This is a genomic window from Paenibacillus glucanolyticus NBRC 15330 (assembly GCF_004000885.1).
GTDB lineage: Bacteria > Bacillota > Bacilli > Paenibacillales > Paenibacillaceae > Paenibacillus_AQ > Paenibacillus_AQ glucanolyticus.
The window spans coordinates 1-57,671 of record NZ_BIMC01000017.1 but is presented as its reverse complement, the minus strand read 5'-3'; the positions used below and the strand labels follow the sequence as shown (position 1 = coordinate 57,671).

Genomic DNA, 57,671 nt, shown 5'->3' with positions numbered 1-57,671 from the left:
CATAGCCAACAAGGTGACCACGCCTGCCACTATAACAGACCGGGTCATGGCCTCTGAGTTCGCCGTAATCTCCTTCATCGGAATAATAATGGCGGCTGACCATGGCGTTTCTGTCAATCCGGTCTTAATTGGCGTGTACAGCTTGTACAGATCAGGATCCTCCTCCACGTATACCTTGCCTTCCCGGATCGCATCCAGTATGAGCGGCACCGTCTCGCCAGGATAGGCTTTCCCCATCGTTTGTCCCATCAGACCGTCTTCAGGTGACGTCACGATAACGCCGGTGTTTGAATAAATATGTGCATACCCCGTATCAAACAGTTTGAACTGCTCCATAACACTCTGCAGATGTGCCAAGGAGATATCGACTCCGACCACACCAACCGTCTTTCCGTTATCGATAATGGGAACAACAAGCGATGTCATCATGACGTCTTCGTTGCCTACCTTAAAGACATACGGATCCATGATGATTTCTTTTCCGCTATTTTTGGCAAGAAGATAGAAGTCCCCCTCCCCTTCCTGCTCGTAATCTTCGATAGGTGTGTGCTCGAGCCCCGAATCCGTTCTTGCCCAGTATGACATCAACCGTCCGGAGTAATCACTGCCGAGCTTGTTTATATAATCAGCGTCCTGTCCATCAAAGGCATCCGGCTCCCATAAAGTCCAGAGCCCTTTCCAGGATGGATTGGCTTCCAGGTTTCTTCTTAATATTTCGTTAACGGCTGCCCGATTCGTGATATCCGTCTCTTTCATGCCAACTAAGCTTACGGCCAAGGTACGTGCCGAATTCATAACGTCATCCAGTTCCGCTTGAACGAGGGTGCCGATCTTCTCACTTGTTGTCATTGCCAGCGTCCTCGCTGAATCCAGAGCCTCTTCCTTCGTTGTGATACTGATGTAGGTCATCATGCTTGCCAAAAAAATGGTGATTGACCCCAAAATAACAACTAACATGCGAGTCCGGAGTTTCATCGCAAACAGAGATTTAAGAAATTTCCATGATTTCATGTTGAGTCACCCTCGCTTCTTCCTGCTGTTAAATTCATTCCACTCTTCTTCAAGCTGCACTAGAATCTCCTCAATCTCTTCCGGTGACAAGAGGTCGTCAACATCATAATCAAATAGGTCCTTTGTCATGCCGCAAGCTTTCACCTCTCCTACTTATAGACTACGTTCATCCAGTACAATAAGCATATACACTTGCATACCGTTCGTAACCGAAATTCTATTGCGTGATCGCGCAAGAATTTTGCGGGCCAACTTGCGGTTCTTGTCGAAAAACAAAGAATTGACGTCTCTTCATTCGGAGGACGCTTGCGAAATATGGCTTGCCTAAGAAAATCACTATCCCATTTGGACAAAATCGGAATCTGACAGAATTCCCATTTGCTTGGCCTTGAGAGCAGCCTCAATGCGCGACTTCACATTCAACTTCTGAAACAGATTGGTTAAACAATACTCCAGCGAGCGCTGGCTCATGATCACCGTTCCCGCAATCTCTTTGTTGCTCTTCCCCCTGGCAATCTCCTTCAGAATGCTATATTCTTTATCCGTTATAGACTGAGCTTCTGTCCCCCCCGATGTCCGTTCAGAACCATTGGCAGTAACCCGCCGAAGCTGCTTCACGAGTGTCAGCGGCAGCACCACCTCTCCACGCAGTGCACACCGAACGGCCGTGACCAGCTGCTCTTTCCCCGAAGTCTTCGAGACGAAACCAGCCATACCGGCCTCCATGATCAAGTTATAATGATTGCTGACTTCAAAGCCTGTATAGATCAGCATCACCGCATCCGGAACGATCTGGAGAATCTGCTTGGCTAGATCGATTCCGTTCATGCCCGGCATATGCATATCAATCAGCATCACATCAAAATGCACCATTCTCACCAGCTCCAGCGCCCGCTCCGGCGTATTAGCCAGCTTCACAAACATATCCTTCTCCTGCTCAAGCAGCACCTTGGTCCCCTCCATCACCGAGGGATGGTCATCCACTAATAAAATTTCAATCATCGTTTTCCATGACTCCTTCAATCTGGTATTCTTGCTTAACATGGATGAACCGCCGGGATGTTTAACCGCTGTGCTTCGGTTTCTCGCCGTTTGCTGCGGTCTCTTGCGATTTCATTTGGCGGACCCTCATTTTGCCGTTATCTGGATGTAAACAGCCAACCCCCCGCTGTCCGACGATTCGAATTGGATTTTACCGTTCATGCTCCTCACCCGTTCCTTCATGCCGCCGATCCCCATATTGTTGAATTGATTAGGCTTCTGGGTCCGGTCGATTCCAATTCCGTTATCTTCATAACTAAGGCTGACCTCATCCGACTGGGTGGACAAAGTGAGTTTCACCTCGGTTGCATTGGAATGTTTGGTGGCATTCGCAAGCAGCTCCTGTACGATTCTGTACAATCCGATTAAATGGTCATCGCTAATATCATCATCGAAGTTCGAACAGTCGAACTGTATGGAATAATTCGTACGAAGCTGCGTGAACTCAAATAAAGCTTCCAATGAGCGCTCAAGTCCCTCTTCCTTAAGCAGCGGAGGCCGAAGCTCGTTACACGTGATTCGAATCTGATAAATCACGTCCAGAAGTCCCTCCTCGATCTCCTCCAGCTGCCGCCGCAGCCCTTCTGGCAGTTCATGATCCGATACAATCTGATTTAATTTCCTGTACCATATAACCTGCTCCTGGAGCGCCGCATCATGAAGATCCTGGGACAGTCGCTTGCGCTCATTCTCGGACAAATGCAGCATGAGCCTCAGCAGCCAAAGGGGCATAATCTGCTGCGAGGAACCCAGCTTGTCCAGCTCCCTTGTCAAATCCTCGATGACGCGGAAGTTATCATACAGGACGCTGGCATACCGGGAAATGGTCTCCAGCCATATTTTCTTGGCCTGAATCATTAACAGCGGGACTTCTCCCCCGATGCAGACCATGCTGGTATCTCCGTTCATTTCACCAATCTTGACAAAATATCCGTCACACATCTCAAACAGTGTGCAGAGAGGAATATGCTCAGGACCACAATTATGGATTGCTGTAAGAACCCCTGGAGGCAGCACTTTACAGCCGCCTTGTATCTTGATGTGCAGGCTGTGGTGGTTGATCTGAATGAGGCTCACCCGATCAGTCTCCAGCACTTCCTGGATTTCCTGTACGATACGGGCATTCAATTCGCTGATTTTAACCATGCCGAAGAGGTCGGAGGAGAATCGGTCCAGGCTCATCTGCAGCCGGAAATACCGGTCCTCGCTCTCTCGGACAAGCCGCTCTGCCGCGATCCGCTCCCGCTCGGCCTTCTTCTTTTCTGTAATATCCCGAATAATGGTGAGTGCTGTATTATGGCCTATATAAGGAATTCGAGTTGTGACTGCCTCAATATCAATAATCGTCCCATCCAGCCGGACCAGCTTATTCTCAGTGAGCTGTGAGGTCATCCCGCTTTCGTACACATGTTCAACCTCGGAAATAACGAACTCAATCTGGTCAGTAGGAATAACATCCAGAAAAGAGGTCCCATCCAATTGCGCGACATCAGTTATCCCTAATAAGTCGAAGCCTGCAGGATTCGCATAAATATAAGCAAAATCCGAGTGCAGGAACATCGCAACCGGTGCAATATCCAGGATATGGCGGTTGATACGATCACTCTCCATCAAGGCTCGCTCCGCTGACTTGCGGGCCGTAATATCCTCGAAGAAAATCTCGATCGTGGTCGATTCCGCATCATACAGTGCCGTTGTCACCACATCGACCCTTGCCCCGTCAACCCGTCTTAAAGACAATTCCTCCGGGAAAACATGGCCTTTGCGGATCAGCTCCGCATGCCGTTTACGTGCCCATTCCTCATAAGAATTCAGCACCCAGTCCCAGGGATCGGTACCCAGGATATCCTCAGGACCTGCCGCCCCCAGGATTCGGAGTCCCGCCGGATTTACGTACATGAGCTTGCGTTCCTTGCACACCGCGATGGCTATAGGCGACATCTCCACGAGCCTGCGATACCGATTCATGCTTTCTTTGAGTGCTATCTCCATCTTCTTGCATTCGGTAATATCATACAGCGCCTCTTCCATGCGAAAGCGTGAAGTAATATCAATCGCAATGCCATCGACCCGTGCTGTCTGCCTGCTTTCGTTCATCGTTGGAATCATTTTCACCTGGACCCAGCGAATATCCCCTTCCGCGTGAATAATCCGGTATTCCGTATGAACAGCCTCGCCATGCCGAAGCTTGTGTACTAAAGATTGAAACAGCGGCATATCCTCCGGATGGATCATCGTTTCCCAGGTTAGCCCATCCGAGAAATCACTCCGTGAATAGCCTGTGATCTTTTGAAAGGCCAATGAAGTATTCATGATACTCCTTGTGCCGATATCGTATGACCAAATACCTACATCCAGCGTAAGCAGCATTTCGTCAAGCATATGAAATCTGCCTTCGGCAAGGTCCAATGACTGACGGCTTAACCTGCGCGGATAACGGTATCTATATAAGAACATCGTGAAGGTGGTCGTTAAGATGACCAGGATTAGCGTTGCAGTTCCAAGGAAGTAGTTACACATGCTGCTCTATTGTCCCCTTATAAAGTAAACTCACCGGTCGTTAGACGAGCGGTGCACCCCGAGTTGCCGCTGCCGCTGAACCCAAGGTTCAATTGCAGCCTTATCCTTTATCGGCAAATCCTTTGCGAAACCAAAGATCCAACAGACAGAAATTAAATATAAAAAAACCCGGTGTCGCATTCGCGAAAATAAGCGAAGCGCCCAGGCTGTTAAGGGGTATCCTGGGCACAAATAAATGCCCCAAGCGGCTATCCGCTCAGGGCATTTCAGCAGGATATCCATCCTGTTGCTCCTCATGCCAGATCCCATTCGGAATGGATCTTGGGCACATCAGAAATAAGCTGCTGGGTATAAGGATGCTGCGGATTTAAGATGACCTCTTCCGCCGGTCCCCGCTCCACCACTTTCCCCTGTTCCATGATGTACAGCGTATCGCTCACATAATAAGCCAGCCCTACGTCATGGGTAATGAAAATAATCGTCATATTGTTCTCATCCCGCAGTTTCAGGAGCATATCGAGAATCGTAGAGCGCGAGCATGCATCCACCATGGAGGTCGGCTCATCCGCAATCAGCAGCTTCGGATGAAGCATGAAGATGCGGGCGATCATCAGACGCTGCATCTGTCCGCCGGACAATTCGAACGGATACTTGTTATGCAGTTCCTCGAACTTCAGATTCACGAAGGAGCAGGCTTCCTTCATCTTGCGAAGCTGCTCCTCTTTTGTCAGATTGACACCCTGCAGCTTGATGCAATCGAGCAGCAGCTTTTCAACTTTGTAGAACAGATTAAACGAGGAGAACGGATCCTGAAAAATCGCCTGGATATTTTTCCAATATCGCTTGCGGTCTCCATGCCGCTTCAACTGCCTCGGCTTGCCCATATACTCAATTGAGCCGCTGCTCTCCTTCAGCAAGCCCATGATCATTTTGGCCAGCGTCGTTTTGCCGCTTCCGCTCTCGCCGACGATGGATATGATTTCACCTTCGTGAAAGGCAAAACTGACATCCTCCACGGCGGTTGTCTTCTGTTTCCCATAACCGAACACCTTCGTCAGATGCTCTCCCCGAATCAGTACATCATTCTGCTTCATTTGCATACCACTCCTTAAGCACTTCAGGCTCCACGATGCATCGATAGATGCGATCCCCCGCGGTTTGGCTCTCGATTTTCCCTTTCCGGCACGTTTCCTGGACATAGGAACAGCGGTCTGCAAACCGGCAGCCTTCCGGCACGTTCTTCAGATTGGGCGGCGTTCCCGGGATCGCGGCAAGCTTATGGCCCTTCATGCCTTCCTCCGGCACGATGATGGAGCCCATCAGTTTCTTGGTATAGGGATGGATCGGATCGAAGATCATCTGCTCTGCGGTTCCGCGCTCCACAATCTCTCCTGCGTACATAACAATGATGTCATCCGTGACATGATAGAGCAGCGGCAGCTCGTGTGTAATAAAGACAAGCGACTGAATAAAGCCTCGGTCCAGCAGGCTTTTCAGCAGCTTGATGACCGCTTTCTGCGAGGTTACATCCAGAGCCGAGGTCGGCTCATCCGCAATCAGCACTTTCGGATTCAGAATGGTGGAGATAGCAATGACCGTCCGCTGTTTCATACCGCCTGACAGTTCGTTCGGGTAGGAGTGGAGCACCTTGGGGGACAAGTTCAAGGTTTCGAACCGTTCTGCCGCCATGTCCCACACCTGTTTCTTGTTCAGCTCGGGTCGGTGCTCCTTCATAATATCCTCGATAAAATGTATGATTTTGAGTGTAGGATTCAATGCATTCATAGCTGCCTGCGGAATGTACGATATCTCTCTTCCCGATACCTGGGCACGAAGCTGCTCTTTGCCTAGCTTCATGATATCCGTGCCGTTAATAACGATCGAGCCGCTGCCGAAATGCAGTGGTGGAAAATAAAATCCCATCAGGCTAAGCGCAAGCGTCGATTTGCCGCAGCCGGATTCCCCGGCGATGCCGAGCGTTTTCCCCTTCTCAAGCGAAAAACTCACGCCGTCTACAGCATATACATGTTCCTTCAGCCGGGTTCGGTAATATGTCTTCAGTCCATGAACTTCCAGTATATTTGTGCTCAAAACACCCATCAGCTCCTAATCTTCGGATTGAAAATTTCATCCATGCCGGTGTTCATCATGTACAAGGAGAAGGTAATGATTGCAATGGAGATCGCTGCCGGGATGAATGCCCACCAAGCGCCGGCAACCGGTGCTTCAAACACGAGCGCCCAGTTCATGATGATGCCGAGGGAGATCGTGTTGTACGGCCCCAGCCCGAGCATCGAGATGGAGGCTTCGGAGAGAATGCCCGATGCCGTCTGCAGCACGAAGGCCATAACCACATAGGAAGCGATGTACGGCAAAATTTCCGAGAGAATAATTCGCGGCGTGCTGTATCCGGAGATTTTGGCAATATTGACATGATCCCGGTTTCGCAATGAGGAGGTTTGTGCCCGCACGGCTCTGGCCGTCCATGGCCAGCTGGTAATTCCAATGATGACCGCCGTGACAAACGAGCTGCGCGAATCGATGCTGACCGAAATCAGAATCAGAATGACAAAGGAAGGAATGACGATAAAGATGTTTGTGATCGCAGTTAGCAGGTTGTCAATCATCCCCCCGATATAACCTGAAGCAAGACCGATGACAAGTCCGATCACGGTAGCGAATACACCGGCAATCAGTCCAACCTGCAAGGAGGTTCGGATGCCATAGATCAGTTCGAGAAATAAATCCCTGCCGAAATTATCCGAGCCCAGCAGCAGCTTTGAATCCGGAGGCTGATAGGCAAGCGCGATCATCTCCAGCGGGTCATTGCGGTTAAACAGCGGGTAGATCAGAATCAGACCGATCATGGCCAGCAGCATGCAGGCTCCGAACATAAACTTTGGTGATTTGATCAATATGCGAAATGAACTGTTCATATTATTGATCCTCCATCTGAGCGGCCTTAATTCTTGGATCAATCCAGCCGTAGATTAAGTCAATCGTAAAGTTAGCAAGCAGCACTGCCAGGGCAATCAGTAAGGTGCAGCCCGAGATTAACGGATAATCCAGCTGCCGGATCGCGGTGAACATCCAGGTTCCGATTCCCGGATAACTGAATACGATCTCGCAGATCAGCGAGCCGCCAACCATCGTACCGATGGATAATGCCAATCCCGTAATTTGGGGCAGCATGGCATTCCGGAATACATACTTTGCAATCTTGGAATCCCGGATGCCAAGCAGCTTGCTGTACAGCACATAATCGGAATTCAGCTCATAGATGGACATTTCCCGCATGCCGATGGCTTGACCGCCAATGGTAACCAGCACAATCGACAGGAACGGCAGGGTATGATGCCTCAGTACCGAAGCAAAGAACTCAAAGCTGAGTGTTGGCACCATCTGATAATCATAGCCCCCGTGAAGAGGAAACCAGTTCAAGGACAAGGCAAACACATACAGCATAATGATTGCCAGCGTAAAGAACGGAATGGAATTCACAAACAAGGCAACCGGAAATATGACTTTATCGAATACCCCTTTGCGGTATGCCGCCACGGCACCCAGCACGTTGCCGATCAGCCAGCCGACCAGGATCGCCGGAAGCTGGAGTCCGATCGTCCATGGAACCGCCGAGGCCAGAATTTCCGTTACCGGCTTCGGATAAAGTCCGAATGAAGTGCCGAGGTTACCCGTCACCAGGTTCTTCAAATAGATCAGGAACTGCTCGCCAAGAGGCTTGTCGATTCCGAACTCGACGAGAAACGTCTCGTACACCCGTTTGATGGTATCGCTGTCGGTCATACCCTGCGTCATCTCGGAGACAATCATGCTGACCGGGTTGCCCTCAATCATCCGGGGCAGCAGAAAATTCAAAGTGACCGCAATCACCAGCGTTAGAAAATACCAGAAAAACTTCTTGACGATATATTTTCCGTAAACACTCAAGCAGCTCACCCCCAGGAATCACACACCTGAATTTGGAAAATAGACCTATATCAGGGGTCGTAAATCCGCTAATATAGGTCTTTGATCATTAATTTATACAATCAATTATGGATTTGGTACAGTGACCTGATGCCGGCTCCATCCATTGAGATTTGAGGCGGGATGTTGCTGCCGTCCCCTTCGGTAGGGAAGCCCTTCCAGACCGACTCGTTGACCGTATCAAACACCCACGGACGATACATGAGGGGGATTGAAGGAATATCCTTCAGCCAGATTTGAGTCAGCTCGGTGTAGAGCGCTTTCAATTCAGTTTCGTCGGAAATCGTTGGAATCTTCTCAATGATGGCATCTGCTTGATCATTCTTATAGCGGCCCCAGTTGTAGAACGCCATCTCGCCCATAGGGGCAACGCCCTTGGAATACATGATGGTCATGGCACGGTTCCATGGCTGGCTCGGGCTGACTCCGCCGGCAGGCGTGTTCATGATAATATCGAATTTGCCTGTCTGTAAATCATTGGTCCACACCGGTGCCTCTGGGAATTTGGTTCGAATTTCGATGCCGATGGCCTTGGCGTTCTGTGCAACGATCTCAAGCGACGCATTCCAATCGGACCAGCCGTACGGGCATTCGATTTCATAAGGACCCAGACGCGTTCCGTTCAGCACCCGGATACCGTCCTTGCCCTTCGCAGCGCCGATGGAATCGAGCAGTGCATTAGCTGCATCCACATCCGTTGTCCACTGCAGCGGTTTAATGGCTGCTTGATCCACGTACTTCGCTTCCGCATCGGTATTGAGTGTCAATGAAGGTTCCATCGGTGCCGAGTAGCCGCTGATAGCAAGCTCCGAGATTTTACTGTAATCAATCGCCATCGCAATAGCTCTTCTGACATCCGCATTGTTGAGTCCTTCCTTCGACATATTGAAGAAAATGGATGGCATGGAGCCAGGCACGTAATATGGAGCGTCCTTGATATAGGTTTTAACAGGGGCTCCGCCTTCCCACATTTTCCATACCTGCGGAATGAACTGCTGTGATACATCGACCTGACCGCTCTTGAACGCCAGATCGCCCGCTGCATTATCTTTATAAATGACATGTGAGATATATTTGGGGGCCGGCAGCTTGCCAAAAAGCGCTTGACCCCAGTAGTTATCGTCCCGTACTATCGTGATCTTCTGATCGTTGTAAAAGTACATTTTATAAGGTCCTGTTCCGACCGGGTCCTCATTTACTTCCTTGCGGATAGCAGCCAGATCATTATTGGCTTTCTTCTCAATCTCTTCCCAGATGTGTTTAGGCAGCATGGGCATAACCTCAATACTGTCGAGTACCGTCAGTTTGTTCGGATTGTCTTTATTCAGCTTGATGTTGACCGTTTGAGGTCCGTCCGCTGTTACGTCCTCAATGTAGGACCAGAAGCTGCTCCAGTTGATGTCGTACTTTTTGCCAAGCTGGTAGGTGTAGACGACATCATCTGAACTGAAGGGTTTGCCGTCGCTCCATTTGGCATCCTTATTCAGATCGAGCTTCAGCGTCAGGTCGTCGGTCCATTCGTACTTGGTGCCAAGCAGCGGCTCCAGCTCGCCTGTCAGCTGATTGACCATGAACAATGTCTCATAGATTAATTCCCTGGAATTCCCATAGTTGATTGGAAATGCCGGGTTTCCGCTGAGCAGGTTGAAATTCGTTGGCGCCCCCCATTGCAAACCGTTCACGTACAGCGTTTCGTTTCTTGGCGTTGCTTTTGCATCACCCTGCGGTGCTGGCTCTTCACTGCCTCCGGGGGCCTTTACTCCTTCCTTAGGCGGCGGATCTGATGCTGTCGGTGGCGTTACGCTCTGGCATCCGGCAGCAAAAAAAGACGCGACCAGCAAAAGAATGAACATGGGTCTCAAAACTGTTTTCAGCTTCACTTGTGAACCCTCCATTCATGAAAATGTGTTCGTCTCTTTAATGCTGAGTGTGTCGATTAAGGCATGGTTGTATGCAAGCGCTTTCTTGATGGATTTATATGTTCCTCATTTCAATCTGAGTACTATTAAATTTGTTGTTTTCGTTTCAATCCTCAAGGATTTTTCCAATTTGCGTCGAACATGAATGGAAATGGATAATCTAGCGGACGATTCGATTTCCAACAAAGGGGTGGGCCTGCTGCCTGTGATTAAAGACGTTTTATTGCAGCTATTGTTTGCGTTGATGCCTTTTGTCGCGTACAACATCTATTACAGAAAACTGACAGTCAACTATTCCCGCAATTTCATCCTCCTCATCTGTTCGTTGTGCATGCTGCTGTCGATGACCTTTGCTTCGTCTGTTCAAAGCGGGCTGATCTTTGACGTCCGATATGTCATTATGTTCTTTGGCATATTATTCGGAGGTTTCATGACCGGGGCTATCCTGCTAATCGAATTTCTGATCTATCGGCTGCATATTGGCGGTTCCGGCATGATCGACGCCATCATTATATTGATCATTACCTTCCCGCTATCCGTTCTGCTGGCCACCCTCTACCATAAAAGCAAACATAAGTTTTGGATTGTTTTTATTGCCGGCATCAGCTTTTCACTCATCCCGCTCCTGGTGCTCTATATAACAAAACCTGATTATATCCTGAGTCATTTTATATTTAACGTCCTGGTTATGCCTGTCCATAATTCTCTGGGCATATGGCTGCTCGTTACCCTATTTAACAAATCGGTATCCGACAAGGAACTATACCTGCAATATATCCAGAATGAGAAAGCCGAGGCCGTGAACCATGTGGCCGCATCCCTTGCCCATGAGGTTCGCAATCCGCTGACTACCGTGCTCGGGTTCCTGCAATTAATCAAGAGTGGTACGTTTCCTCAGGAAAAAACGGACCGCTTTCTCGAGATCAGCATGGAAGAAATAAGGCGCACCGAGCAAATCTTGTCTGAATATCTGTCGATCAGCAAACCTCTCGTTCCATTTCAGCAAAAACTTGAGCTCACCGCTCAGATCAGATCCGTTGTCGAACTGATGACCTCGTATGCCAATATGAGTAATATCACACTCAGCGCCGACTACCCTGAGCTCCCCGTCTACATTTCAGGCAGTCCCGCCGAGCTCAAGCAGCTGTTGGTCAACTTTATCAAGAATGCAATTGAGGCCAGCAGAGATGTCGATAAAGGCTGCGTCAACATCCGAATCTATGAAGAAGCAGAGCAGGTCGCCATCGAAATTCAGGACAACGGGATCGGCATGAATCCTGAGCAATTGAGCCGTCTCGGTTCTATTTATTATTCCACCAAAATGAGCGGCACCGGCCTTGGGCTCACCTTCTCATACCAGGCCATCCGCGCTATGGATGGCAGTGTTTCAGTACGAAGCTCGCCAAGATCCGGAACCGTGTTCCTCATCAACCTCCCGCTTGCTGCCACAGATCCATGAGTTCGCGAAGCCGCTATAAGGGCAAAGAGAGAGGCTCCTGAACCGGAGCCTCTCTCTTTTTACTACTCTAGCAAGCGAATTTCTTTTGCCTCAAAACTTCTATTGTTTTTGCTAATATTCAACGGCTTTTTTAGTGTAATCCGAATAAGGTCGTTCGTCTTTAGACTATCCAGCTGGATGGTCTCTCCCTGGCTGTCCTTCAATGAAGTATCTTCTGTGACACGGACTTCACAGGGATAACCCTCATCCGTGTGATTCTTCCTGTTTCGGTTTACTTCGTCAGAGCAGTCAACGGTAATCTTGTCGTCTCCCACTGAATAAATCGCAGACTCAAAAACCGATACATCCCGGGCACATCCAACAGAAAGGAGCAGCACGATCAGAGTGAATAATAGCCTCAGCTTCACGTTCCAACCTCCCTTATAATGAACCTTTATTAGAGGAAGCCTAGGAAGCACTGCACTCGATTTCCGCTAGATTATGCAAGAAGGTAACCGCAGCTTATTCTGCGCAGAGGGCATACGTGGACAGCGGCTTAATGCCATGTGTCAGCTTCGCTTCCTGGAGCAGATAGATTTCGGATTGAATCAGGGTAACCAGCTTGGACGGAGCCTTCTCTATGTCGCTCAGTTCGGACTGGTAGGATTGCAGGGTCATATCCACTTCCCAGAGCCCATCCTGGAGCTGAGGTGAATAGAAGGTTTTCTCCCGGCGCACGCTCCAGCCGGACTGCTCGGCAATCCCCTTTATCTGCCCTGGCGTAAACAGTGTTCGAACATTGGAGCTGCTGTTCTTCTTAAACACTTCATATTGGGCTTGGACCAGAACCGCCAGCAAATGCGGATATTGCTCTGGATGCGTGATTCTGGGATCCCATTCCGCAAAGCAGAGCCTGCGTCCCCACGCTCTGGCTTTTTGCAATACGGCCTCCAACTGCTCTGCCGATTCGAAATACCATGAACAATGAGACAGCACAACGATATCGAAGGAATTCTCTTCGTAGTCAAGAAGCGGCGACAGTATGTCCGTTTCCAAATCAATCTGTATCCGTGAGCCCAGCGGCGATTGCGTTAACCGTTCGGAGGCGGCGCCCAGCGTCACCGGGGCTCCATAATGGGGAGGTGCTGTGTCCACACCATGCACAAAACCGGATTCGCCCGCAAAATAAGCAAGCACCGCGGTTGTATCCCCTTGCCCGCATCCAATCTCCAGAATGCGGTCTCCTTCCCGGATTCCCCAAAACTCGGCAAGCTTCAGACGATGCTCTGTTTGGATCCGCTGGATTTCGACTCCGGCCTGATCCACAGCCATGCATTCAATAATATAATCGATTGGGTTATGAATTATAGCTCCCCCCTTGAAGATTGATCTTAAATCTTATGTAAATGTCGATAAAGCTCGGGGTATCGACTCTTCAAATTTATTATATCACCGCCTTAACGCACATTGCCCAAAATTACTAAACCTTTTTAAATCTGCATTGCTTGCACACAACACCCTCCTACTCCTGCTTGCTCCTCTAGCTCACCTATGGTGTCAAAAAAACCCAAGCAGCGGGAAACCCTCCCCGCTGCTTGAGTTACGATTGCTGCATCTCATGTTATTGGAATTTCGGGAGCCAGTCTCCGTGTGCTTCAATGAGATCGTCGCACAGGCTCTTGATGTCATCAATGGACAACTCGGCAGCCGTATGCGGATCCAGCATCGCTGCATGGTAAATATGCTCCTTCTTGCCTGTTGCCGCCGCTTCCAATGTCAGCAGTTGGGTATTGATATTCGTCCGGTTCAGTGCCGCACACTGCGGAGGCAGATCTCCCACGTAGGTTGGTGTTACACCGCTGGCATCGACCAGACAAGGAACCTCTACGCAAGCTTCCTTCGGAAGATTCGTGATCAGTCCCGTGTTCATCACGTTACCTCCGATTTTGAACGGAACATTCGTCTCAATGGCTTCGAGAATATAGGATGCATATTCATGGGAACGGTGATGCGTTAGGTCCTGGTTGCTTACCAGATCCTCGCGCATCGCCTTCCAGCCCTCAATCTGATTCACGCAGCGCCGCGGATATTCATCCAGCGGAATGTTGAATCGCTCGATCAGCTCCGGATAATTGCGCTTGATGAAGTAAGGATGGTACTCCGCGTTATGCTCAGAGGATTCCGTAATGTAATAACCGAAGTTCAGCATCATTTCCAGACGAACCATATCATGATGTTTCTCTTTCTGCTTCTCGGCTGCGCGTCTTTTAATTTCAGGATACAGGTCCACGCCATCCTTCGTTACCTCAAGCAGCCATGCCATATGGTTGATACCGGCGATTTTGGCCTGTACACCTTCCGTTTCCATGCCCAGATTTCTGAACAGGTCCGGAATGCAGGCCTGTACGCTGTGGCATAGACCTACCGTTTGCACGCCGCCCAGCGTATTCATCGCATTGGTCAGCACCGCCATCGGATTCGTGTAGTTCAGGAAGAGCGCGTCCGGACAGACCTCCCGGATATCGGCTGCAAAATCCAGCATCACCGGAATGGTACGAAGATTGCGGAATATTCCGCCAATACCCACCGTATCCGCGATGGTTTGTCTCAGACCGTACTTTTTCGGAATCTCGAAATCCGTAATCGTACAGGGATCGTACCCTCCAACCTGGATCGCGTTTACCACATATTTAGCCCCGCGCAGAGCTTCCTTGCGGTCACTGTATGATTTGACGACACAGGTGCTGCCGCTGGTTTTCTTTATGTTGTTGAGCATGTTCTCAGAGTCTTTCAAACGGACCGGATCAATGTCAAACAAAGCGAGTTCGAATCCCTGCAATGCCGGTGTTTGCATACAATCACCCAGGACGTTCTTGGCAAACACCGTACTACCTGCTCCGATAAATGTAATCTTAGACATAAATAAATGCCCTCCTTAAACTCCATAAATAGATACGCTTTCACAAGACTAACTATAAGATAATCAGTCTTTTTTGAATATGGAGCAAAACAAGGGCGATATGGACATTTGTTGTTTCATTATGTAAGCTAGCCCTAACAGATTATCCTGCTTCAACAAATTGATTACGGTGCACGTTAAAGGAGGCGACAGCTGTATGTCCATTCTGCCAGACCATACGCTCTACACGATAGGCATGAATCCTTCACCGGGCGGCCACGATCTCAACCTCCTGTTCAGCGGTGAAGGAACGCCCGTTCCACGTCATAAAATCGGTCCCATCATTCATGATTACTGCCTCATTCATACGGTCTTAACCGGAGAAGGCGTGTTTGAATGCGCCGGGACGGTTCATCACTGCACAGCAGGCGATACCTTCGTGATCCTCCCAGGCGTTCTCTTCAGCTATGAAGCCCATGAGCGGAATCCGTGGCACTACAACTGGGTCGCTTTGCAGGAAAAAGGAACCCACATGCTGCTGGCCGACATGGGTATCACCCCGGCTAAACCGATCATCCCTTGCACGGACGAGGCCGAACTGGACGCTCTGGCATCCATGTACCGCCATATCCGTCTGGGCTTTAACCAATCAGACCAGCCCTGGCTTGAAGATCTCCAGGCATCTGGTTGGCTCAGACTGCTGCTCCATAAGCTGGCGATGTTAAATCGCGAGCACCTTCCTTCGAACTCCCGTGACGTGCCTGATATTGAACGGGGTGTAAGGCAGACCGAGCGATGGATTTCAACCCAATATCACCAGCAGCTATCCATTGATCAGATGGCCAAGACGCTTGGGTACCATCGGGCTCATCTCTCCAAAATATTTAAGCAGCAGACCGGCCTATCCCCCATGCAATACCTCATGAAGGTACGCATGGAGAAAGCCAAATCCCTGATGAAATCCTCCTTCTCCATTCACGAGATTGCCTCTTCTGTCGGTTTCAATGATGCGCTCTATTTCTCCAAGCAGTTCCGCAGATGGACAGGCATGACCCCGAGCGAGTATAAATTCAGTCTGGAAAAGGGGGAGCGAACGAGTCAACATCAGAATCCGTAAACATCCGATGTAATCCCTGGTGATTGAACATCATCTAAATCCATGCATTTGCGAATCGGGATGGGGAAAACATCTCGCGCACCTCGGACGGCACGCAACGATTCTCGATGAAATCCGCAATAAACTTGGCCGTCACCGGACTAAGCAGAATTCCGTTGCGGTAATGCCCCGCGGCCATTAATACCCGCTCTGCACCTTCCACGGGGCCTATGAGCGGATAACCATCCTGGGTGGCAGGCCGAAGCCCCGCCCAGCTGTGAAACGGGAGTTGGCCTTCCAGAAACGGAAGCACCTTGTTGTTCCAGTTTCGGAGTCGTTCGATTCCCCTTTCCGTGACCGATGTATCGTATCCGGCAACATCTTCGGAGGCACCACACACCATCGTGCCATTCGCCTTGGCAACCAAATAACCTTGGTTAAAAAAGACCATATGCTTTACAGGCGGCTGCGTTTCCGTTCTGTAGGCGCAAATCTGCCCCCGAATGGGATAAACCGGAATCGGGAGGCCCAACTGCTCCGACAGCTCCTGCGCCCAGGCACCCGTGCTTGCGACCAGCCGATCTCCGTAAAAGACAGTGCCGTCCGCCGCCGACACGGCGATATGGCGGTCCCACTCCACAAGTCGTATGCTTCCGAGTTCTTCCTTAATGAGCACTCCCGATATCCGGCAGGCCTGCTCCAATGCTCTGATGAAATCGGGAGCGTATATGTGGCTTTCCTCCGGCGTATATAATGCGGCAAGCACGTCACGCGACAATGCCGGCTCCATACGGAACAGCTCGGCTCCGCTTACGATCTCGCCGGATGATCCATATTGGCGCTGCCATAACCGGCGCCCTTCAAGAGACAGCAGGTCTGCGGCATGATAGGCAATGTGCAAGCTGCCCGTATTCGCATATTCGAAATGCACGCCGGATATGGATCTGATCTGCTCTTGCCACTCCGGATATAACAGCAAACTAAACTGACATAATCTAAAAAATGCGTCGGGGCCTTCTGTATTTTCCGAGAAGGGGGCAAGCATGCCTGCCGCCGCTCCCGAGGCTTGTCCGCCGCAGCGCCTCGCCTCCAAAACGGTAACATCAAAGCCCCTCATTCGAAGCTCGTATGCGCAGGATAAACCAATGATTCCGCCGCCTATAATGATAATATTCTGACTCATCTCTACCTCAGTTCTGTTTCAATCAACCTTTACTTTAGTATGAATTCGTCAAAGCCGCTGCTCGCTGAAGCATACTGCTTCCTGGCGATTCTGCCAGCCAGGTAAGATTGTCTTCCCGCTTGAATAGCCAGCTTCATTGCTGTTGCCATCATAACGGGATCCCTCGCTTTTGCCACAGGTGTATTCATTAACACGCCGCTGACACCCAGCTCCATCGCTTGGGCCACATCACTTGCTGAACCGAGGCCGGCATCAACGATGATCGGCACATGGGCCTCTTCAACGATAAGCCCCAGGTTATAGGCGTTCAGGATGCCAAGACCGGTACCGATCGGAGCAGCGCCGGGCATGACCGCAGCCGCTCCTGCTTCCTCAAGCCGCTTGCATATCACCGGGTCATCCGAAGTGTAGGGAAGGACGGTGAAACCTTCTTTGACCAAAATTTCCGTTGCTTTGAGCGTTTCGATCGGGTCCGGCATGAGTGTACGTTCATTGGCGCTGATTTCTACCTTGATCCAGTCGCTCAGACCGGATGCGCGTGCCAAACGCGCAATTCGAACGGCTTCGTCGGCCGTGCTTGCCCCGGAGGTATTAGGCAAAAATATATGTTTGCCCTCTTCTACATGCTGCAGAATGGAATCGTCCGCCGAAGACTCCAGATTGATTCGCCGAATCGCAAACGTCAGCACTTCGGCTTCCGAAGCCTTGATAGCCTCCATCTGCACATAAGGATTCGGAAACAGACCCGTACCAATCAAGAATCGGGATCGCAGCTCATAATCGCCAATACGCAGTAAATCCGGCTTCATCATGCCTCAACCTCCTCCAACGAAATGAACAAGCTCAATCGACATATTCGCGGTTACCGGGGTATCCGGCCACTGCTCGGCCGTCAGTACCTTACCATCAGCTTCGGCAACAACCGGTTTGCCCAATAAACCAAAAAACTCAATAACGTCCAGAATGGTTCTTACATCGCGAAGCTCATGCTCCTCGCCATTGATCCTAAGCAGCATCGCCTTACTCCCTCCTCTTCGCGCTATTAGCCTCCAGCTTGGAAATGAACGCCTCGCAGGTACCCTTTACGTTGCTGCTGCCCACAATTTCACTCACCGCGCAAATGCGCGTGGCGCCTGCCATCAGTACTTGATCCACATTGTGCAGCTTAATGCCCCCAATCGCCACAAAAGGAATTTGGATCGCATGCGCCACTTCTCTCACATACGCTTCCGTAACCGGATCCACCACATCCTCCTTGGTGGCCGTGCGGTACACCGGACCGACCCCAATGTAATCTGCGCCCTGCGACTCTGCCAGCAGCGCTTCCTCTATCGCATGTGTAGAAATACCGATGATTTTGGAACCGACTAGCCTTCGAGCTTCCGTGAGCGGCATATCCCCCTGCCCCAGATGAATTCCGTCGGCATCCGCTTCCAGTGCAATATCCACGTAATCATTGACGATAAAGGTGACATCATACCGAGAAGTCAGCTTGCGAAGCGCTTTGGCTTTGGCAAGCACTTCCGCTTTCGGGCTTTTTTTGTCGCGCAGCTGAATGATATCCACACCGCCGAGAATGGCTTGCTCCATCACGTCCAGCATATCCCGGCCGGGATGAAACTGTTCTCCGGTAATGGCATACAGTCGAAAATCTTTCAAAGCTTCCCCTCCTCCCTATACAACATCAACAAGGACGATACATGCTGAGTCCTTTTTTGATTCAGGATACTCATTCATTTCATGCTCCAACATACCGGTCATAGAGCGTTCTGGCCCTGGCGAAATCATCCAAGCCCTGCACCAACACACGTCCGTCAGCAAATAAGACAAGCCGCTCCCCGCCGGGCAGCACCGTACGCAGTAAATATGGATTAGCCTTCACTTCCAGTGAAGCTCCCTCCAGTCTACCTCGCCATACATCCAGATCAAGCGGGCCGCTCCCGGCAAATTGCACGGAATCTCTTCCGCACATTGTGAGTATATCTTCTTCATGCCCTTGAAGCGCCGGATACACCTTAAGCTGGCAGCAGGGGCAATTTCGGTCAGGCTCGCCGAACTTCATCTCATAGTAGCGGTTCTGCCACAAATCGAACGTCACCAGACCGTTTCTTCGGCTCGTGCCGTCATCCGCTAACAGCTTGAGGGCTTCAACCGCCTCATAGGAAGCCGCCATATCGACAACCGGAGCGATAACGCCAATCATATCGCAGGTCTCTCCGGCCGTATCTGCCGACTGGATAAAACAGCGAAGGCAGGGGGTGCCGCCTGGCACAAACACCGCGCTCATCCCCCGAGAGCCCACCGCGCCTCCATATATGAAGGGAATTCCGCTTCGGAAACAGGCGTCATTCAGCAAATAACGGGTCCGAAAATTGTCCGTACCATCCAGTACAAGATCCATCCCATCGATCAGTTCCTCGATATTGGCCCCCGTAACGTCGGACACAACCGCCTCGATCACAATGGAGGAGTTGACTTTGCGCAGCTTTTTCTCGGCTGCCACCACTTTGGGATAGGCATTGCTTGCATCCTCCTCGTCATACAGCAGCTGCCGCTGCAAATTGCTCATTTCCACAAAATCACGGTCAACGATTCTGACCCGCCCAACACCAGCGCGCACCATATGATTGGCAAGCACCGTGCCCAATGCTCCCATCCCGACAATTAGTACGGAGCTGTTCATGATTTTCCGCTGCCCGATTTCTCCTATCGGCTGAAACAGCATTTGCCTGGAGTAACGTTCCTGCATCGTGCCTCACCTCCTCTATGGCCCTGCTCAATGCCTTCCTCATGTTTTTAGTTTTGATTGATGCTTGTTATCCGCAGTATATGGCGAGAGATTGAGAATCCAATCTCTCGCCATATACCAAGTCGCTAAACCTAAACAAATCTAGTAATCGAAGAGGGTAAACTCCCCCGGTTTCACCTTAAGCCTGAGCCTCGTACAGCTGCACAATCTCAATAATCGTCTGGACCGCCAATACCATATTGTCGGCCGATACATATTCATAGCGGCCGTGGTAGTTCTCCCCGCCAGTGAAAATATTCGGTGTAGGCAGGCCCATGTAAGACAATTGTGATCCGTCGGTACCACCGCGCACAGGCTCGATGATCGGCTTGATCCCAAGCTTCTCCATCGCTGTCTGAGCGATATCCACCACCTCTTTGACCGGCTCGATTTTCTCTCGCATATTGTAATACTGGTCTTTCATCTGCAGTACGATCCGTTCGGCACCATATTTGTGCTGAAGCTCTTCCACGACAGAGGCGAGTTTGGCCTTTCTTCCTTCAAAAAGCTCCCGGTCATGATCACGGATAATATAACGAAGCTCGGTCAGCTCCACGTCGCCTTCTATGGAAGAGAGATGGTAGAAGCCTTCATAACCTTCGGTATGTTCAGGCGCTTCTTCGACAGGCAGCATGCGGTTCAGCTCCATGGCGATTTTCGCGGCGTTGACCATTTTCCCTTTGGCTGTACCGGGATGTACGTTCTTGCCTTTGCAAGTAACAAGCGCTGCTGCTGCGTTAAAGCTTTCATATTGAAGCTCCCCGAGCGGTCCGCCATCCATGGTGTAAGCGTATTTTGCACCGAACGCCTCCACGTCGAACTTATGAGGTCCTCTACCGATCTCTTCATCCGGCGTGAAGGCAACCCGGATTGTTCCATGCTTAAGCTCAGGGTGTTGAATGAGGTACGCCATGGCTGTCATAATCTCTGCAATGCCCGCTTTATCGTCAGCCCCCAGCAAGGTCGTGCCATCCGTTGTTACGAGTGTGTGGCCTTTGTATCCGCTCAACTCCGGAAAATCCCGCGGGGAAAGGACTATATTCTGTGCTCTATTCAGAATGATGTCAAGTCCATCATAGTGTTCTATAATCTGCGGCTTGACACCGGTACCCGTAAAATCAGTCGCCGTATCGATATGTGCCAAAAAGCCAATGGTCGGGATCGCTTTATCCGAGTTAGCCGGAAGCGTGGCCATGACATAGCCGTTCTCATCCATGGTGACTTCCTGCATGCCGATCTCTTTCAGTTCGTCCACGAGCAAGCCGGCAAGCGTTAGCTGTCCGGGTGTCGAAGGACAAGTATTGCTGTTCTCGTCTGATTGCGTATCCACTTGTGCATAGGTAATGAGTCTGTCGATAACTTCCTTCTTCATCATTCTCAGCTCCAATACGAGTTATTGATCACCAACACATGCTGCGATATGTAATGCCTAGCCTTGAAGTACCTTCCCAGCTTGAATACAGACTATCTAAAGGTCGAAAATCACCTCTTCAATTATATCCAGTTGTCATGTTCTGGGTCAATTCATGACAAAGATCGCAGCAGAAAGAATCATAGCGCCTGCGATGCCCTTGTTTCTCTTGAGAGACGATTCGAGTCCGGAATCGTTTCTTCCTCTTCCGCAGGATCCAAACACAAAGAAACGGCGGTGCACGGATAAGCATCCTGAGCACCGCCATTTCTTAAAGCTAACAAGCCTATTGATTAGGTGACATCTGTCAATTGAGCAACCCTCATGATGAAAATGACCCATTCCATGTGATGAGGCCGTTAACTGTTCGAAGGCCCAATATGAAGCGTAAGCCCATCATTATTCAAATGCAGGCAGTGCAATCTCGGAATAGTTGTCCTCGAAGAATTTCTTCACTTCCGGACTGGTCATGGCTTCAGCCAGCTTCTGGATCGGCTCGGAGTCTACATTATCCTTGCGAGCTACCAGTGTAATGGTGAACTCGGAGTCATTGCCTTCTGTGACCAGGGCATCTTTCTTCGGCGTGAGTCCCAGCGGTTTGGCATATGCCGGTGTCATGGCTACCATATCGACATCGTCCAGGGTACGGGCCAGCATGAGCAGGTCGACCTCGGTAAATTTGTAGTTGTGCGGGTTCTCCACAATATCCCCTTGCGTGGCCTGGATCCCGACGCCTTCCTTCAGCTTGATCAGACCATTCTTCTCGAACATGACCAGGGAACGGCCGATGTTGGAAGGATCGTTCGGGATCGCAATCGTTGCACCGTCCGGAAGCTCCTCAATGGTCTTATACTTCTTGGAATACGCCCCAAAAACGGCATTATAGATCGGTGTTACCGGTACAAGCTCCGAGCCGTTGTTTGCATTGTATTCTTCCATGTACGGCACATGCTGGAAGAAGTTCGCATCCACCTCTTTATTCGCCAATGCATTGTTAGGCTGGACATTATCAGACAGAACCAGAACTTCAAGATGAATGCCCTCTTCCTTTAGCATAGGCTTGACGAGATCAAGCACCTCAGTCATCGGCGGGATGAGCGCGGCCACTTTTAATGTAACTTCTTCTTTGGTCTCAGGGGCTCCATTTTCAGGAGCTTCCTCCTTGGCTGCCTTCTCTCCGCAGCCGGCAAGCACAAGCATGATCGTCAGTACGAGCAGTAGTAATCTCTTATTCATAGTTGGTTACCCCCAGGTAAAATTGTAGGTTGGTCTGGTACAGGTGTTACTAACAAAAAAGGGTCGTAAAACTTAGCTTCTTCTCTTGTCGAGGAGTCTTGAAGCCAAGCTCCCGCTAAACTGGATCGACTGCACGAGAATGATCATGATGATAATCGTGAACACCATGATTTCGGTCTCAAACCGCTGGTATCCGTAACGAATGGCAAAATCCCCGACGCCGCCGCCGCCAACGATGCCCATAACCGTAGAATACGAGATGAAGCTGATCGTTGATGTTGTCAATCCAAGCACGAGTCCGGACCTTGCCTCAACGTAGAGGAACTTGAAAATCATCTGCAGCTTGGAAGCGCCCATCGACGAGGCGGCCTCCAGCACTTCCTTCGGCACCTCGAGCAGAGACTGCTCAACTAATCTTGAATACGTAGCGACGGCTATGACAGACAACGGCACAGCGGCTGCCAGCGTCCCAAGCGATGTGCCCACAATCAGGCGGGTCAGTGGAATCATGCTGACAACCAGCAGCAAGAACGGGAACGAGCGGATGACATTAACCAGACTGTTCAATAAGGTGAACAACCATCGATTCGCGTACAACTGGCCTTTTCTGCACAGAAACAATAGTGTTCCTACCGGAAGACCCAGTAATATCGCCGCAGCGATTGAAATGCCAACCATCACGAACGTCTGACCAATAGCCTGCCATATTTCGTCCTGGTACTGCATGACATAGGCGAAGTAATCGTTCAAGTATTGAATCACGCTATTTACGTAGTCCATCAGTCCGATTCCTCGCTTCCACGGCGACTCCGGTACCCTTGCCCTCTCTCTTGTTCAGGAGCCTCCGCTCTACCCGCGTTATTCTGATAGGTTCTTATCAAACGGCCGTCCTCCATGACCGACACCGCATCACAAATGCCGTTGACAACCTCCATCTCGTGAGAAACAATCACAATCGTGACCCCAAGCGTTCGGTTAATATGTCTCAACACATCCAGTATGCCCGCCGTCGTCTGCGGATCCAGTGAAGAAGTCGGCTCATCACATAACAATACGGAAGGCGAATTGGCTAAAGCCCTGGCAATTGCTACCCGCTGCTTCTGCCCACCGCTAAGCTGAGCCGGATATAACTTTGCTTTATCCTCAAGTCCGACAAAACGCAGAACCTCCTGCACGCGCTTCATCCGATCTGCCTTCGGTACCTTCGCCAGTTCAAGCGGGATGGATACATTCCCGTAAGCCGTACGGTTGCTGACCAGCTGGAACAGCTGGAAGATCATGCCGATCGATCTTCTTGCTTCCCGCAGCTGCCTGCCGCCAAGGGAAGTCAGCTCCTGACCATTCACCACGACTCGGCCCGAGTCCGGTCTCTCCAGTACGTTCATGATGCGCAGCAGCGTCGATTTCCCGGCTCCGCTCGCGCCGATGATCCCGTGTATGCTGCCCTCGGCAATATCGAGAGAGACAGCGTCGATCGCCTGATAACGGTCACTGCCATTGCCAAAGCTTTTACTAACCTCTTGCAGCGAGATCAATCTAATCCCCTCCTTGCCACATGAAGAAAGCCCGCGTGGCTATACAGCCTGCGAGCAAAATATGCTGCAACAACAATAGAATCATACCACAATTTTAGACAAAATGTGACACGACTTATTGACAGTCACATTGGAATGTTTACCAAAACGGCTCAGGATAAATACAGCTGATGTCCGTACATCCCCGTCAAGCGTTCAACCGCCTTCTCCAGCACGCCTTCCTCGAAGCCTTCCAAGCCTTCAATGGCCTGAATTTTATCCGCCGGTGACATCTCCTTGTGCAGATGCAAACTCCAGTTGACAATGGACTGTATCGCATCCTCATGCTCGAACTGACCGTAATAGATATGGGCTTTGTACAGATAGCTGTCGGCATGCTCTGGCACCATCTTCAGCACCTCGTCAAAAGCAGCCAGTGCCGCATCCTCGTCCTGATCCTTGTAATAGATCTGTCCCAATCTGAAATAGGCCCCCGGATGGCCCGGCGACAATTCCAGCACATTCAGCGTATCTTCCTTCGCGCGGGCATAGTCCGCCATCGTATAATAGATTCCGCTTCGCAAGCTGTATAAACTTCCCTGCTCCGGGTTCAGGCTGAGTCCTTGTGCGCAATCGGTCAGCCCCCGCTCCAGCTGGCCGGTTTCCACAAAACAAACGGCACGAAACTCGTAAAATCTCGAATTCGATGGCTGGGCTTGAATCGCCTGGGAATAGGCGTCAATGGCCAGGTCCCACATGCCCATCTCTTTATAGATATGGCCGCTGGCGGCAAGGTAGGTCGGATGCTCGGAGAAAGCCTCCTCCTGCTTCACCGCTTCCTGCAGCTCAAGCAGCGCCTCCTCATTGCGGCCTTGAAGATATAGCACATAACTCAGTTTGTTGCGGATTTCGGACCCATCCTGAAGGGCGGCAGCCTCCTTCAAAGACTGCTCCGCAGACGGCAGATCATTCATTTCCATATAAATGTCGGCCCGCTGCACATAATTGGGTGCATCATCATTCTCAAGCTCCAGCAGTTTGTTATTCAGCGCCAATGCCTCTTCATTGCGACCAACCCGGTAATAGCAGTCAACCATCCAGTAGCAGGCCAGCGGTGAATCCGGCTGCCTTCCATACAGCTTCGAGATCAGCTCATAAGCCAGCTCTTCCCGAGCATCCTCGCGATAGATCCGGGCCAAATCGAAATACGCGCGGTAATCGTCCGGCTCCGCTTCGATGGCCCACTCCAAATCCGCTTTGGCAGCGTTCTTGTTGCCTGACCGGTTAAAGACTTCCGCCCTCTTCAAGTAAAGCTCGTACGAATCCGGATACCGCTCAATGGCCTCCGACAGATAGAACTCGGCCTGTCCCAGATCCCCCAGCTGCACATACAGGTCCGCCATGGGCTTCCGAAAAGAATAGGCTTCCCGCACCTGCCGCTGAAACGTCAGAAATGCGCCGTAGCTGTAGTTGGTGCTCCCGGCAAACATGGCATATCCGCCATCTGCCTCCGCTTCATACCGATCCGCCAACTGAATCCCCTCTTGCAGAACCCCAACCGCTTCCTGCACATGATCCATCAGATCCAGGGATACGGACAGCATATAATAATACATCGGGATGGCGCGGTCCGGCTGCTGGATGCTCAGGCGGAAACAGTTCGCTGCCTCTGCCGGATTGCCGCTCTCGTAATAGGTCATTCCCAGCTCATAATAAGTCGAGATGACCGTGCTGTCGTCCTCTCTCTTGATGCTTTCTTTCAAATCCCGGATCGCCTCTTCGTATTGGTTCAGGTCTTTATGAGCAATTCCCCGGGTATACCAGTTCAGATAATTGTCGGCATTTAACCGGATAGCTTCATCTAAATCCTCTATCGCTTCCGTCTCCCGGTTCAGTTCACGTAAAATATGCGCACGCCGCTCATAAGCACGATGGCTCCCGCTCGAATCGATGAGACGCCCCAGATAGGTTACAGCCTCCTCCGAGTGACCGCTGTTATGCAGCAGCTCCGCATAATGGAGCTTGTCATCAAAACTTGTGATGGCACTCTCGCCTTTTCTCATATATTTAAGCGCTTGTTCAAACTCCCGCTTCTTCCTGTAATGGTTACCCATGCGGAACCAGATTCGTTTCATCCATTTCATGGTGGCTCACCCTTTATATGTAGTTATTATTCCTGGGTCGTGTGAATAAGAGCAGAGGGTTTCCCTCTCATCTCTATATTATACTTCCTCTATGTCCATTTGCACCCAAATTAAAGAGGAACCCATTCCGGTTCCTCTTTACGGTGTATATCCTATTATACTGTACGATTCTCGTCATCATGTCCAATCCCAATAACTAAATCTAATACACCTTATGAATAACGTCTTCAAAATCGGGATCTTCCATATCGATATCATCCAGTTCGCCCCAGCGGCCCAGCTCCTTAAAAATATCCAGTGTATTCATCTCGCGGCGGTTCACCTCAATGGTGACGGCGTTATCCACCGCGCTCGTTACCCGAAGCGGAACTGCACGGCTTCCTTCTCCTGCTCCCTGGAATTGCTCCGGGATTGCAAAAGGGCCGCGAAATGTCACGGTAATCAGCGTAGGCAGACCGATTGTATCTCGCAGGGACCGGACCGTTCCATCATAGGAAAGCTCCCCGTTGTTAATGACCATCACCCGATTGCAGAGCTGTTCGATGTCATCCATATCATGCGTCGTGAGCAGAATGGTCTTGCCGAATTGCTCATTGATCAGCTTGAGAAAATGGCGGATGTTCCGCTTAGCGTTCACGTCCAGCCCGATTGTCGGTTCATCCAGAAACAGCACGCCCGGGTCATGCAGCATCGCGGCCGCGAGGTCGGCGCGCATGCGCTGTCCGAGCGACAGCTTGCGTACAGGCGTTTCCCAGAACGCCTGTAAATCGAGCAGTTCGGCGAACTGTCCGAGCCTCCACTCCTTGTCGGCCTGATCCACGCTGTACATTTTGGCCAAAATATCATAGGAGTCCTTCACCGGGAGATCCCACCACAGCTGGCTGCGCTGACCGAACACGACGCCCAGATTATTTACAACGCTGCGCCGTTCCTTGTGCGGATTCATGCCGCCAATCGAGACGCGACCTGAGGTTGGATGGAGAATGCCCGTCAGCATTTTGATGGTGGTGGACTTCCCGGCCCCGTTCGGCCCGATATAACCGACAAACTCTCCCTGCTCCACTTGAAAACTGATGCCTCTAACGGCTTCCTTCGTCCGGTATTCTCTCGTAAACAGGGTTCGCAAACCGGAGAAGCGCCCCTCCTTCACAACCGGCGTTTTGAACTCCTTGCGTATGTTATGAGCTTCAATCATGTGACGCGCTCCTCCCTTAACTCCCCGTACTTTGATATTTGGTCAAACCGAACTGCCAGAACTTCAAACTTATGCCGAGACATAACAGGGCCGCTCCTGCCAAGGCAGGCAGCACCCATACCCCCAGCTCGCCGCGCAGTATGTATAGTGACGGAATATAATTGACTAAACCAACCGGGACAATGATCAGCAGGATCGATGACATCCATTTCGGATACAGAGTCAACGGATATTGAGCAGCCGTCCGGGCCGCGTCCTCCGTCAGATTCTGAAGCTCGGTGATCCGGGTCGTCCAAAACCCGAAGGTTGCGGTCGCAAGGCCGATCGAGAACAGGATAACAGCCCCCGTGACGATAATATACAGCGATTGCGGCACCGCGCTCCATCCCACCTGACCTGCCGCCATCATGCCATGCAGCGACCACCAGAGCAGAAAACCGCCCTGCAGCACTTCGCCCAGCATAATCCGGAACTTCTGGGGCATAAGCGCCAGCAGCACGGGCATGGGACGGGTCAGCAGCTGGTCAAGCTCACCGTTCACCAGATATTTCTCAAGATGATGCACTTCATCCCCAAACGTCCGGTAAAGCGTCTTCGACAGGGTCATGATAGCAAACAAATACGCGATTTCGTGCATGGACCAGCCCTGGATGGCCCCGAACTTATAGAGGACAATGGCAACCATGAGGAATTCGGATATTTGGATCAATGCAGCAAGAAACGAAGCCAGAATAAAATTGAATTTGTACTGCATGCGGCTTTTGATGCTGGTTCGGATCAGCAGCGCATACAGGGACAGCCAGGATCTCGTGGTCATCCTCCCTGCACCTCCACTTTCCGCCTGAGGAAGCCGGTAGCCAGCAGACCTGCCAGCGTGAGCAGCACACACCACATGAGCGTGCCCCACAGATAGGAAACGTCATCGAAGCCCAGATAGATTCGGGTAGGTACATAGAGCAGATACGGATACGGCGACCACCAGGCAATCGTCTGCAGCCAGCCGGGCAGCCATTCGATAGGAATGAAGAAACCTGCAAGGAGATTGATCATCGCGTGGTTGCCCCAATACAACCAAGATGATTCCGTTGTCCATAAGGCGGATGCGCCGATAAGATAGTTGATGCAGATCGATAAGTAGGCGGCGCCTGCCAGGGCTATGGCAACATAGAGGAACGTGGAGGCTTTCCCGGGTAACTGCAAGGAGAAGGCAAAGTAATAAACCAGGTAGATCGGGATCGATTTGTAAACGAATTGGTAGGCGATTTGCCCCCATTCCTTGGCCATTAAATGGCTGAACAAATGAACGGGACGCATCAAATCCAGTGAAATATGGCCGGTTCGGACAGCTTGGGGAATGCCGAGGCCGTTCGTGACGAAACTGGAAACCCAGAGCGCAGCTTGAGTAAAGGCGATATAACCGACCATTCCCTGCGTTCCATAATCTCCAAGCGCGTAGTCTGCACCGAGACCGATCCAGATACAGGCATACATGAAGCCGAACATCGCGCTGGCGATATTGTGCACCATGTGAGCGCCGCGGTACTGCAAATTACGGGCATAGGCTTTGGAAGCCAATGTGAAATAAAGCATGAAGCACCTCCGATAAGCATTTTAGATGGCGGACCCATCCACTTCAGACAAGGCGAAAATGAGAGAAGGACAATAGCATACCAGAACGTTCCATATCAGGCAAGGCTTTTTTCGAGAGGTAAATCGTGATGGGATTCGGCAAACCAAAAAGGCCAACCAGAAGATTCTGGCTAACCTGATAAACCAAAAGAAGCCTTCTCCTCCCGCCGTCGGTTCCGAAACAAACCTGGCATAGAGTTTGAAGACTTCGCTTTCGCTTTCGTGAAATGAGAATTTACAGGCACCTGATACAGCTTGCAGTAACTGAAAGCCTATGTTGTTACACTGTCTCAGGGACAGCGTCCGTATCAGATTCAGGACCGCGGCTCGCGGCTGTATCTGAATCCGGCTGCGTATTATACAAATACTGAAGATGCTGGAACGGCTGCGGCTGTTGGAAGGACTGCTGTTTAAAGAGCTGCTGCTGGAAGGATAGGGGCTGCTGATAGGATGGCGAGAGAGGAGTCCGAGATGGATAGGACGGCGGCTGAGGGTATGGTGAATAGGACGGATAAGCTGTGTACTGCGGCGGTCTGGCCTGTTGATAATAGGATGGGTAGGATGGATAGGATGGCGGAGGCGAGTACCTATAATAGGCAGATGCCGGGGATGCCTGTTGGTTACTATACGCTGACTGCTGACCAAAAGGCTGCTGCTGGATCGACTCAAAATAGGAGGCATTGTCGGGGGCATTGTTGGGGGCATTGTCGTCACGCTTGCCGCAGCCCGGCGGCGGTCCCAGAATGACCGTTTCCTTCAGAGGAGCAACCGCTTTGGCGTAATCCTCCTCATGGATGCAATAGGCAATATGCAAAATCTCCTTCGGAATATGCCGCAAAAAGTCTGATCCATACACAATATCCGGCGTCGGCTGATCAAATATGGTCAGAATGTGGGCTTTGTCGCTAAGCGTCAGAATCCAGTGAAACCATCCCTTCGGGAACATCGAGACCTGGCCCGGCTTTAGCTTGTAAGTCATCAGCTTCTGAGTAAACGGATTAAATACGGAAGTAATCACTTCGCCGCTGATGACAATTACCAACTCATTTGCATTCGTATGCCAGTGAGGCTGAATAATAATCCCTTGGGTCATATGAACATTGAAGAAGCCCGTCGCGATTGCAGGCATTTGGGCTCCGAACACCTGAGTTATGTAGTTTCCCGCATCGCGTTTATAGTTCAAGGTGTCGTTCGAGTCTGCAAACAGCTTCAAATTCGGAGATGTCAGTACTGGATCGAGCATCGTTTTCCTCCCTTGAAAGTTCTCTGATCTATAAATCTGTATGCATGGGAGGCTCGGCTTATGTAGAAGGAGACTGTCAAGATAGTAAAAAGACGCGACTGGTCAGATCACGTCCCTATGCTTCATCGGCTCTTGAAACTCGCCGAAATACTCTATCAGGAAGGACTGGAACTCCCTGGCGGCCTTAGACAGATATCGCCGCTCCAGCCAAGCTACGGTGAAGGTGCGGTAGCAGGAAGGCTTCTCGATGCGTACCATCACGAAGGACGGCTTTTCATCCCCTTTGCACCCGGGTACAAATGCCGCTCCAAGTCCGGCGGATACGAGGCTGGCCAAAGCTGCAGGTTCATCCACTTCACAGACGACATCCCGGCTGATCCCAGCCAAACGGCAGAACTCCTCGTTCATTTTTCGAAACGGGTGGCCTGCTTTATATTCGATGAATGCTTCCCCCGCTACCTCCTGAAGGGTTATGCTGGTCCGTCCCGCCAATCGATGACCGTGAGGCACTGCCAAGAACACCTCGGCATGGAGGACCGGGGTCTCCAAAATGTGGTCTTCGTCCAGTGCCGCTGCGGTAAAGCATAGATCGACCTCTCCGTTCTCCAACATCTGTACCATCTCCCTCATCGAGTCGGGCGCAATCTGGATAATCCGGAAATTCACCTCAGGATATCGCGCACGAAAAGCTCCCAAGGCTTTGGACAGCCGGGGCAATGCCGTCGTTGCAATGCGAATGCTCCCACGCTCCATCCCTGCTAAATCGGACACCTCTCTCTTGCCTTCCTCAATGGCCGAAAGTGCCGTATCTACGCTTTTTAAAAAAGCCTTCCCGAATGAATTGAGCTTGATTTGCCGATTCTGCCGATCAAACAGTTGTACTCCCAAATCTTCTTCCAACCGGGCAATCGTCTTGCTGAGCGCAGGCTGGGCAATTCGAAGTTCCTTTGCAGCTTTAGTCATATGCTCCATTCTGGCCACCGTCTGAAAATAATGCAGCTGAAGCAGTTCCACGGTAACTTCCTCCTTTATCGATAACCTAAAGTATATGAATGCATGTCATAATATATATTTTTATTTATTAACTATCGATTGTAGAATAAATCGTAACCAAAGGAAAGGGGGAAATAACATGAACGAACATCCGCAACAACCACCATCGGCTGAAAAATTAATCCGCATTCTGGCCTTTACGATGATTCTCTCCTCGATGAGCGCAACGATGTTTAATATCGTACTTCCGGAAATCAGCAAGCAATTCCAGCTTTCCTTTGCCCAGGTCAGTTGGGTATCTTCGATTTACATGCTGATATATGCCATAGGCTCTGTCATATACGGAAAATTGGCTGACACCTATAAACTCAAAAATCTGCTCACCCTCGGTTTGCTCCTCTTCTTTGTCGGTTCCCTTACAGGGTTATCGGCACAAGCCTACTGGATGGTCCTGCTGGGCCGGATCCTTCAGGCTGCGGGGGCAGCCGTCATTCCGGCAACAGCCATGATCATACCCGTCCGTTACTTCCCGGCAGAAAGCCGGGGCCGCGCGCTTGGCATAACCGCTACCGGACTCGCGATCGGAAGCGCAATTGGGCCGGTGGTCTCGGCTTTGATCGTCAGTGTGTTCCACTGGAGATGGCTCTTCTGCATCCCGGTGTTGATCCTCGTCACCTTGCCCTTGTACCGCAAATATTTGGGCAATGAACAAGGCCAGGGCGGACGGATCGATTGGCTCGGCGGCGGTCTTCTGGCAGGGACGGTTGCGCTGCTGCTCCTTGCGGTGACACTGGGAAGCTGGATATATGGCTTAGGCAGCTTCATGCTGTTCCTGTTATTCCTCCTGCGCATTCGATCGGCTAAAGAGCCTTTTGTTCAGCCCCGTTTATTCAGCAACAAAAGCTACTCAGTCGGACTAGTGCTCGCCATATTCATCGTGAGTGTCGGTTACGCCCTGCCCTTTCTAACTCCACAGCTGTTGGCGAATATGAACGGTTTGGCTCCGGGTTGGATCGGATTTGTCATGGTGCCGGGAGCCATCGTCACGGCCATGCTTGGCGGAAGAGGCGGCAAGCTGGCGGATACCAAGGGAACACGTTATCTATTCTATATAGCGTCCACCCTGCTTCTGGTCTGTTTCGCCCTGTTGTCCACCTTCGCGGGCATATCGCCATTCCTCATTGCGCTGTTTCTGATCTTCGGCAATGTGGGGCAAATGTTTATGCAAATCTCGCTCTCCAAGACGATTTCCTTGTCGCTGCCCAAAGAACAAACCGGTGTCGGTATGGGATTGTTCTCTCTGCTCAACTTCCTGTCCGGCGCAATCGCCACTGGGGTATACGGCAAAGCCGTCGATTTTAGCGCCGGAAGTTCCTGGAATCCGCTAAATCTGTTCCAGGGAGCCTCCACCTACAGCAACATCTATATCGTCCTGTTTGCCTTACAAGCTGCAGTTCTCCTGCTATTTATGCTGCAATTTGGCAGAGCAGGGCAGCGTGAGCTGCAGGTTCAAACAACAGGCTCTAAGTAAGGAGAACACAACAGATACGGTTAGTGTAAAAGTTATGTTTGCCTGCATATTGTTTACTCGGCACGGCACGGCATGACATGACATGAGGCCCGGCTAAAGGTAATACAGCATCGAAATTCAACCAGGTCAATAGAAAAACCACCGGAGCAACGCTTGGTTTCAAACCTCTCCGGTGGTTTTGATTCTATGTTAATGCATATTCCAATCTGAGATGATATGCCCTCAACAGACAACCATAGTCTATGCCTGACGGGTAACCTCATTGCGGCAACCGCCACAGCAAGTGGTGCTGGACGCTGGAGGTGCACTCCTCCTGGTGCAATATTACATAGCCGCTCGTTTCAGCTGGCCGTAATACAGGTCGCTATAGAATCCGCCCTGCTTCAGCAGCTCATCGTGGGAGCCCTGCTCCAGAAGACGTCCATCCTTCAGCACCAGAATACGGTCCGCCGAGCGAATGGTATTGAGACGGTGGGCGATCACAAAGCTCGTCCGTCCCTTCATCAGCCGCTGCAGCCCTTCCTGGATTTTGATCTCCGTTACGGTATCGATGCTGCTTGTCGCTTCATCCAGTACCAGCATGGAGGGATTGGCGAGAATCGCTCTGGCAATCGCAAGCAGCTGCTTCTGGCCTTGGCTGATGCCGCTGCCGTCAGGCTTGAGCATCTTGTCATAACCGTCCTTCATCCGCACGATAAACGAATGGGCATTGGCCAGTTTCGCAGCTGCCTCGACCTCTTCATCGGTCGCATCAAGCCGTCCGAAGCGGATATTCTCACGGATGGTGCCTTGGAACAGGAAGGAATCCTGCAGCACAAAAGCCATCTGTGCTCGCAGGCTTTCCCTGCGGATGGAGGAAATGTCCCGTCCATCCAAGGTAATGGTCCCGCTGTTCGGGTCGTAGAACCGGGAGAGCAGCTGAATTAACGTTGTCTTCCCTGCACCCGTCGGACCGACCAGCGCAATCATCTCGCCGGGCTTCGCCTCAAAGCTGATTCCATCCAGCGTATCCCCGTCTTTTTCATAGGAAAAAGATACATTGTTGAATGTCACCGCTCCCTCTACACTCTTCAGTGCGACGGCGGCCCCTTCATCCTTCGCTTCAACCTCTTCATCCAGCACCTCGAATACACGTTCCGCCCCCGCGATGGCAGACAGCAGCGTGTTCCACTGGTTCGCCAGATCGTTCAGCGGTCTGGTAAACTGTCGCGCGTAACTCTCAAATATGATGATGACACCGATCGTGATATGCCCCTGAATCGCCATAATGCCGCCAATCCCCGCTACGATCGCAAAACTCAGGTTGTTCAGCCCGTTCATCAGCTTCGGAATAAAACCCGAGATGCTCTGTGCCCAGAAGCCCGATAGACGAATCCGTTGATTGCGCTCATCGAATTCACGGATAACCCGCTCCTCCTGGGAGAAAGCCTTAATAATCCGCTGTCCCGACAGCGTTTCTTCAATATAGCCGTTCAGATCCCCCAGATTGCGTTGACGCTCTTTGAATAAGGGACCGGTTCGCCGAGTGATCCAGCGCATCCCCAGCATCATCAGGGGAACCACCAGAAATGTCAGCAGTGTAAGGAGCGGACTGAGCCACAGCATAACGGTTAACGTACCGATTAAGGTCAGCACACTCGAGAATATTTGAATGGCCGAACTGTTCAGTGTTGAACTGACGTTCTCAATATCATTGGTCAGACGACTCATAATCTCGCCCTGTTGGCGCTTTCCATAGAACGGAATCGGCAGCCGGTGCAGATGCGTAAACAGATCCATTCGCATCCGGTATACCGTCTCTTGGGCTATGCCGATCATCCAGATGTTGTGCAGCCAGGTGGTTAAAGCCTGAAGGACGTACACAACAGCCAATCCGATAAGAAAATACATCCAGCCCGAGTCCACCAAGCCGCCCGGGTCTTTGATATCATTCAGGAACCGATCTACCCCGACCCCGAGCAGATAAGGGCCGAGCAACGCAAGCCCGGAGCTGAACATCACCATCAGCAGCACAAGTGCAAGCTTTCCTTTGCGGCGGGCGAGATAAACCCATATTCTGGAAAGGGTGCCCGACCAATTCTTGGCTTTTGCCTTGGGCTTGCGGCCCGAACCGCTATCCTTGCTTTTGCCAAGATCGATCTTTGGCCTTGGATGACGAAATGGTTCAGTGAATGCCTTAAGCATGCTGCTGCACCCCCTCTCCGTATTGGGATTCATAGATGCGTCGATACAGGGAGGAGCTCTCCATCAAGGAGTCATGATTCCCTTTTCCGATCAATCGCCCGTCATCCAGCAGCAGAATCAAATCTGCCGAGGTGGTTGAGCTGATCTTCTGTGTGATCAAAAATGTCGTGCAGGACAAATCCTTCAGAGCATCCAGCAAAGCACCTTCCGTGCGAACGTCAAGTGCGCTTGTGCTGTCATCCAGGATGAGGATGGAAGGCTTCCGTACGAGCGCCCGCGCAATCGACAAGCGCTGCTTCTGCCCTCCGGATAAGTTAACGCCGCGCTGTCCAAGCATCGTGTCGTAACCGTTAGGCAGATGTTCTATCGTATCGTGGATCTGCGCTCTGCGTGCCGCTTCCTTGATTTCGTCCATGGAAGCATCCTCCCGTCCCCAGGCAATGTTCTCCCGAACCGTGCCGGAGAAGAGCAGCACCTCCTGCGGAACATAGCCAATGCTGCTGCGCAGATGCATCGGGTCGATCTCCCCTGCATCCTTTCCGTCTATCCGCACGTTCCCCTTATCCTCCTCGTACAGCCGCGGAATGAGCTGAACCAGCGAGGATTTGCCTGAACCGGTAGCCCCCATAATAGCGATTCGCTCACCGGGTCTGGCCACAAAAGAGATATCCGTCAGCACATCAATATCACTGCCCGGATAGCTGAAACTAACTTGCTCGAATTTCACTCCGCCTTCAATTTCAACCTTATTATCATGGTTCTTATAGACTCCGGTTGCTGCATCGTCCTCGGTCTTCAGCACCTCCTGTGCACGCTGGGCGGAAGCCCGTCCACGGGAGAACGCAACAACAACCCAGGAGAGGGCTGACATGGCACCGATACAGCGCAGGGAATAGTTGACGACGGCTACAACCTCGCCAACGCTGGCACTGCCAGTCGCGATGTCTTTACGGCCGAACCACAGAACCGCCATAATCCCGGCATTCATGATCAGGAGAATAAAGGGCATCGTGGTCTCCGTCAATCGCAAGGTCGATATGGTAGAACTCATCAGCTTGCCAGAAGTACGACCAAACCGTTCAATCTCATGGCCCATGCGCACGAAAACACGAATCAACCGAATCCCGGTCAGGTTCTCCTGTATAACGCCGTTCACCGCATCCAGCCGCTGCTGGACACGCCGGAATGCATCGGCTGCCCGCTTCATAATCCAGGCGATAAATATAAACAGTACAGGCACGGTTAGCACCAGCAATAAGCCCAGCTTCACGTTCACCACCAGCGCCATAACGATGCTGCCAAGCACAACTAACGGAACGCGCGTCATGAAACGCAGGCCCATGAACACCGTATCCTGAATCTGGGTGACATCGCCCGTCAGCCTTGTAATCAGCGACGATGTGGCAAATCGGTTAAATATCGAATAGGAGAAGGACTGCACCTTCTCATACAGTTGGTCGCGAAGATCATAGCCGAGCCCCTGGCTCGTATGCGCCGCGAAGAAGGAGCTCGAAATTCCGGCTATAAAGGCGATAACAGCGCTTCCAGTTAAAACAGCTCCCCACATCCATACAACCGACATGTCCTGCTTCTGAATGCCGTCATCTATGATTTTGGAAATAAGCAGCGGCTGAATCAGCTCAGCGGTGAGCTCAATCAGCATCATCACCAGTGCCGCAATCGCGGCTACGCGGTACTTTTTCAAGGTCGAGAAGACAATTCCCATATGCATTCCTCCGAGGCAGAAGACCTAGATTATGTTCTGAAAGTGGTCTTCATGTAGTAGCAATATTAGTTCGTTCAATAGCATGGATATGTCTATTATAATATATTTTCTGCTAGAACTTATCGGCAGATTAAAAAATATAACGAGATATACTGGCCGAAGATACTGCTGTTGTACGGACAAGACCCTTTATCCCTGCATCAAAAAAGAGAACCTGTCCTTCAGGATCATCACCTGTCGAATCGGCTCTCTTGCAAAGCGTATAGCTATTCCACGGACTTCAGCGCTTCAATCATATCAATCCGTTTCAATTTGTAATGCATGGAGACCATGACAATTCCCGAGAACAGCAGCGTCAGCAGCGCCGCATAGCCATATCTGATACCATGGATGCTCGGACTGAACATCATGGCATCCACTTCCGCCGTTTGCAGCACGAACCGGTGCAGGAGCACTCCGGCCAAATTGCCTGCTATAACAAATCCGCCAAAGAAAACGCAGAGGGCGGCCTGAGTGTGGCAGCGTCACAGAATGTTCTAACATTCAGAGGAAACTAGCAGCACAAAAAGCAATCTCCTTCACTTGGAAGGGAATTGCTTCCTCACAAATTATCTATAAAAAACATACGGTTTACTATGAGCTCCAAAATTCTGCCCGGTCTTCCGCCCTCAGCTTGGAAACAAAACCCGACGGATCCTGATCCATGTACTGGATCGAATCCATGATCCATCTGCCATCCGCGTGCCTATATTTAATCGTAGCTAACCCGGAATCCCGGAGTCGATGCTCGCTTGTTCCTGTTTCATGTGTTTGATCAGCTATCAGCTGAAAATAAGGATCGATCTGCTTGATATCCTGAGCAAGCGTTACCTCTGGGATCAAGGCCTCAAACTCGCTTCGTTCCGGGAGGCGGCTAAGACGCCACTGATCCATGAGATGACCGCTGTTGGAAGTATAAAAAGTGATCAGCTCGCTGCCATCCGGCATTTTGCGAATCTCGTAGGTGTAATCCTGCTCTTTTCTTATGATATCAGGCTTGCCGTATTGCCTTTCCACCGTTTGTTGGTCCGGGGCATAAGACAAGAGCATCCGATAATAATAGGGAGTGTTTATCTCGTTATGGAGCGTAATTTCCTCATCCGCTTGATCAGCGCCAGACAAGAAAATACATAACATTAACGCTAATACCCCCACCGATATTCCCGCTGCCCGAGCTTTAATCACCACACACACCTCCTCATTGAATCAATCGATGAACCCTGTCATCATCACTTCCGGAATATCCTTGCCCTCAGCCCACTCCCTGAATGAAAAATCGAGCACTTCCCCTTGTGCAAGCGAGGTCATCACTCTTTCTTCTTGAAAGGAATAAGAGAAGGTATGCAGCGTCCCGAACAAATTGTCGTAATCTGTATAAAACAACGGGGATTGACGGTCCTTAAACAGACCAAATGCTTCCGCATGGGTCAGGCGCTGGGCGCCCAAGCTTTCGATGTAAGATTTACGACGAAGGGAATGCTCAATGGAAGGCCTGTTTTTGCCCGCCAATGCTTCATAATGGTTGACACAGGCAAGAACTTCATCGCCCGCTCGGGTAACGACTTCATCCGGACTTGCCTCAACCACCGCCGAATTTCCTCGCGCATCGCCCAGAGAAAAGTTATAACAGGCCGCATGGGGAATATGGCGCAGCATGTAAGCTGCTTCTTCTACTGTAGCGCATGACTCCAATATCATTCGAACACTGATCCACGAAGACAATCCCGTCCGGTATCCTTCAAAGCTGACAAAATGAAGTCCGGCCGCAAGTCCTTTTTCATTTATACCGTCATGCCGCCCTATCGCCTGCAGATTATAGCCTGCGGTCGCCAGTCCTTGCCCCGATTGGGCCATAGTAAAATAACCATCGTAAAACGCAGGCGTGAAGTCGTAGTTTCTTATGTAATATGCTGGAGCGATCATGGCCGAACAGCCCATGGCATCGATCTTCGGAACATCATATCCGCCGAGAAGAGCTGCAGTCTTTTTGAACGATAATCTGAGCCCTTCTGCCAATCCCTCCAACTCGGCTACAAGCTGCGGGGCAAACTCGTTATAAATGGCCTTCATCTGTTCCGCATCGATCTCCGGTTTGGTCGCCGCTCCAAAGGCTTGTAATATCGAATGATTCTGCAGGCTGCGACCCAGCTTAAGTCCGTTATGGTAGTTGTCGCCTCGAAGCTGAATGATATGAACGGTATAATCCGTCATGTTGAACCCCTCCACCCAGGTTTACTATCTGCCATAAAAAATATATCCCTTACCGATTATAGATGTAATTCACCCTTCTTCCAATAAAAAACCTCTGTGCGACGCCAATCCCAAGATGAGCGACCACGATTCGTAGGCAGGTTTTCTTGCAATGTCGAATTTCATCAGCACCGCTGATAACTTATCAAGCCTATATCTATAAAAAAAGCTCCTGCCTAAGCATGTCAACATACTTGGGAGGAGCAATTTCATCTTATTGACGGGGCAATGCTTCGAACTGCTGAACGTATTGTTCATACTTCGCGGACCATACATCTTTGCGGGACTCTATCGTTCTTCCCTCAAGCAGCGCTTCAATGACGTCAAGGCATACATCCCAGCCTGCAATATCCTTCGGTGTATGATCTGTGATCTTGGTTATTTTCTCGATGAGCACTAGGCGACAGCCTTCGGCTTCAGGATACAGTTCAAAGCGTACCCGATCCTCTCCCCAAGTGTATTCCAGCACCGACAGCTCCCGATAGTCCGTTATTGCCATTTCTTCGAAATTCCCGTCCTGCATATCAAAGGTCATTCTTCCGCCCATGCGCAGATCCTCCACCTTCAGTTCGGAGAACCATTGGGATAGCTTCTCGTTATCGGTCAGATATGACCACACCTTTTCCACTGAGTGCTTCAATCGGCGTTCAAACCGGACACTCGTTCCATACTCGTCTTGCTGTACAACGGCTAACATTGTTTACCCTCCTCAAAAATGCCCATTTTGAACAAAATCGCTTCATCAAACTTAAGATTCGTTGGGACTGTTAAGAAGATTCATCCTGATCAAGGATTCTCTCCAAGTCATCCAGCTTGTTCGACCAAAACTTCCGGTAAGGCTCCAGCCAGTCATGAATTTCCTCCAGCGGTCTGGCATTCAGACTGTATACATGGGTTTGGGCTTCTTTACGAAGAGACACAAGCCCCGCTTCACGCAAAATCCGCAGATGTTTCGACACGCCCGGTTGACTGAGCGGCATTAGATCTACAATCTCTCCCACTGTGCACTCTTTTACACGCAAATAATCAAGAATGGTCCTGCGATTGGGTTCCGCTAATATTTCAAAAAGATTATCGTTCATCATATTCAATATATTACTTTATAGTTATATTTCTGTAAAGATATATAATGTGAATTTACATTGTTGAACGGATTCAGCAGCTTCTCATTGGCAACGAAATGTATCGAACTAGGGCTATTAAGCCTGAAATGCTGAATGGCATTCGTCTCGGTTCGATCTAAGCAATGGAAAGACACCGGGCTTCCTTGCGGTAACAAGGTCAATCTGATGCGAGGCAGACCCTGCTGCACCATATGGATCGCCTATGGATCGAGAGTAGCGGTTTCCTTTATTTGTGATCTGCTCCTAAAAAATAATTTTTAATTGCCGATGTAATAGTTGAAACTTTATTCTGAGCGAATGCGTCATATTGTAGAGGAAAATAATAACAAGCAAAATTCAGGAGGTTGAGTGTGTGAAAAGAATATGGACTGCCTTGCTAGCAGCTATACTGTTAATCCCCATGACATTCCAAACACAGGCACAGGCGGCAGTGAACATTAGCGTCTTGATTGACGGCGTCAAGCTGTATACGCCTCAAGCGCCTGTTATGATTCAAGGACGGGTCATGCTTCCGATGAGATCCATCTTCGAAGCACTGGACGCAACGGTCAAATGGAATCAAAAAACGCAAACCGTCACAGCAGTCAAGGATGGCACTACCGTCATTCTTAAGATTAATTCCAAGACGGCTACTATCAACAACCAAACTGTAGCGCTGGATGTTCCGGCGAAAAACCTGAAAGGCAACACGATGGTGCCTGTACGTTTCGTAAGTGAATCCCTCGGTCAGAAAATCGGCTGGAATTCCAAAACGAAAACGGTCACCGTCACGACAACAAATGATTCAGGCGGCGGTAACAATACCTACATTGTACCGGTGAGTTATGTAACTCAAAAAGACATCGGCAATGCCGGAGATGGACGTGATTTGCAGGTCAGCTTCTCCAAATCATCCACCGAATCCCTGATTTCGCATTATCGTGTGATGATTGTTAAGCAGTCCAAAACGTTCAGCCAAGCGGATGCAACGCGCATTTCTTCAGCAAATTACACTACGGTATATCCTGCAGGATCGGACCGCTCACAGGTCCTCACATCAAGTTCAAGAGACATTGATGGCGACCTGATCCGGGATAACCAGGCTTATAAAGCTTACGTATTGGCAGTAGGCAAATCAGGCGGCACGTATGCCCTTTCCTCGGCATCGCCTTCATTGACGCTGACCAATACCAATTCGGTTAATGGAGCAACCAATGTGAAAGCAAGCGATATAAGCGACAACGGCGATGGCCGTGATTTGCAGGTCAGCTTCACTCGCGCTCAGAACGAAAGCAATGTAACCAACTATCGCTTATTTACGGTAAAAACGAAGGATGCAGCTAACTTCAATGTAGCGGCAGCCAAATCCGTATCGAGTCAAAACTACACAACGGTGAACAAAACCAGCTCAACGAATACAACGCTGTCAACGACATTGAGTTCTTCCGCTCGTGATACTTCAGGAGAGCTCATTCGAAGCGGCGTGCCTTATACCGTGTTTGTACTGTCAGTCAGCAGCAATGAAAGCGCACTTGCAAGCAATCTGTCTTCTGGTTCTGCTTCCATCACGCTCAGCACAGGTAATGCAACAGTTCCTTACATTACACAGGTATCGGATATCGCTGATTTCGGTGACGGCCGTGATCTCCGTGTAAGCTTTAACAAGGTGTCCAACGAGTCCAGCATTAACTCTTACCGGGTTTTTGTTGTCAAGGACAGCAATTACAGCAGCTTCAACTTAAGCAAAGCCAATTCCATCTCCAGCTACAACTATACCCATGTCAACAAAACAGGCAATAACATCAACAACTTGACGCTGGCATCGGGTGCCAGAGACGTGGATGGAGCAACCATTCGCAGCGGCGTGTATTATCGTGTATTCGTTATGGCTGTGGACAACAACAACAATAATAACAACATTCTGTCTGCTCCATCGAATTCCATCATTCTAAGTTCCAGTTATAATGTTGGCGCGGTTACCAGCCTGTCCGTTACCGACGTGAACAACTACAATGATGGGCGTGACCTGCAGGTCTCATTCTACCGCCCGTCTGATCAATCCAATATTAGTCACTACCAAGTATTCGTTGTAAAATCATCGAATAGTTATTTTGATCTGTACAGAGCAAACAGCTTAAACAGCTATTATTATACGCAAATTAGCAAGAACAGCAGCAGCAACAGCTACATGACGCAAGTCCTGAATTCCAGCAGCCGTGATATCGACGGAGATCTGATTCGCAGTGGCGTCAGTTACCGGGTGTATGTTCTGTCCGTAGGATATTCGAGCAATAACAATGCCCTATCCGATTATGCATCCATCACGCTTGGGAACAACAATCAGAATGTAAATCCTGTTTCTACGCCGTCCTTGACGGTCATCGGCAATAACGGAAACGGAAGCGACCTGAGGGTTTCCTTCAGCCCTGCTTATGGAGAAAGCTACATCGAACATTACCGGATTTTTGTCGTGAAGTCCTCCAAGAACCTGACATTGTCGCAAGCCTACGCCAACAGATATTACACCATAGCTAACAAAACCGGCAGCACTATCACTCGGGATTTGGCCAGCACGACTCTGGATTCCGACGGGGAACCTATTCAAAGAGGCTCCAGCTATCGCGTGTACGTCTTATCACTAGGCAACAGCTACTCCAACTATACCAACGCTCTCTCCTCTGCCTCTGCAGCGGTTACGATTCAAGGCGTGACGGAAGTAGGAGCGGTAGCGGACGTTACAGCAGCTGATGCTGGAGACAGCAATAATGCAAGCGATCTGAAAGTATCCTTTAAGAAGGCTGCAAATGAAACCAACATCAGAGAGTATCGGATCATGGTCGTGAAGCAAGCTAACGCTGCTAACTTTAAGGTAGCTCAAGCTAACAACGTAGGAATAAACAACTACGACAGTGTGCCGATCGGAGCCGATTTCAGTAATGTTCTGAGACCTGGAATAAACGATGTTGACGGTCAGCCGATTAAAAATATGGTGGATTATCAAGTATTCGTCTTGTCCGTAAGCAATAATGGAAACAACGCGCTATCAGCACCATCCGCACCGATTAAACTTACGGGCACCACGGTAACGGTTCCTTCGAATGTGTATGCCGGGATTGAAAGCACCAACGGGAATGGCAGTGATGTTGTCGTTAGATTCTCTCCTGCTACAGGTAGTATTAATGAATACCGAATCATGGTGGTACCAACCAACAAAAAATTTGGCGATTCTGAAGCAAATAATGTACCTTCCGGAAATTACACTGTAGTTCATGTTGATTCCAGCCTGAATCAATATGTAAGGAACTTGGAGGCATCAACGAAAGACGTCAACGGTGCAGTCATTGCAGCTGGTCAGAAGTACAGTGTATACATCATGGTGATTGCCGATGGAACAGTCTCTACCAGCAACGCCCTATCCGACCCGTCCGAAATGTTTACAATCCCGAACCCGATCCAAACCACAGCCCTTACAGCCAAATTGGATGCAAGCGGGAAACTTCAAGTCGATTTCAAAAAAGCTGTCAATGAAACGAGTATCGATGCCTATCGTGTATTGTTTGTTGAAAAATCACAGATGAAGGACTTCAACCTGCAAAAAGCAGCAGAAGCAGCTGGCAAAGAAGATACGAAAGCCACCATCAAGCCAACCAATAAAGATATCTCGACTCTCATTGATATCCCAACCAAGGATGTTTCAGGCAAGGATATTACAGCAGATACGGAGTACGCCGTATATGTTTACTCCGTGCCAACAAAAGATGTGAAGAAAGCTTCAAGTGCGCAGTCCACTACACCGCTCTCTTTACCATCTAAAACTTTGATATTAAAGACAGGAACTCCTGCTCCAACAACTCCTTAAGCAAGCGATTTGTGTAATCGAAGCGGCTGGCTTCCAGCCAAACATCGCGCTTAAATCCCAAGAAGCTGTCCTCCCGGTCAACCTTGACCTTGAGGGACAGCTTCTTTTTTCTTCCTCGCACCGTACCTCCCTCTTTTCTAGAACTTCTCATCACTATAACTAATTTCTGCATGATTTTCGGATAAATTAGTCGGGTACTTCCGAATGGTAAAATATGATAATTTATTAATTAGAAAGCGTTTTCATTTTTCTGCTGCACTCAACCGTTTTATTTTATTGACAGTATGTCCAGATTCGATTTAAGGAGGTGAAGTCTAACCCCTGAAAGCCCCTAGCGGGAGCTGAAAATTCCACCGTCTGATGAGCGCATCATGAAGTTTTATCAGCAAACAGCTCTTGACCACTTCATTACAAAGGAGATGCTAATGATAAACTTAACAAAGAAATCTTTACTGTCCTTCACGCTGATCGCCGCTATGCTGTTCTCATTAATTCCATCCTTAACATCAGCAGCAGAGGCAGACCAGATCAGCCCGCTGAGCAGCGGTCCCCAAGCTTACGTCAATGCTATGCAGCCGGGCTGGAATCTGGGTAATTCGCTTGATTCCGTCGGGTCCGATGAGACCGCTTGGGGAAATCCGCGCATCACCAAGGCTCTGATCGATCAAATCGCGGCTCAAGGCTATAAGAGCATCCGAATTCCCGTAACCTGGAATAACCAAATCGGCAGCGCACCGAATTACACCGTCAATGCCTCCTACATGAATCGTGTACAGGAGGTTGTGGATTGGGCGCTTGACGCCAATTTGTATGTCATGATCAATGTTCATCACGATTCATGGTTATGGATCAGCCATATGGAGAACAACCGCAATGAGGTTGTAGCCAAGTACAACGCCGTCTGGACCCAAATCGCCAATCGTTTCAAGAACCATTCCAGCAAACTGATGTTTGAAAGCGTCAATGAACCCCGCTTCTCGGATGGCGGTACCACCAGCGAAACCAAGGCCTTTCAGATGCTGGATGAGCTCAATGTCTCATTCCACCGGATTGTACGCAGCTCTGGAGCGCAGAACGCTGTACGCCCGCTTGTGCTGTCTACCCTGGAAGCTTCGCCGACCCAGACCAGAATGAACGAGCTCTACAACACCATGACCAAACTGAATGATTCCAATCTCATTGCCACCGTTCATTATTATGGATTCTGGCCGTTTAGCGTTAATATTGCGGGATACACTCGCTTTGAAACCGATACCCGAAACGACATCGACCAGACATTCAACAACGTGTACAACACCTTTATTGCCAGAGGTATTCCTGTCATCCTGGGTGAATATGGACTGCTTGGCTTCGATCAGAACACCGGGGTCATTGAGCAGGGGGAAAAACTGAAGTTTTTTGAATATCTGACCTATTATCTCAAGCAGAAAAACATCACACATATGTTATGGGATAACGGCCAGCACTTCAAGCGAACGGCCTTCACCTGGTCCGATCCCGAGCTTTATAACATGATGAAGGCGGGTTGGAGCGGACGCTCCTCTACGGCTGACACGGATCTTGTATTCGTGAAAAAAGGAGCGGCTGTCCAGGACAAAAGCATTCCGTTGAACCTTAACGGCAACACGTTATCCGAGATCAGCACGAACGGACAGCTCTTAACAGCCGGACAGGACTACGTCTTAAGCGGAAATTCCATCACTTTTAAATCCGGACTGTTAACCAGATTGACCTCTTCGGGCCAGCTCGGCGTAAATGCCGTACTGACGGCCAAGTTCAACCGTGGAGCGGATTGGAACTTCAGGGTCATTCAGAACGATAAACCTGTGCTGCGCAGCACGCAGGGCTCCACTGCTTCCTTCAGCATTCCAACCACATTCAATGGGGATCAGCTTGCTACGATGGAGGCCGTATATGCCACGGGTGGGAATGCAGGGCCACAGGACTGGACCTCCTTCAAGGAGTTTGAGTATACCTTCTCTCCATCCTATGCCAGCGGTGAAATCAAACTGAAGCCGGCCTTCTTCAATGAAGTCCGAGACGGCGAGATCATTCTCAAGTTCCATTTCTGGAGCGGGGAGATCATCACCTACAAAATCACGAAAAACGGCAGCAGCGTCACCGGAAACGTATCATAAACGACATATCACCAATAACAACGGCCTCATTCTATCCAGCGAAATTTCTAGCCGAGGGGCGGATGAACAGCAGCATGCTGTATGGTTCCTGTATTTTATCCAACAGTAGAATGAACAAAAGCTCAAGTGATATCACTTGAGCTCTCATCTTATCATGCTTCAACTATACTTTTTTCTCAGCCAGAAATTTATCGATAATCCCCGATATCATATGCATGCTCACGGGTTTGCTTACATACTCATCCATGCCCATTTCTAAATACCTCTCGCGATCACCTTTAATCGCATGGGCTGTCACCGCCACGATATATGGATCTCTTTCGGATGATATGGATTCTTTAATAGCCTTGACCGCATCCATTCCATCCATGAACGGCATTTGGATATCCATGAACACAATATCATACGGATGACGTTTAAATGCCTCAACGGCCTCAAGTCCATTCTGGACCGTGGTGGAATTGTATCCCAGCTTCTCAAGCATTTTCTTAAGGACCAGCTGATTAACCTCATTATCCTCTGCGATCAAAATTCTAAGTTCATTGCCGGAAACATGATTCTCTTGGATGGTCCCGTTGTTCTGTACACCGCTAGCATTTGTTTTAAATGAGAAATCAACCGTAAACGCAAACACAGATCCTGACCCGTTAAGATTCCGTTCGTACCATATATCCCCGCCCATCAGTTTAACGAGCTTTTTACAGATAGCCAGACCCAATCCGGTTCCCTCCACCTTCCGGGTCATATAATGATCCACTTGATAGAAGGGCTCAAATAAATGGGCAACCTTCTCTTCTGGCACGCCAATGCCCGTATCCACAACGGAGAATTGGATAAGGGGCGGATTACCTTCATGGTTGAGGCACTGAACCGAGATGGAGACTGCGCCATTGGGTGTAAACTTGATTGCATTGCTAAGCAGGTTCATCAATACCTGTCGAAGCTTGGTCACATCCCCATGGACCTGATCCGGTACTTCGGAGGCTACGGAAGTGGTCACCTCGATATTTTTCTCTAGCGCCTTCGGCAGAATCATGTTCATGGTTTCGGACAGAGCGATTCTTAGACTAAATGTTTCTTCCACCAGCTCGGTTCTGCCTGATTCGATTTTTGAAAAATCTAAAATATCATTGATTATGTTCAGAAGGGTTGTCCCGCTTTTCTTGATGATCTGAACATAATCCCGCTGCTCCTCGTCAAGCTCTGTCTCCAGTATCAAGTCCGTCATCCCGATGACGCCGTTCATCGGTGTGCGTATTTCATGGCTCATCATGGCGAGGAACTCGCTCTTCGCCTTGTTGGTCTTCTCGGCCGCTTCCTTCTCGATGATCAGCCGTTTCTGCTCCGTCATGTCCTTGGCAATGATGTAGAAGCCCACGTTTTGGTTATGAATGACGATCGGCGCCAATGTGGCCAGCACTTCAACCGTATGCCCATCCCTGTGATGGATACCGTTAATCCCTTTCTCGACAGCAACATAATCAGACGCGGAAGAGAGTATCCGGGAAAGATTGCGTTCACCGATTAAACGCGAGATCTTCGTGCCGATTAATTCCGGAATTTTAAAACCGGTCAGCTGTTCTGCCATCTGGTTTCCGTTAATGATCTTTCCTTCCAGGTTGAAGGAGATAATCGCATCGTGGTTATATTTTTTCAGCGAGGTATAGCGCTCTATGCTTTCCTGCAGCCTTTGCTCGGCGACTTTACTATCGGTAATATCAACGATTTGCGAAATGAAAAATAAAGGGGTATTCTCCTTGTCATCCCGAACCAGGGATACGTGCATCGATGCCCAGATCTGATTGCCGTCTTTATGTGAGAATTGTTTCTCAACCGCTATGGTTGAGGACGTATCATCCAGGGAATGGAGCAGCTTTTCTTTATTATTAATGCAATTAGAATAAACATAATCGGATGCCGGCTGTGCCATTAATTCTTCCTCCGTGTAGCCGAACATTTTGCAAGCCGCAGGATTTACGCTGATCCAATGCCCGTCTACCGTAACCAGGGCAATGCCAATTGGGGCACTTTTATAAACATGTTCAAACAAAGCTTGATGGCCAAAAATATTGACATCACTCATACTCTGCACCTCCTGATATCGATTATTATACATCAGCATGTTCAAAATAGGGACTTTTCAGGGATTTATCGTTGGAATTAATCTTCGATAGGATCATCGGCATCGGTATACCATACAATAGACGCCGTGTTCTGCGTGTTGGTCAATTTAACAATCGTTTCTTGATAGTCATAGGATCTATTCAATCGGAGAGCCTCATCCGTCAGCCCCATTTCTGCCATGCCCTTCACTACACATTCCCTTAATAGCGGACGTTCCAGCAAATGCCTGGATTGAGCGTCCCTGATAAAGGCAAGTCTGGATTCAACCGTAGCAGTCTTGAAGAAAAGTTCCACATCCTCCGGATCTGGTCCATCCTTCATCGCATCAATCATCAGCCGCTCGTGCTTGTGCTCTGATGAGGTCTGAACAATTCCGATCGGGTATCTTGTCGGATAGACTACTTCTGCTTGACGTCTCTGCTCCAACCCTTCTATGTATTCCAACATATCCGCAATGCGCTCAAGGGCAAATCGCTGCTGCAATTTGTGCTTGGCCCGGACAACGCTCTCTTGAACATCCTCTACTCCCCGGTTGAATATATAAGAGGCATAGTGGCTAGTTTCGGGAAAGTAGTGGTATAGTATACTGTTCTCTGTATATACCACGCGCAAGAATTCGTGAATATTAGCTGCTACAATCCAAACCTCCTGATCCATATTCATAGGAGACACACATACGATGTACGCTTGCTCCAAATCAGCAACCAATCCGAAATCTGTTAAGAATCCATAATGTATTCCATCTACTCCGCAAGATGCAAACGGAATCACATCGGGCGGGGTCGACATATAGCGGATATCCTCTTGTGTCATGATCAAGCCCAAATTGAAATCAAGTGATAAGTCCTCCGCACGCAGTTCCTGTTCAAATTCAAACAGCCCCCTGACCGTTTCAGGAACAGCGTATTTGCCATAGTAATTCAAGTTCAGTTGATTCATATTCGTATCCACTCCATCCCGTTTTTGCGCGACAACTCGCTAATATGCATATAAAGCAGCCCCTTTATTCAGTTACCCGTATTTAAATCGATCACATCATGTGAAGGTCAATCCTGATGAAACTATTATTTTAAATGATCCCAAACAGCATAAATCCGATGATGTTGATCGCCAGATTGGCAAACATATGGACCATCCAGGACGCATATATGTTGCCGTTTTGCTCATTCAGCCAGTTGAACAGGAGTCCCGCCACAAACAAACTGACAATGAGCAGCAGGAACAGCTCTACGGAGAACCAGCTTGTCATCATGGCAATATGATACACGGCAAATGCCCCTGCACTGAACAGATAAGCAAACCTGCGTCCAACCTGTTCCTTCAGCGTGAAAAAAGCAAAACCCCGGAAAAAGAACTCCTCCAGCAGCGAATTGACAATCGATATATAAATAGCTACGAAGATGAAGTTGCCTGCATCTACCCCGAGGTTATTCTGCAGAGCTCCCGTTACCTTGGAAAAATCAAAGAACGGCCCGATTAAGAAGTATCCGCCCAGGATCAAGGCAAATACGCCGAGTCCCAGCAGCAGAGACCTCGAAAGCCCTTTTCTCTCGAAGGTAAACAGCCTGCGAAACGGTATCCCACCCGTGATTAAGGCATAACCAATCGGCAGCGTCAGAAACAACATGACCTTGATGATGGATTTAACAGCGTAATCCGGACGGATTACCGCATCGACAAAACTCATGGCCAGGCAGCTCAGCACCATGATCGCTATGACGGAAATGATCTTTTTTCTGGATCTCATATCGTATCTCCTTCGGCTGCTTATCGCAGTTTTCGCTATATAAGAGTTCTATGTACGGAGCATAATGCCCTCTGCCAAAAAAAAGAAAGCCTCTGATACAATGATCAGAGGCTTTCCCAGAGGCTTTCCACTGTTCTCTTATGATACATAGCGGCCAAGCGCCGCTTGATATACACTCTTAGGCCGGAGTCCGATTAGTTTGTCCGCCGGTTCTCCGTTATGAAACACAATCACCGTCGGCATGGACATGATGCCGAATTGGGCAGCAAGCTCCGGGGATTCGTCGCAATCCACCTGATAGATATCGAGGCGACCCGCTTCCTCATGACTCAGTTCTTCGAGAATGGGGAGCAGCACTTTGCAGGGCGGGCACCATGTGGCCCCGAATTCAACAAGAGTGACTCCGTTGGGTTTGATCGCGCTTTGAAAGCTTGATGACTCTAATCGTGGTAAACTCATTTGTTTTCCTCCGCTTCTTCCGATTTTCGTTCGTCCAGAATCGATTGCATGCGTTCCTCCAGATTTCTCTTGATATGATTCAACTGGTGGATTTGCGCCTCGATCTCTGCGATTTTTTGCCGAAAAATCGGAAACACCTCCGTACAAAACGCCTCTTTGTTCTTCAAGACGCAGTGCAGGAACCCGGCGATCTGCTCAGTGGACAATCCAAGATTCAGATACAACTGGATGGTTCGCACCTGATCCTCGGCAAGTACCGAATATTCCCGATATCCGTTCTCGTTTCGAGCCGGCGTAAGCAGCCCTTGCTGTTCGTAGTAACGAAGCGAACGAATGCTGACGCCGGTACGGGCGGCAAGTTCTCCGATTTTCATGCTTTCACGCCTCCTGGATGAACGATTGAATCCCATTGTAAACCCTGACACTAGTGTGAGGGTCAAGCGTATTTCGCCCATTCGAATCGTCCATTATTTAGAATCGATGATTGCATCGTCCATTTTTCATTTTCTTTTCTTGGATTTGCTTCTGGAGTCCTTGCGAAGCTGGGGCCGCCGATACGGCGGCACATGCTGGAGCATCGTGTGGAACATGGTTCCCCACTGCTCCTCGCTGAGCTGACCCATGGGAAGCTCACGATCCACTCTCAGCATCTTGACCAGCCTGGCTATCTGGGGAGGGGTGAATATCTCCGATAGCGCTGCGTATAACGGCAGCTTCGGGTCCCGTAATCCATAGGTTGCCAGCGCCGAGAACATCTGGTGATGCTGCGGGGAAACAAGCGGCTGTTCCCTCCGGCGGATGGAGAGGATGGCTGAATCCACCTTGGGCGGCGGTGCAAAATGATCAGGCGATACCGTCCGAACGAGCCGGATCTCATACTGCATCCTCCAGTTTAAAATTCGCGGATTTCGAATGGAGTGCGATGTGAATCCTTTTGCCGCTCCCTTTTCCACCAGGATTACGGCTCTCTGCATCGGAACTGCCGGATGGAGAAGCTTCCCCATGATCGGCGTTGTGATCGAATAAGGGATATTGGCGACAACAACAAAGGGTTTCGTGGGCAACGATGTTTCAAGGAAATCGCACCGCTTGACCTCAATATTGTCCCTTCCTCCCATTTTGTCCAACAATTTATGGATAAGTACCGAATCGATCTCAATAGCAAGCACCTTGGCCGCTTTCTCTGCCAGCGGAAAAGTCAGCGCCCCGGCACCTGCTCCGATATCAAGAACGGTTTCATGAGGATGAATCCGAGCCAAATCGATCATATCATGAATCAAATGTTTGCTGATGATCATATTTTGCGACGGGAAGTTTGAAGATGTCTTCAACGGATCCCGATGATTTTTATTTTTTTTAAACACAAAAAAGCACCTCATTCATTTGTATAGTAATGAAAAAGGTACAGCACAAATAATCCTTCACATTTTCAAGAGAAAATGCCTGGAATTAGCTGGTCTGTACCGTCATTAGCGAATACGCATGAATGAAATGCCACACATGTAAATGGAATCCTCCTTGCTGCTGCCAGATAAAATGTAACAACCACAGTGTAGCACAGGCATCCATTGAGCTCACGGGGACGTTCTATTAAAAAGATTCTTTACCACCCAAGGCAGGACATAAATATGGTAAGTTGAAGAAGACGTAATCTGAATACCGATATCGACACAGATTGGTGTTCTGGCAGAACTTGAAGGGGAGACGGATATGGGACTCTATTTCACGAACGAAACCATCGAATCGGATAGCGGGGACAACAACTATGTAAGAAACCAAATGATTGAATTTAATCTGAAGCATTTTCCGGACGACTTAAAAGGCAGGTACCAGGAAATAAACTTGTTGTTAAGGAATGCAGACGGTGAGATCTTGGGTGGGATTGTTGGGGAAATATGCTGGAACTGGCTGGAGATCCACTATCTGTTTGTGGATGAGCGATTCCGTAAATCGGGGTACGGCGCCAAGCTGTTAAGCGAGGTGGAAAACATGGCGAGAGAGAAACAATGCGAATTCGTGAAATTGGACACGCTGAGCTTTCAAGCCTTGGATTTTTACATCAAGCAGGGTTATGAAATATACGGCAAGATCGAGAATGCCGGCCGGCATACGCATTACTATATGAAAAAGGATCTTTAAAAATAAAAAGAAGAAGACAGCTAAGCGCTGCCTTCCCTCTCAGCTCTCAGCCGATTTCTTCTTTTTTTCGATTTGCTTGCTGCCTTCTCCAGGTTTTGCTGAACCCGGTATTGGACGATTCGACATATCAGGTCATAAGGCAGCGGCTGATCGATCGGAAATTGCAAGGTCCCTTTGGACTTGTGATATTCCTTAACGTCTGAAGGATGCTGTGCACCTCGGGCGTGCAGCTCGTTTTAAAAACAGGGGTTAACACCTTACATACTTGCGTTTGAAACCAAGTTTCCCTCTCTCAACTTCTTTTCTAATATTCTCGGAAGCATGGAGGAATTTGCTCTTCCCCTTGTCCCGATTGATTTCGACCGGGCCTATTGCCTCCGCGATCTTCACCGCCTTATCATGGAGCGGCAAATAAGATATGGCTGCGGTGTAAATGAAAGTATTCATTGCAGACTTCGTTCGGTCCGGTGAATCGTGAATGGTTTTTTGCACCAGTTCGAGCATGTCCGAGATTTTGCCTTCCGGGAACTCGCGATCCGGTCTGCTGCCGAGCAGCCAGCAGTAACAGCTCCATCCTGCTGACATTCTCAGCTCTTCGCCGCTTGCGATCCATTGATCCGCAACGTCTTGGGCAATATCTGCCTCTGCCAGCGTTACAGCAACCACATAATCGGACAGCATATAAAAATAAGCTGCATCCATCCAACGATCAAAATCCGCTGCAGTCATCGCTTGAGGGTCTGCAATGATGCCGGCAAAGTACATGGCGTCGTAGTTTCCTGTGGCGTAGAGCTGCTCAGCCAAAGGCTGATTGATTTTGATTGTCTTGGCCATCGGCTTCATGGCGCCTGTCGCAACGCCAAAGAGCGGTTCATGTGCCCCATTGGACAGGTACATTTTTTTGAGCCGTTCCTTGCCGAGTCCTTCAAGCTCCAGCATAACGGATTCTACATTCATGGTTCGACACTCACTTCCTTCATTGGCTTAATATACGGCTGCCGGATAAGCGACCCAGCATTTCACATGACTTGAGTGTACATGAACAATGACGGGTAAGCCTAGTCCCCCCTTGGTGGAAAATAGTTCTGGATTAAAAAACGGCAATCGCTCCCCGATTGGAATATCGGGAAACGATCGCCGGCTGTAGAAGTTATATAGCCTCCGGTTGCTCCGTTTGAACTTTCGGTGTCACCACCGACACAAGAAGTTCGTTGGCCGAGGAGATCGGCACCACGCCTCCTGGCAGCTTGAGATCCCCGACATGTAAAGAACCCCCCATCTCCAGTTCACTGATATCAATTGGAATGGTGGCGGGAATATGGTCCGGGAAGGATTCAATCTCGATGAACGTGCTTTGGATTTGGACAACTCCTCCAGCCTTGGCTCCCTTCGCGGTGCCAATGTAATCGAGATTAACTCTCGTGCGCACAACTTCGTTTATATGGATACGTAAAAAGTCGACATGAATGTATTCACGAGTTACGGGATCACGCTGAACGGACTCCAGCAATACGGGAATTGGCTCCTGATTGTCCAAACAAAGCTCAAGGATCCCTCCCTTGCCGTTCCTTGCCCATTTGCCGAACTCACTGGCTGACAGCTGAATCATCATATTATCTTCCCCTGCGCCAAATACAATCGCCGGGATTAGTCCCGATAGGCGAAGCTGCTTCAGTCCGGTTTTGTTCATAACAGCGCGCGTTTCTGCTCGTAAATTTACTCTCATCTCAACAACACTCCTCAGATTATTATGATTTGGGTCCACTCATCCATCAATCGTCCATCATGAACTACGGATTTCTCCCCCCGTAGCAGGGAAAGCGGGAGCACCATTGCATCACCTCCAAATAGACATTTAATGTAAAACGCCTTAAATACGCGAGAAGGCACCTCGTCCCAAGGGAACGAAATGCCTAATTACTTGGTACCATATCATAGAAAAGGGCAATTGTCGAACGCATCAGACTATGGAACAATCGAAATGTTCAAATTCCTACTTATCGGCAAGAAACAGCCTGTTATGTTTAATGAAAAAATCAAAGTACACTTTGGTGTTTTCCAATTCCCACCATTGCTTGATGTCGACTGGATTCGTGTCTAAATCATATATTTTGGTAAACTCCATCGCCAGTAAAAACGGGGAGTGCGTTGCAATGATAAATTGACATCCGCAATAGTGAGCCATTTGCTCTAGCATCTTGACAAGTTCAAGCTGCATTTTAGGAGACAGACTGTTCTCCGGTTCATCCAAGCAATACAATGTGTCATTTTTTAATTTGGAATTGAAATAACTCAGGGCTGTCTCGCCGTTGCTGTTCAGCTTAACCTCAGTGCCGGCGACTCTGCGAATAAACTCCCTGCGTGAGACTGATTTTTTTCTTGAAAGCACCTGTAACCTCAGTGCTTCATAATCGTCCATGCTATTCATTTTCACTGTTTTGCCGTATTTCAGATTTCCGTTATGATCTCCCCATTCCAATCTGATATCTTCGGTGCTATCTGCGATTTCCTCGTTGTTTGTGCGGACTGTGAGCATATAATCAAAAATATCATCACTTGTGATGATTCTGCTTCCATTTGGAATTCGATATTTAAATCCCTCATCGTCAAATCCAAGTTCAAATTTACAATGTTCAACGTATAAATCAAACATTTCACTTGAATTGAATGGTGCAATACGGTTGAGTTCCAATCGATTTGCTATAAGGTTTAGCAGCGTGCTTTTTCCCGAGCCGTTTCCTCCATATAAAATAGTTATTTTTGAAAAACTCAATTCGGAGAACTGACTTTTCGAGAAAATGCCGCATGGGTAAGTATTATCGATATATCCAAATTTACCTCCATTTTCTACCATTCGTTGCTGTATCAACGAGGATTCTTCATCAATGGGTAATATGAATTTATCTAGATACATGTCACTCCTCCTTCATACATCGAATCTGCTCTGTGTTGATTATACAGTGTGAACATGCTCCGAGTGATATCTACAGATTTCCATTCACGTAAAAAGACTGTCGACAAGTACTTTTAGTTTAATATTACTTAACCCAATATTGCTTAGCAATACGTTGACCTTGTTTAATTTTCGCCCACTGTTCGTCTTCCGTTAATTCATTCCCGCCAACCCAGGAAGCTTCTTATAGACAACGATTCAATGAGAATCTCTCAGGCGCTGCGTAGCATATTGAGTATGCGTGTTAGTTCGGTAGGCCTTCAAACTATGGGCGCACGTCTTCACTGGAGCATGAAAAACTCCGGAATATTTCCGTCTTGGCCGCTTCTTACTGTCCCGAAAGCTCTTATTTTTCACCTAATGTTCCACTAGCTTACTTTACTGCTAATTTAGAAGCGGCTTTAGTTAAAGGTGCGGACAGATACCCGAGATTACTTTATAAGGAACAACACTAACTAAGTTAATTTCTGCAATAGAGTCTTTTATAAAAAGTGCATATCATCTTTTCAAGCAACAAAAAAGAGGGGCCTTGGCCCCTCTTTATCTTTTTCAAGTCCAAGATGTTCTTAATAAATTGGACGAAATTCGCAGCATCCGGGAGTTCGCCTCATCTTCCGCTCCGTTGCTGTATGCGTCAATACTACTCAACTATTATTATTTCCCGACCAACAGTTGAGTAGTATTCACATGTGTCGATCCATCAAGATGGCTATTCCGAATGCTTGTTATCGATAAGTCCAGCCTTCTCCAGCATCCGCTGAACGATGACCGCCGTTTCCGCTCTCGTGATGTCGCTTTTCGGCTGTAGCCCTGCATCGGATCCGCTCACAAGTCCCATTTTCACCGTAGCTGCGACCGCTTGTTGGGCCCAAATAGCTACCGAAGCGCGGTCCGCGAACTTCGAGAGTGCAGCATCCGCTTCCGCTACGCTAAGGCTCGTGTCTAATCCTGCAAGCTTCATGGCCCGTGCGATCATGACCATCGCCTCTTCGCGGGTGATCGTCTCCGCCGGGTGGAATGTTCCGTCCTCGTCCCCCGCGGTGATACCATATTCCTGCGCCGTCGCTACCGCTCCGGCATACCAGTCACCGGATTTCACATCCTCGAACACAGATTTTACTCCATTGTTTGTCAGTCCCAGCGCCCGCACGATAATCGCCGCAAATTCCGCGCGCGTGATAGCTGCGTTGGGCAGATAATGAGTTGTATCAACCCCGTTCACTACCATCCGTGACGCCATGTCATTGACTGCTGCTTGAGACCAATGTCCCTCCACATCCGCAAACCTCATCGGATGCCAAATCAGTGAGTACGTGCTGTTCGTCATACTACTCGCAACTGAGTAATACTTCCCATCTCGTAAAGTTAAATTAGTAGGTACATGTCGGACTCTCCCATTTGCTTCTAACACAATGGCCGTTGTGACCTTGTTCGGATCGACTCCTTCCGGCAACGGAATTTCACGCTCTACATAGGACGTAAACTTGTCTAAGTTCACTGTCTTCCCCTTGTACGAGGCCGTTATCGCAAAATCAACGGGCGGAGACATTACGGTAAATCGGCCTTTTTTTGACGTATTTTCCAAAAGTCTTATTTTATCTATCCCGCTCTTCGCAATATCCACATGCACCAAGACGTCCTTCAGCACCACCGGGTCTCCAAGCTGTGCCGAAAAACGATCGATCCCGAGTTCCGTCGCAGGCAACTTGTAGTTTCCGTTAGGTGTGTGAACCTCTATTATAGCTTGCTTGTTCTTTAGGGATTCCACCGCTTCCCCGGTCAGCGCCACGGTCACTTTATCGGCGCTCGAATTCACGGCAATCACGATTACTGGCTTATCTCCATCTTTCGCCAGTGCCTCAGACAGTTTTGCTGCATCGATCGTAACCGACTGCACGGTCAGTCCATTGTCGGTCGTGATGGCATCTGTCGTGATTCCCTCTGGCTTCTGGCCATTGATGGTCACATGAATGTTATTTTGCGTCTTCGGAACATTTATTGGGTTGTGGTTGAACGGCGGGTTCGTAGTTGAAGGAGCGCCACCGGATGAATTTGGAGAAGTGCTGCCCGTTCTGGGAGTCGCGCTCGCTTCGTTGGAGTAGCCGCTATCTCCTGACTCGTTGCTCGCCGTCATTGCAAAGTAATACCTTGTCCCGTTCGTCAGACCTGTCG

Annotated in this window: 49 protein-coding genes and 1 pseudogene (1 of these 50 running past the window's edge); 6 read left to right on the top strand and 44 right to left on the bottom strand. The window is 49.5% G+C overall.

Annotated elements, in window-relative coordinates:
• From PGL02S_RS21110 to PGL02S_RS21075, 9 genes are all read right to left on the bottom strand, one after another.
• Nucleotides 1–1,011, bottom strand: partial view of a methyl-accepting chemotaxis protein gene (locus PGL02S_RS21110; RefSeq protein WP_036641217.1) — the 5' portion only. The gene continues 987 nt to the left of window position 1, outside the view; only the first 1,011 of its 1,998 coding nucleotides appear in the window; it begins with the start codon at nt 1,009–1,011; its stop codon lies beyond the left edge, outside the window.
• Between the two features lie 6 nt (nt 1,012–1,017).
• On the bottom strand, nt 1,018–1,140 hold the full coding sequence (locus tag PGL02S_RS28895) for a hypothetical protein (RefSeq protein ID WP_255308658.1): 123 nt from the start codon (nt 1,138–1,140) through the stop codon (nt 1,018–1,020).
• A 207-nt stretch (nt 1,141–1,347) separates the two neighbouring features.
• Nucleotides 1,348–2,013, bottom strand: a complete 666-nt coding sequence (locus PGL02S_RS21105; RefSeq protein WP_006208643.1) for a response regulator — start codon at nt 2,011–2,013, stop codon at nt 1,348–1,350.
• A gap of 126 nt (nt 2,014–2,139) precedes the next feature.
• Entirely contained in the window at nt 2,140–4,572 is a 2,433-nt protein-coding gene (locus PGL02S_RS21100) for a sensor histidine kinase (protein ID WP_036641216.1), read from the bottom strand.
• A 293-nt stretch (nt 4,573–4,865) separates the two neighbouring features.
• Entirely contained in the window at nt 4,866–5,666 is an 801-nt protein-coding gene (locus PGL02S_RS21095; protein ID WP_036641213.1) for an ABC transporter ATP-binding protein, read from the bottom strand.
• Complete coding sequence (locus tag PGL02S_RS21090) at nt 5,653–6,663, bottom strand: ABC transporter ATP-binding protein (protein WP_036641261.1); 1,011 nt, start codon at nt 6,661–6,663, stop codon at nt 5,653–5,655. The genes PGL02S_RS21095 and PGL02S_RS21090 overlap by 14 nt, the downstream gene beginning before the upstream one ends.
• An 8-nt stretch (nt 6,664–6,671) precedes the next feature.
• Nucleotides 6,672–7,508, bottom strand: a complete 837-nt coding sequence (locus PGL02S_RS21085; RefSeq protein ID WP_036641211.1) for an ABC transporter permease — start codon at nt 7,506–7,508, stop codon at nt 6,672–6,674.
• Between the two features lies 1 nt (nt 7,509).
• Nucleotides 7,510–8,520, bottom strand: coding sequence for an ABC transporter permease (locus tag PGL02S_RS21080; protein ID WP_006208637.1), 1,011 nt, complete (start codon nt 8,518–8,520; stop codon nt 7,510–7,512).
• Nucleotides 8,521–8,621: 101 nt separating this feature from the next.
• Nucleotides 8,622–10,439 carry an ABC transporter substrate-binding protein gene (locus PGL02S_RS21075; RefSeq protein ID WP_036641210.1) on the bottom strand — a complete coding sequence of 606 codons (1,818 nt, stop codon included), beginning with the start codon at nt 10,437–10,439 and terminating at the stop codon, nt 8,622–8,624.
• 190 nt (nt 10,440–10,629) lie between these two features.
• Here PGL02S_RS21075 and PGL02S_RS21070 point away from each other — a divergent pair, with 190 nt between their 5' ends.
• Nucleotides 10,630–11,937: an ATP-binding protein gene (locus PGL02S_RS21070; protein WP_051449239.1), complete on the top strand. Its 1,308-nt coding sequence runs from the start codon at nt 10,630–10,632 to the stop codon at nt 11,935–11,937.
• A 62-nt stretch (nt 11,938–11,999) separates the two neighbouring features.
• On the opposite strand, the gene PGL02S_RS21065 is transcribed toward PGL02S_RS21070, so the two are convergent.
• The 3 genes from PGL02S_RS21065 to melA all read right to left on the bottom strand — a co-directional run bounded on the left by PGL02S_RS21065 (nt 12,000) and on the right by melA (nt 14,836).
• Nucleotides 12,000–12,344 (bottom strand): hypothetical protein, encoded by a 345-nt coding sequence (locus PGL02S_RS21065; RefSeq protein ID WP_006208635.1) that lies wholly within the window; start codon nt 12,342–12,344, stop codon nt 12,000–12,002.
• Nucleotides 12,345–12,438: 94 nt separating this feature from the next.
• Nucleotides 12,439–13,248: a class I SAM-dependent methyltransferase gene (locus PGL02S_RS21060; RefSeq protein WP_051449238.1), complete on the bottom strand. Its 810-nt coding sequence runs from the start codon at nt 13,246–13,248 to the stop codon at nt 12,439–12,441.
• Nucleotides 13,249–13,537: 289 nt separating this feature from the next.
• Nucleotides 13,538–14,836 (bottom strand): alpha-glucosidase/alpha-galactosidase, encoded by a 1,299-nt coding sequence (gene melA / locus PGL02S_RS21055; RefSeq protein ID WP_006208633.1) that lies wholly within the window; start codon nt 14,834–14,836, stop codon nt 13,538–13,540.
• A gap of 196 nt (nt 14,837–15,032) precedes the next feature.
• Between melA and PGL02S_RS21050 the strand changes: the two genes are divergently transcribed.
• On the top strand, nt 15,033–15,932 hold the full coding sequence (locus tag PGL02S_RS21050) for a helix-turn-helix transcriptional regulator (RefSeq protein ID WP_006208632.1): 900 nt from the start codon (nt 15,033–15,035) through the stop codon (nt 15,930–15,932).
• 34 nt (nt 15,933–15,966) lie between these two features.
• Here PGL02S_RS21050 and thiO read toward each other — a convergent pair whose 3' ends face one another.
• The 15 genes from thiO to PGL02S_RS20975 all read right to left on the bottom strand — a co-directional run bounded on the left by thiO (nt 15,967) and on the right by PGL02S_RS20975 (nt 31,268).
• Nucleotides 15,967–17,094 carry a glycine oxidase ThiO gene (gene thiO, locus PGL02S_RS21045; RefSeq protein ID WP_036641208.1) on the bottom strand — a complete coding sequence of 376 codons (1,128 nt, stop codon included), beginning with the start codon at nt 17,092–17,094 and terminating at the stop codon, nt 15,967–15,969.
• 29 nt (nt 17,095–17,123) lie between these two features.
• The gene (locus PGL02S_RS21040) at nt 17,124–17,903 is read right to left on the bottom strand and encodes a thiazole synthase (protein WP_036641258.1); all 780 of its coding nucleotides are present in this window, start codon (nt 17,901–17,903) and stop codon (nt 17,124–17,126) included.
• Nucleotides 17,904–17,909: 6 nt separating this feature from the next.
• On the bottom strand, nt 17,910–18,110 hold the full coding sequence (gene thiS / locus PGL02S_RS21035) for a sulfur carrier protein ThiS (RefSeq protein WP_036641207.1): 201 nt from the start codon (nt 18,108–18,110) through the stop codon (nt 17,910–17,912).
• Nucleotides 18,111–18,114: 4 nt separating this feature from the next.
• Nucleotides 18,115–18,753 carry a thiamine phosphate synthase gene (gene thiE, locus PGL02S_RS21030; RefSeq protein ID WP_036641205.1) on the bottom strand — a complete coding sequence of 213 codons (639 nt, stop codon included), beginning with the start codon at nt 18,751–18,753 and terminating at the stop codon, nt 18,115–18,117.
• A 79-nt stretch (nt 18,754–18,832) separates the two neighbouring features.
• Complete coding sequence (locus tag PGL02S_RS21025; protein ID WP_036641203.1) at nt 18,833–19,843, bottom strand: ThiF family adenylyltransferase; 1,011 nt, start codon at nt 19,841–19,843, stop codon at nt 18,833–18,835.
• A gap of 178 nt (nt 19,844–20,021) precedes the next feature.
• Nucleotides 20,022–21,254 carry a peptidase T gene (gene pepT, locus PGL02S_RS21020; RefSeq protein ID WP_036641201.1) on the bottom strand — a complete coding sequence of 411 codons (1,233 nt, stop codon included), beginning with the start codon at nt 21,252–21,254 and terminating at the stop codon, nt 20,022–20,024.
• A gap of 438 nt (nt 21,255–21,692) precedes the next feature.
• Complete coding sequence (locus PGL02S_RS21015) at nt 21,693–22,529, bottom strand: MetQ/NlpA family ABC transporter substrate-binding protein (protein ID WP_036641199.1); 837 nt, start codon at nt 22,527–22,529, stop codon at nt 21,693–21,695.
• Nucleotides 22,530–22,601: 72 nt separating this feature from the next.
• On the bottom strand, nt 22,602–23,309 hold the full coding sequence (locus tag PGL02S_RS21010) for a methionine ABC transporter permease (RefSeq protein ID WP_051449237.1): 708 nt from the start codon (nt 23,307–23,309) through the stop codon (nt 22,602–22,604).
• A complete protein-coding gene (locus PGL02S_RS21005; protein ID WP_051449236.1) occupies nt 23,309–24,064 on the bottom strand; it encodes a methionine ABC transporter ATP-binding protein in 756 nt (251 codons plus the stop codon). Before PGL02S_RS21005 ends, PGL02S_RS21010 begins: the two co-directional genes overlap by 1 nt.
• Nucleotides 24,065–24,216: 152 nt before the next feature.
• On the bottom strand, nt 24,217–26,187 hold the full coding sequence (locus PGL02S_RS21000) for a tetratricopeptide repeat protein (RefSeq protein WP_036641197.1): 1,971 nt from the start codon (nt 26,185–26,187) through the stop codon (nt 24,217–24,219).
• Nucleotides 26,188–26,389: 202 nt separating this feature from the next.
• Nucleotides 26,390–27,382 (bottom strand): ABC transporter ATP-binding protein, encoded by a 993-nt coding sequence (locus tag PGL02S_RS20995; protein WP_036641195.1) that lies wholly within the window; start codon nt 27,380–27,382, stop codon nt 26,390–26,392.
• Nucleotides 27,383–27,398: 16 nt separating this feature from the next.
• Entirely contained in the window at nt 27,399–28,199 is an 801-nt protein-coding gene (locus PGL02S_RS20990) for an ABC transporter permease (RefSeq protein ID WP_006208621.1), read from the bottom strand.
• Nucleotides 28,196–28,972, bottom strand: coding sequence for an ABC transporter permease (locus PGL02S_RS20985; RefSeq protein WP_006208620.1), 777 nt, complete (start codon nt 28,970–28,972; stop codon nt 28,196–28,198). The genes PGL02S_RS20990 and PGL02S_RS20985 overlap by 4 nt, the downstream gene beginning before the upstream one ends.
• 319 nt (nt 28,973–29,291) lie before the next feature.
• Nucleotides 29,292–30,254 (bottom strand): cupin domain-containing protein, encoded by a 963-nt coding sequence (locus tag PGL02S_RS29045; protein WP_081742792.1) that lies wholly within the window; start codon nt 30,252–30,254, stop codon nt 29,292–29,294.
• A gap of 102 nt (nt 30,255–30,356) precedes the next feature.
• The gene (locus PGL02S_RS20975; protein WP_036641193.1) at nt 30,357–31,268 is read right to left on the bottom strand and encodes a LysR family transcriptional regulator; all 912 of its coding nucleotides are present in this window, start codon (nt 31,266–31,268) and stop codon (nt 30,357–30,359) included.
• Nucleotides 31,269–31,386: 118 nt separating this feature from the next.
• Between PGL02S_RS20975 and PGL02S_RS20970 the strand changes: the two genes are divergently transcribed.
• Nucleotides 31,387–32,778 carry an MFS transporter gene (locus PGL02S_RS20970; protein WP_036641192.1) on the top strand — a complete coding sequence of 464 codons (1,392 nt, stop codon included), beginning with the start codon at nt 31,387–31,389 and terminating at the stop codon, nt 32,776–32,778.
• Nucleotides 32,779–33,102: 324 nt separating this feature from the next.
• Here PGL02S_RS20970 and PGL02S_RS20965 read toward each other — a convergent pair whose 3' ends face one another.
• The 7 genes and pseudogenes from PGL02S_RS20965 to PGL02S_RS20935 form a co-directional block, all read right to left on the bottom strand.
• Nucleotides 33,103–34,962 carry an ABC transporter ATP-binding protein gene (locus tag PGL02S_RS20965; RefSeq protein WP_036641191.1) on the bottom strand — a complete coding sequence of 620 codons (1,860 nt, stop codon included), beginning with the start codon at nt 34,960–34,962 and terminating at the stop codon, nt 33,103–33,105.
• Entirely contained in the window at nt 34,955–36,688 is a 1,734-nt protein-coding gene (locus PGL02S_RS20960; protein WP_036641189.1) for an ABC transporter ATP-binding protein, read from the bottom strand. Before PGL02S_RS20960 ends, PGL02S_RS20965 begins: the two co-directional genes overlap by 8 nt.
• Before the next feature lie 266 nt (nt 36,689–36,954).
• Nucleotides 36,955–37,167, bottom strand: a pseudogene (locus tag PGL02S_RS20955) (hypothetical protein); the annotation flags it as partial.
• 154 nt (nt 37,168–37,321) lie between these two features.
• Nucleotides 37,322–37,912 carry a hypothetical protein gene (locus PGL02S_RS20950; protein ID WP_235187406.1) on the bottom strand — a complete coding sequence of 197 codons (591 nt, stop codon included), beginning with the start codon at nt 37,910–37,912 and terminating at the stop codon, nt 37,322–37,324.
• Nucleotides 37,913–37,933: 21 nt separating this feature from the next.
• Nucleotides 37,934–38,938 (bottom strand): C45 family autoproteolytic acyltransferase/hydolase, encoded by a 1,005-nt coding sequence (locus PGL02S_RS20945; protein ID WP_036641188.1) that lies wholly within the window; start codon nt 38,936–38,938, stop codon nt 37,934–37,936.
• Between the two features lie 253 nt (nt 38,939–39,191).
• A complete protein-coding gene (locus PGL02S_RS20940) occupies nt 39,192–39,674 on the bottom strand; it encodes an SRPBCC family protein (protein ID WP_036641187.1) in 483 nt (160 codons plus the stop codon).
• A gap of 70 nt (nt 39,675–39,744) precedes the next feature.
• Nucleotides 39,745–40,059: an ArsR/SmtB family transcription factor gene (locus tag PGL02S_RS20935; protein WP_228030130.1), complete on the bottom strand. Its 315-nt coding sequence runs from the start codon at nt 40,057–40,059 to the stop codon at nt 39,745–39,747.
• 394 nt (nt 40,060–40,453) lie between these two features.
• Here PGL02S_RS20935 and PGL02S_RS20930 point away from each other — a divergent pair, with 394 nt between their 5' ends.
• A complete protein-coding gene (locus PGL02S_RS20930) occupies nt 40,454–43,939 on the top strand; it encodes a copper amine oxidase N-terminal domain-containing protein (protein WP_036641183.1) in 3,486 nt (1,161 codons plus the stop codon).
• Nucleotides 43,940–44,364: 425 nt separating this feature from the next.
• Entirely contained in the window at nt 44,365–46,077 is a 1,713-nt protein-coding gene (locus tag PGL02S_RS20925) for a cellulase family glycosylhydrolase (protein ID WP_036641182.1), read from the top strand.
• Between the two features lie 163 nt (nt 46,078–46,240).
• On the opposite strand, the gene PGL02S_RS20920 is transcribed toward PGL02S_RS20925, so the two are convergent.
• The 6 genes from PGL02S_RS20920 to erm all read right to left on the bottom strand — a co-directional run bounded on the left by PGL02S_RS20920 (nt 46,241) and on the right by erm (nt 51,771).
• The gene (locus PGL02S_RS20920; protein ID WP_036641180.1) at nt 46,241–48,160 is read right to left on the bottom strand and encodes a PAS domain S-box protein; all 1,920 of its coding nucleotides are present in this window, start codon (nt 48,158–48,160) and stop codon (nt 46,241–46,243) included.
• 77 nt (nt 48,161–48,237) lie between these two features.
• Nucleotides 48,238–49,140 (bottom strand): hypothetical protein, encoded by a 903-nt coding sequence (locus tag PGL02S_RS20915; protein ID WP_051449235.1) that lies wholly within the window; start codon nt 49,138–49,140, stop codon nt 48,238–48,240.
• 130 nt (nt 49,141–49,270) lie between these two features.
• Nucleotides 49,271–49,948, bottom strand: coding sequence for a CPBP family intramembrane glutamic endopeptidase (locus PGL02S_RS20910; RefSeq protein WP_036641179.1), 678 nt, complete (start codon nt 49,946–49,948; stop codon nt 49,271–49,273).
• A gap of 138 nt (nt 49,949–50,086) precedes the next feature.
• Nucleotides 50,087–50,407 (bottom strand): thioredoxin family protein, encoded by a 321-nt coding sequence (locus PGL02S_RS20905; protein ID WP_036641178.1) that lies wholly within the window; start codon nt 50,405–50,407, stop codon nt 50,087–50,089.
• On the bottom strand, nt 50,404–50,781 hold the full coding sequence (locus PGL02S_RS20900; RefSeq protein WP_036641177.1) for a MerR family DNA-binding transcriptional regulator: 378 nt from the start codon (nt 50,779–50,781) through the stop codon (nt 50,404–50,406). The genes PGL02S_RS20905 and PGL02S_RS20900 overlap by 4 nt, the downstream gene beginning before the upstream one ends.
• A 126-nt stretch (nt 50,782–50,907) precedes the next feature.
• Nucleotides 50,908–51,771 carry a 23S ribosomal RNA methyltransferase Erm gene (gene erm / locus PGL02S_RS20895; protein ID WP_036641176.1) on the bottom strand — a complete coding sequence of 288 codons (864 nt, stop codon included), beginning with the start codon at nt 51,769–51,771 and terminating at the stop codon, nt 50,908–50,910.
• 346 nt (nt 51,772–52,117) lie between these two features.
• Here erm and PGL02S_RS20890 point away from each other — a divergent pair, with 346 nt between their 5' ends.
• Nucleotides 52,118–52,546: a GNAT family N-acetyltransferase gene (locus tag PGL02S_RS20890; RefSeq protein WP_036641173.1), complete on the top strand. Its 429-nt coding sequence runs from the start codon at nt 52,118–52,120 to the stop codon at nt 52,544–52,546.
• A 249-nt stretch (nt 52,547–52,795) separates the two neighbouring features.
• Here the strand turns inward: PGL02S_RS20890 and PGL02S_RS20880 are convergent, their stop codons facing one another.
• The 4 genes from PGL02S_RS20880 to PGL02S_RS20865 all read right to left on the bottom strand — a co-directional run.
• Nucleotides 52,796–53,503, bottom strand: a complete 708-nt coding sequence (locus PGL02S_RS20880; protein WP_036641171.1) for a DNA alkylation repair protein — start codon at nt 53,501–53,503, stop codon at nt 52,796–52,798.
• 193 nt (nt 53,504–53,696) lie between these two features.
• A complete protein-coding gene (locus PGL02S_RS20875) occupies nt 53,697–54,272 on the bottom strand; it encodes a 50S ribosomal protein L25 (RefSeq protein WP_036641169.1) in 576 nt (191 codons plus the stop codon).
• 267 nt (nt 54,273–54,539) lie between these two features.
• Entirely contained in the window at nt 54,540–55,460 is a 921-nt protein-coding gene (locus PGL02S_RS20870) for an AAA family ATPase (protein WP_036641168.1), read from the bottom strand.
• A 748-nt stretch (nt 55,461–56,208) separates the two neighbouring features.
• A partial coding sequence (locus tag PGL02S_RS20865; RefSeq protein ID WP_218029253.1) for an S-layer homology domain-containing protein occupies nt 56,209–57,671 on the bottom strand: 1,463 nt, incomplete at its 5' end.

What these genes read in the sequence shown, in the direction of transcription:
- PGL02S_RS28895 (WP_255308658.1), bottom strand. Translation starts at nt 1,140, where the DNA reads ATGACAAAGGACCTATTTGATTATGATGTTGACGACCTCTTGTCACCG.
- PGL02S_RS21105 (WP_006208643.1), bottom strand. Translation starts at nt 2,013, where the DNA reads ATGATTGAAATTTTATTAGTGGATGACCATCCCTCGGTGATGGAGGGG.
- PGL02S_RS21100 (WP_036641216.1), bottom strand. Translation starts at nt 4,572, where the DNA reads ATGTGTAACTACTTCCTTGGAACTGCAACGCTAATCCTGGTCATCTTA.
- PGL02S_RS21095 (WP_036641213.1), bottom strand. Translation starts at nt 5,666, where the DNA reads ATGAAGCAGAATGATGTACTGATTCGGGGAGAGCATCTGACGAAGGTG.
- PGL02S_RS21085 (WP_036641211.1), bottom strand. Translation starts at nt 7,508, where the DNA reads ATGAACAGTTCATTTCGCATATTGATCAAATCACCAAAGTTTATGTTC.
- PGL02S_RS21070 (WP_051449239.1), top strand. Translation starts at nt 10,630, where the DNA reads ATGGATAATCTAGCGGACGATTCGATTTCCAACAAAGGGGTGGGCCTG.
- PGL02S_RS21060 (WP_051449238.1), bottom strand. Translation starts at nt 13,248, where the DNA reads ATGGCTGTGGATCAGGCCGGAGTCGAAATCCAGCGGATCCAAACAGAG.
- melA (WP_006208633.1), bottom strand. Translation starts at nt 14,836, where the DNA reads ATGTCTAAGATTACATTTATCGGAGCAGGTAGTACGGTGTTTGCCAAG.
- PGL02S_RS21050 (WP_006208632.1), top strand. Translation starts at nt 15,033, where the DNA reads ATGTCCATTCTGCCAGACCATACGCTCTACACGATAGGCATGAATCCT.
- thiO (WP_036641208.1), bottom strand. Translation starts at nt 17,094, where the DNA reads ATGAGTCAGAATATTATCATTATAGGCGGCGGAATCATTGGTTTATCC.
- PGL02S_RS21040 (WP_036641258.1), bottom strand. Translation starts at nt 17,903, where the DNA reads ATGAAGCCGGATTTACTGCGTATTGGCGATTATGAGCTGCGATCCCGA.
- thiS (WP_036641207.1), bottom strand. Translation starts at nt 18,110, where the DNA reads ATGCTGCTTAGGATCAATGGCGAGGAGCATGAGCTTCGCGATGTAAGA.
- PGL02S_RS21025 (WP_036641203.1), bottom strand. Translation starts at nt 19,843, where the DNA reads ATGCAGGAACGTTACTCCAGGCAAATGCTGTTTCAGCCGATAGGAGAA.
- pepT (WP_036641201.1), bottom strand. Translation starts at nt 21,254, where the DNA reads ATGAAGAAGGAAGTTATCGACAGACTCATTACCTATGCACAAGTGGAT.
- PGL02S_RS21015 (WP_036641199.1), bottom strand. Translation starts at nt 22,529, where the DNA reads ATGAATAAGAGATTACTACTGCTCGTACTGACGATCATGCTTGTGCTT.
- PGL02S_RS21010 (WP_051449237.1), bottom strand. Translation starts at nt 23,309, where the DNA reads ATGGACTACGTAAATAGCGTGATTCAATACTTGAACGATTACTTCGCC.
- PGL02S_RS21000 (WP_036641197.1), bottom strand. Translation starts at nt 26,187, where the DNA reads ATGAAATGGATGAAACGAATCTGGTTCCGCATGGGTAACCATTACAGG.
- PGL02S_RS20995 (WP_036641195.1), bottom strand. Translation starts at nt 27,382, where the DNA reads ATGATTGAAGCTCATAACATACGCAAGGAGTTCAAAACGCCGGTTGTG.
- PGL02S_RS20990 (WP_006208621.1), bottom strand. Translation starts at nt 28,199, where the DNA reads ATGACCACGAGATCCTGGCTGTCCCTGTATGCGCTGCTGATCCGAACC.
- PGL02S_RS20985 (WP_006208620.1), bottom strand. Translation starts at nt 28,972, where the DNA reads ATGCTTTATTTCACATTGGCTTCCAAAGCCTATGCCCGTAATTTGCAG.
- PGL02S_RS29045 (WP_081742792.1), bottom strand. Translation starts at nt 30,254, where the DNA reads ATGCTCGATCCAGTACTGACATCTCCGAATTTGAAGCTGTTTGCAGAC.
- PGL02S_RS20970 (WP_036641192.1), top strand. Translation starts at nt 31,387, where the DNA reads ATGAACGAACATCCGCAACAACCACCATCGGCTGAAAAATTAATCCGC.
- PGL02S_RS20965 (WP_036641191.1), bottom strand. Translation starts at nt 34,962, where the DNA reads ATGCTTAAGGCATTCACTGAACCATTTCGTCATCCAAGGCCAAAGATC.
- PGL02S_RS20960 (WP_036641189.1), bottom strand. Translation starts at nt 36,688, where the DNA reads ATGGGAATTGTCTTCTCGACCTTGAAAAAGTACCGCGTAGCCGCGATT.
- PGL02S_RS20945 (WP_036641188.1), bottom strand. Translation starts at nt 38,938, where the DNA reads ATGACGGATTATACCGTTCATATCATTCAGCTTCGAGGCGACAACTAC.
- PGL02S_RS20940 (WP_036641187.1), bottom strand. Translation starts at nt 39,674, where the DNA reads ATGTTAGCCGTTGTACAGCAAGACGAGTATGGAACGAGTGTCCGGTTT.
- PGL02S_RS20935 (WP_228030130.1), bottom strand. Translation starts at nt 40,059, where the DNA reads ATGAACGATAATCTTTTTGAAATATTAGCGGAACCCAATCGCAGGACC.
- PGL02S_RS20925 (WP_036641182.1), top strand. Translation starts at nt 44,365, where the DNA reads ATGATAAACTTAACAAAGAAATCTTTACTGTCCTTCACGCTGATCGCC.
- PGL02S_RS20920 (WP_036641180.1), bottom strand. Translation starts at nt 48,160, where the DNA reads ATGAGTGATGTCAATATTTTTGGCCATCAAGCTTTGTTTGAACATGTT.
- PGL02S_RS20915 (WP_051449235.1), bottom strand. Translation starts at nt 49,140, where the DNA reads ATGAATCAACTGAACTTGAATTACTATGGCAAATACGCTGTTCCTGAA.
- PGL02S_RS20910 (WP_036641179.1), bottom strand. Translation starts at nt 49,948, where the DNA reads ATGAGATCCAGAAAAAAGATCATTTCCGTCATAGCGATCATGGTGCTG.
- PGL02S_RS20905 (WP_036641178.1), bottom strand. Translation starts at nt 50,407, where the DNA reads ATGAGTTTACCACGATTAGAGTCATCAAGCTTTCAAAGCGCGATCAAA.
- PGL02S_RS20900 (WP_036641177.1), bottom strand. Translation starts at nt 50,781, where the DNA reads ATGAAAATCGGAGAACTTGCCGCCCGTACCGGCGTCAGCATTCGTTCG.
- PGL02S_RS20890 (WP_036641173.1), top strand. Translation starts at nt 52,118, where the DNA reads ATGGGACTCTATTTCACGAACGAAACCATCGAATCGGATAGCGGGGAC.
- PGL02S_RS20880 (WP_036641171.1), bottom strand. Translation starts at nt 53,503, where the DNA reads ATGAATGTAGAATCCGTTATGCTGGAGCTTGAAGGACTCGGCAAGGAA.
- PGL02S_RS20875 (WP_036641169.1), bottom strand. Translation starts at nt 54,272, where the DNA reads ATGAGAGTAAATTTACGAGCAGAAACGCGCGCTGTTATGAACAAAACC.
- PGL02S_RS20870 (WP_036641168.1), bottom strand. Translation starts at nt 55,460, where the DNA reads ATGTATCTAGATAAATTCATATTACCCATTGATGAAGAATCCTCGTTG.